51 protein-coding genes, 2 tRNA genes, 1 pseudogene and 1 riboswitch (2 of these 55 cut by a window edge) are annotated in these 57,287 nt (G+C 64.4%); of the genes and pseudogenes, 30 read left to right on the forward strand and 24 right to left on the reverse strand.

Going from position 1 to position 57,287, the window contains the following annotated elements:
- From rplQ to glmM, 5 genes are all read left to right on the forward strand, one after another.
- Window positions 1–481: the 3' portion of a 50S ribosomal protein L17 gene (gene rplQ / locus AB4Y80_RS03710; RefSeq protein WP_442211981.1), read on the forward strand. The gene continues 77 nt to the left of window position 1, outside the view; the window shows 481 of its 558 coding nt (coding positions 78–558); its start codon lies off the left edge, out of view; its stop codon occupies window positions 479–481.
- Window positions 482–606: 125 nt separating this feature from the next.
- Window positions 607–1,515, forward strand: coding sequence for a tRNA pseudouridine synthase A (locus AB4Y80_RS03715; protein WP_442211982.1), 909 nt, complete (start codon window positions 607–609; stop codon window positions 1,513–1,515).
- Window positions 1,516–1,773: 258 nt separating this feature from the next.
- Window positions 1,774–2,217 carry a 50S ribosomal protein L13 gene (rplM, locus tag AB4Y80_RS03720; protein WP_442211983.1) on the forward strand — a complete coding sequence of 148 codons (444 nt, stop codon included), beginning with the start codon at window positions 1,774–1,776 and terminating at the stop codon, window positions 2,215–2,217.
- 36 nt (window positions 2,218–2,253) lie between these two features.
- Window positions 2,254–2,769: a 30S ribosomal protein S9 gene (rpsI, locus tag AB4Y80_RS03725; RefSeq protein ID WP_442211984.1), complete on the forward strand. Its 516-nt coding sequence runs from the start codon at window positions 2,254–2,256 to the stop codon at window positions 2,767–2,769.
- Between the two features lie 145 nt (window positions 2,770–2,914).
- Window positions 2,915–4,261, forward strand: coding sequence for a phosphoglucosamine mutase (glmM, locus tag AB4Y80_RS03730; protein WP_442211985.1), 1,347 nt, complete (start codon window positions 2,915–2,917; stop codon window positions 4,259–4,261).
- A 7-nt stretch (window positions 4,262–4,268) separates the two neighbouring features.
- On the opposite strand, the gene mscL is transcribed toward glmM, so the two are convergent.
- The 3 genes from mscL to coaA form a co-directional block, all read right to left on the reverse strand.
- Entirely contained in the window at window positions 4,269–4,664 is a 396-nt protein-coding gene (gene mscL / locus AB4Y80_RS03735; protein ID WP_442211986.1) for a large conductance mechanosensitive channel protein MscL, read from the reverse strand.
- A 71-nt stretch (window positions 4,665–4,735) separates the two neighbouring features.
- Window positions 4,736–5,725 (reverse strand): D-alanyl-D-alanine carboxypeptidase family protein, encoded by a 990-nt coding sequence (locus tag AB4Y80_RS03740; RefSeq protein ID WP_442211987.1) that lies wholly within the window; start codon window positions 5,723–5,725, stop codon window positions 4,736–4,738.
- The gene (coaA, locus tag AB4Y80_RS03745; protein ID WP_442211988.1) at window positions 5,726–6,694 is read right to left on the reverse strand and encodes a type I pantothenate kinase; all 969 of its coding nucleotides are present in this window, start codon (window positions 6,692–6,694) and stop codon (window positions 5,726–5,728) included.
- Window positions 6,695–6,834: 140 nt separating this feature from the next.
- Here coaA and glmS point away from each other — a divergent pair, with 140 nt between their 5' ends.
- The 6 genes and pseudogenes from glmS to AB4Y80_RS03775 form a co-directional block, all read left to right on the forward strand.
- The gene (gene glmS, locus AB4Y80_RS03750) at window positions 6,835–8,757 is read left to right on the forward strand and encodes a glutamine--fructose-6-phosphate transaminase (isomerizing) (protein ID WP_442211989.1); all 1,923 of its coding nucleotides are present in this window, start codon (window positions 6,835–6,837) and stop codon (window positions 8,755–8,757) included.
- A gap of 47 nt (window positions 8,758–8,804) precedes the next feature.
- Window positions 8,805–9,152 carry a holo-ACP synthase gene (locus AB4Y80_RS03755; protein ID WP_442211990.1) on the forward strand — a complete coding sequence of 116 codons (348 nt, stop codon included), beginning with the start codon at window positions 8,805–8,807 and terminating at the stop codon, window positions 9,150–9,152.
- Between the two features lies 1 nt (window position 9,153).
- Window positions 9,154–10,761, forward strand: a complete 1,608-nt coding sequence (locus AB4Y80_RS03760; protein ID WP_442211992.1) for a bifunctional ADP-dependent NAD(P)H-hydrate dehydratase/NAD(P)H-hydrate epimerase — start codon at window positions 9,154–9,156, stop codon at window positions 10,759–10,761.
- Between the two features lie 102 nt (window positions 10,762–10,863).
- Window positions 10,864–11,901 carry an L-glyceraldehyde 3-phosphate reductase gene (gene mgrA, locus AB4Y80_RS03765; RefSeq protein ID WP_442211994.1) on the forward strand — a complete coding sequence of 346 codons (1,038 nt, stop codon included), beginning with the start codon at window positions 10,864–10,866 and terminating at the stop codon, window positions 11,899–11,901.
- A gap of 216 nt (window positions 11,902–12,117) precedes the next feature.
- Window positions 12,118–13,203, forward strand: coding sequence for an inositol-3-phosphate synthase (locus tag AB4Y80_RS03770; RefSeq protein ID WP_442211995.1), 1,086 nt, complete (start codon window positions 12,118–12,120; stop codon window positions 13,201–13,203).
- 193 nt (window positions 13,204–13,396) lie between these two features.
- A pseudogene (locus AB4Y80_RS03775) lies at window positions 13,397–14,428 on the forward strand (ISL3 family transposase); the annotation flags it as partial.
- A gap of 103 nt (window positions 14,429–14,531) precedes the next feature.
- Here the strand turns inward: AB4Y80_RS03775 and AB4Y80_RS03780 are convergent.
- Entirely contained in the window at window positions 14,532–16,361 is a 1,830-nt protein-coding gene (locus tag AB4Y80_RS03780; RefSeq protein WP_442211996.1) for a phosphoenolpyruvate carboxykinase (GTP), read from the reverse strand.
- Between the two features lie 292 nt (window positions 16,362–16,653).
- Here AB4Y80_RS03780 and AB4Y80_RS03785 point away from each other — a divergent pair.
- Window positions 16,654–16,726, forward strand: a tRNA-Arg gene (locus AB4Y80_RS03785).
- 99 nt (window positions 16,727–16,825) lie between these two features.
- On the opposite strand, the gene AB4Y80_RS03790 is transcribed toward AB4Y80_RS03785, so the two are convergent.
- Window positions 16,826–17,557 carry a FadR/GntR family transcriptional regulator gene (locus tag AB4Y80_RS03790; protein ID WP_442211997.1) on the reverse strand — a complete coding sequence of 244 codons (732 nt, stop codon included), beginning with the start codon at window positions 17,555–17,557 and terminating at the stop codon, window positions 16,826–16,828.
- Window positions 17,558–17,896: 339 nt separating this feature from the next.
- Between AB4Y80_RS03790 and AB4Y80_RS03795 the strand changes: the two genes are divergently transcribed.
- The 7 genes from AB4Y80_RS03795 (at window position 17,897) to AB4Y80_RS03825 (ending at window position 26,287) form a co-directional block, all read left to right on the forward strand.
- Entirely contained in the window at window positions 17,897–19,522 is a 1,626-nt protein-coding gene (locus tag AB4Y80_RS03795) for an ABC transporter substrate-binding protein (RefSeq protein WP_442211998.1), read from the forward strand.
- 118 nt (window positions 19,523–19,640) lie between these two features.
- Complete coding sequence (locus tag AB4Y80_RS03800; RefSeq protein ID WP_442211999.1) at window positions 19,641–20,597, forward strand: ABC transporter permease; 957 nt, start codon at window positions 19,641–19,643, stop codon at window positions 20,595–20,597.
- 3 nt (window positions 20,598–20,600) lie between these two features.
- Entirely contained in the window at window positions 20,601–22,634 is a 2,034-nt protein-coding gene (locus tag AB4Y80_RS03805) for a dipeptide/oligopeptide/nickel ABC transporter permease/ATP-binding protein (protein ID WP_442212000.1), read from the forward strand.
- Window positions 22,634–23,461 (forward strand): ATP-binding cassette domain-containing protein, encoded by an 828-nt coding sequence (locus AB4Y80_RS03810; RefSeq protein WP_442212001.1) that lies wholly within the window; start codon window positions 22,634–22,636, stop codon window positions 23,459–23,461. The genes AB4Y80_RS03805 and AB4Y80_RS03810 overlap by 1 nt, the downstream gene beginning before the upstream one ends.
- Window positions 23,462–23,499: 38 nt before the next feature.
- Window positions 23,500–24,429: a dihydrodipicolinate synthase family protein gene (locus tag AB4Y80_RS03815; protein WP_442212002.1), complete on the forward strand. Its 930-nt coding sequence runs from the start codon at window positions 23,500–23,502 to the stop codon at window positions 24,427–24,429.
- Window positions 24,430–24,638: 209 nt separating this feature from the next.
- Window positions 24,639–25,574, forward strand: coding sequence for an ROK family protein (locus AB4Y80_RS03820; protein ID WP_442212003.1), 936 nt, complete (start codon window positions 24,639–24,641; stop codon window positions 25,572–25,574).
- 26 nt (window positions 25,575–25,600) lie between these two features.
- Window positions 25,601–26,287, forward strand: a complete 687-nt coding sequence (locus AB4Y80_RS03825; RefSeq protein ID WP_442212004.1) for an N-acetylmannosamine-6-phosphate 2-epimerase — start codon at window positions 25,601–25,603, stop codon at window positions 26,285–26,287.
- A 95-nt stretch (window positions 26,288–26,382) separates the two neighbouring features.
- Here AB4Y80_RS03825 and AB4Y80_RS03830 read toward each other — a convergent pair whose 3' ends face one another.
- From AB4Y80_RS03830 to AB4Y80_RS03845, 4 genes are all read right to left on the reverse strand, one after another.
- Window positions 26,383–26,904 (reverse strand): SixA phosphatase family protein, encoded by a 522-nt coding sequence (locus AB4Y80_RS03830; RefSeq protein WP_442212005.1) that lies wholly within the window; start codon window positions 26,902–26,904, stop codon window positions 26,383–26,385.
- Between the two features lie 58 nt (window positions 26,905–26,962).
- Window positions 26,963–27,811 carry a winged helix-turn-helix domain-containing protein gene (locus AB4Y80_RS03835; RefSeq protein WP_442212006.1) on the reverse strand — a complete coding sequence of 283 codons (849 nt, stop codon included), beginning with the start codon at window positions 27,809–27,811 and terminating at the stop codon, window positions 26,963–26,965.
- A 566-nt stretch (window positions 27,812–28,377) separates the two neighbouring features.
- A complete protein-coding gene (locus AB4Y80_RS03840; protein ID WP_442212114.1) occupies window positions 28,378–29,634 on the reverse strand; it encodes an MFS transporter in 1,257 nt (418 codons plus the stop codon).
- A gap of 5 nt (window positions 29,635–29,639) precedes the next feature.
- Window positions 29,640–30,146 carry a MarR family winged helix-turn-helix transcriptional regulator gene (locus AB4Y80_RS03845; protein WP_442212007.1) on the reverse strand — a complete coding sequence of 169 codons (507 nt, stop codon included), beginning with the start codon at window positions 30,144–30,146 and terminating at the stop codon, window positions 29,640–29,642.
- A 193-nt stretch (window positions 30,147–30,339) separates the two neighbouring features.
- Window positions 30,340–30,534, forward strand: a riboswitch (cyclic di-AMP (ydaO/yuaA leader).
- Between the two features lie 4 nt (window positions 30,535–30,538).
- Here AB4Y80_RS03845 and AB4Y80_RS03850 point away from each other — a divergent pair.
- Entirely contained in the window at window positions 30,539–31,216 is a 678-nt protein-coding gene (locus AB4Y80_RS03850; RefSeq protein ID WP_442212008.1) for a transglycosylase, read from the forward strand.
- A gap of 46 nt (window positions 31,217–31,262) precedes the next feature.
- On the opposite strand, the gene upp is transcribed toward AB4Y80_RS03850, so the two are convergent.
- Window positions 31,263–31,901, reverse strand: coding sequence for a uracil phosphoribosyltransferase (gene upp / locus AB4Y80_RS03855; RefSeq protein WP_442212009.1), 639 nt, complete (start codon window positions 31,899–31,901; stop codon window positions 31,263–31,265).
- An 85-nt stretch (window positions 31,902–31,986) separates the two neighbouring features.
- Here upp and AB4Y80_RS03860 point away from each other — a divergent pair, with 85 nt between their 5' ends.
- Window positions 31,987–32,418 (forward strand): nucleoside deaminase, encoded by a 432-nt coding sequence (locus AB4Y80_RS03860; protein WP_442212115.1) that lies wholly within the window; start codon window positions 31,987–31,989, stop codon window positions 32,416–32,418.
- A gap of 3 nt (window positions 32,419–32,421) precedes the next feature.
- On the opposite strand, the gene AB4Y80_RS03865 is transcribed toward AB4Y80_RS03860, so the two are convergent.
- Window positions 32,422–33,594: a DNA glycosylase AlkZ-like family protein gene (locus tag AB4Y80_RS03865; RefSeq protein ID WP_442212010.1), complete on the reverse strand. Its 1,173-nt coding sequence runs from the start codon at window positions 33,592–33,594 to the stop codon at window positions 32,422–32,424.
- Window positions 33,595–33,665: 71 nt separating this feature from the next.
- Here AB4Y80_RS03865 and AB4Y80_RS03870 point away from each other — a divergent pair.
- The 5 genes from AB4Y80_RS03870 (at window position 33,666) to AB4Y80_RS03890 (ending at window position 40,340) form a co-directional block, all read left to right on the forward strand.
- Window positions 33,666–33,755: transfer RNA gene (locus tag AB4Y80_RS03870), tRNA-Ser, on the forward strand.
- A gap of 562 nt (window positions 33,756–34,317) precedes the next feature.
- Entirely contained in the window at window positions 34,318–37,017 is a 2,700-nt protein-coding gene (locus AB4Y80_RS03875; RefSeq protein WP_442212011.1) for a DNA methyltransferase, read from the forward strand.
- Window positions 37,014–38,990: a DEAD/DEAH box helicase gene (locus AB4Y80_RS03880; protein ID WP_442212012.1), complete on the forward strand. Its 1,977-nt coding sequence runs from the start codon at window positions 37,014–37,016 to the stop codon at window positions 38,988–38,990. Before AB4Y80_RS03875 ends, AB4Y80_RS03880 begins: the two co-directional genes overlap by 4 nt.
- Window positions 38,987–40,180 (forward strand): GIY-YIG nuclease family protein, encoded by a 1,194-nt coding sequence (locus AB4Y80_RS03885; protein ID WP_442212013.1) that lies wholly within the window; start codon window positions 38,987–38,989, stop codon window positions 40,178–40,180. The genes AB4Y80_RS03880 and AB4Y80_RS03885 overlap by 4 nt, the downstream gene beginning before the upstream one ends.
- Window positions 40,173–40,340: a hypothetical protein gene (locus AB4Y80_RS03890; protein ID WP_442212014.1), complete on the forward strand. Its 168-nt coding sequence runs from the start codon at window positions 40,173–40,175 to the stop codon at window positions 40,338–40,340. The genes AB4Y80_RS03885 and AB4Y80_RS03890 overlap by 8 nt, the downstream gene beginning before the upstream one ends.
- 431 nt (window positions 40,341–40,771) lie before the next feature.
- Here the strand turns inward: AB4Y80_RS03890 and AB4Y80_RS03895 are convergent, their stop codons facing one another.
- The gene (locus AB4Y80_RS03895; protein WP_442212015.1) at window positions 40,772–42,379 is read right to left on the reverse strand and encodes a DUF5677 domain-containing protein; all 1,608 of its coding nucleotides are present in this window, start codon (window positions 42,377–42,379) and stop codon (window positions 40,772–40,774) included.
- Window positions 42,380–43,566: 1,187 nt separating this feature from the next.
- On the opposite strand from AB4Y80_RS03895, the gene AB4Y80_RS03900 reads away from it, so the two are divergent.
- Window positions 43,567–45,123: an SIR2 family protein gene (locus AB4Y80_RS03900; RefSeq protein ID WP_442212016.1), complete on the forward strand. Its 1,557-nt coding sequence runs from the start codon at window positions 43,567–43,569 to the stop codon at window positions 45,121–45,123.
- A gap of 528 nt (window positions 45,124–45,651) precedes the next feature.
- On the forward strand, window positions 45,652–46,869 hold the full coding sequence (locus tag AB4Y80_RS03905) for a hypothetical protein (RefSeq protein WP_442212017.1): 1,218 nt from the start codon (window positions 45,652–45,654) through the stop codon (window positions 46,867–46,869).
- Window positions 46,870–47,703: 834 nt separating this feature from the next.
- Here the strand turns inward: AB4Y80_RS03905 and AB4Y80_RS03910 are convergent.
- The 3 genes from AB4Y80_RS03910 to AB4Y80_RS03920 all read right to left on the reverse strand — a co-directional run bounded on the left by AB4Y80_RS03910 (window position 47,704) and on the right by AB4Y80_RS03920 (window position 49,877).
- On the reverse strand, window positions 47,704–48,303 hold the full coding sequence (locus AB4Y80_RS03910) for a hypothetical protein (RefSeq protein ID WP_442212018.1): 600 nt from the start codon (window positions 48,301–48,303) through the stop codon (window positions 47,704–47,706).
- 399 nt (window positions 48,304–48,702) lie between these two features.
- A complete protein-coding gene (locus AB4Y80_RS03915; RefSeq protein WP_442212019.1) occupies window positions 48,703–48,873 on the reverse strand; it encodes a hypothetical protein in 171 nt (56 codons plus the stop codon).
- Window positions 48,874–48,977: 104 nt separating this feature from the next.
- On the reverse strand, window positions 48,978–49,877 hold the full coding sequence (locus tag AB4Y80_RS03920) for a cation diffusion facilitator family transporter (protein ID WP_442212020.1): 900 nt from the start codon (window positions 49,875–49,877) through the stop codon (window positions 48,978–48,980).
- Between the two features lie 75 nt (window positions 49,878–49,952).
- Here AB4Y80_RS03920 and AB4Y80_RS03925 point away from each other — a divergent pair, with 75 nt between their 5' ends.
- Window positions 49,953–50,114 carry a hypothetical protein gene (locus tag AB4Y80_RS03925; protein WP_442212021.1) on the forward strand — a complete coding sequence of 54 codons (162 nt, stop codon included), beginning with the start codon at window positions 49,953–49,955 and terminating at the stop codon, window positions 50,112–50,114.
- Here AB4Y80_RS03925 and AB4Y80_RS03930 read toward each other — a convergent pair.
- From AB4Y80_RS03930 to AB4Y80_RS03970, 9 genes are all read right to left on the reverse strand, one after another.
- Entirely contained in the window at window positions 50,087–50,449 is a 363-nt protein-coding gene (locus tag AB4Y80_RS03930) for an ArsR/SmtB family transcription factor (protein ID WP_442212023.1), read from the reverse strand. The two genes, AB4Y80_RS03925 and AB4Y80_RS03930, sit on opposite strands and share 28 nt — an antisense overlap.
- A gap of 132 nt (window positions 50,450–50,581) precedes the next feature.
- The gene (locus tag AB4Y80_RS03935) at window positions 50,582–50,905 is read right to left on the reverse strand and encodes an SOS response-associated peptidase (protein ID WP_442212025.1); all 324 of its coding nucleotides are present in this window, start codon (window positions 50,903–50,905) and stop codon (window positions 50,582–50,584) included.
- A gap of 398 nt (window positions 50,906–51,303) precedes the next feature.
- Window positions 51,304–52,044, reverse strand: a complete 741-nt coding sequence (locus tag AB4Y80_RS03940) for a TIR domain-containing protein (RefSeq protein WP_442212116.1) — start codon at window positions 52,042–52,044, stop codon at window positions 51,304–51,306.
- Window positions 52,045–52,322: 278 nt separating this feature from the next.
- Window positions 52,323–52,760 carry a DUF5956 family protein gene (locus tag AB4Y80_RS03945; protein WP_442212027.1) on the reverse strand — a complete coding sequence of 146 codons (438 nt, stop codon included), beginning with the start codon at window positions 52,758–52,760 and terminating at the stop codon, window positions 52,323–52,325.
- A gap of 171 nt (window positions 52,761–52,931) precedes the next feature.
- Window positions 52,932–53,324, reverse strand: coding sequence for a hypothetical protein (locus tag AB4Y80_RS03950; protein ID WP_442212028.1), 393 nt, complete (start codon window positions 53,322–53,324; stop codon window positions 52,932–52,934).
- Between the two features lie 293 nt (window positions 53,325–53,617).
- Complete coding sequence (locus tag AB4Y80_RS03955) at window positions 53,618–54,571, reverse strand: permease prefix domain 1-containing protein (RefSeq protein WP_442212029.1); 954 nt, start codon at window positions 54,569–54,571, stop codon at window positions 53,618–53,620.
- 16 nt (window positions 54,572–54,587) lie between these two features.
- Entirely contained in the window at window positions 54,588–54,911 is a 324-nt protein-coding gene (locus AB4Y80_RS03960) for a PadR family transcriptional regulator (RefSeq protein ID WP_442212030.1), read from the reverse strand.
- Window positions 54,912–55,659: 748 nt separating this feature from the next.
- Entirely contained in the window at window positions 55,660–56,049 is a 390-nt protein-coding gene (locus AB4Y80_RS03965; RefSeq protein WP_442212031.1) for a Clp protease N-terminal domain-containing protein, read from the reverse strand.
- Between the two features lie 405 nt (window positions 56,050–56,454).
- The gene (locus AB4Y80_RS03970; protein ID WP_442212033.1) at window positions 56,455–56,922 is read right to left on the reverse strand and encodes a VOC family protein; all 468 of its coding nucleotides are present in this window, start codon (window positions 56,920–56,922) and stop codon (window positions 56,455–56,457) included.
- Window positions 56,923–57,112: 190 nt separating this feature from the next.
- Here AB4Y80_RS03970 and AB4Y80_RS03975 point away from each other — a divergent pair, with 190 nt between their 5' ends.
- A protein-coding gene (locus tag AB4Y80_RS03975; RefSeq protein WP_442212034.1) for a tautomerase family protein crosses the window boundary here: on the forward strand, window positions 57,113–57,287 show its 5' portion. The gene runs 29 nt beyond the window's last position; the window shows 175 of its 204 coding nt (coding positions 1–175); its start codon is at window positions 57,113–57,115; the stop codon falls past the right edge of the window.

Raw genomic sequence — 57,287 nt, forward strand, 5'->3', positions numbered from 1 at the left:
CGCTCTGTTCGAGCACAAGCGGATCACCACCACCTTGACCAAGGCCAAGCGCCTGAGCCCCTACGCCGAGCGACTGGTCACCTTCGCCAAGCGTGGAGACCTGGCCTCCCGCCGCCGCGTACTCGGCCTGATCAGCAACAAGGGCATCGTCCACGAGCTGTTCACCGACATCGCCAAGGCCGTGGAGAACCGCGACGGCGGCTACACCCGCATCACCAAGATCGGCAACCGCAAGGGCGACAACGCCCCCATGGCCGTCATCGAGCTGGTTTTGGAGCCGGTCAGCGCCAAGCAGGCCGTCGTGAAGGAAGCATCCGCTGCCGCCGCCAAGGCCGCTCCGGTAGAAGCTCCCGTCGAGGAAGCTGCGACCGAAGCTCCCGTCGAGGAAGCTGCGACCGAGGCTCCCGTGGAGGAAGCTCCCGCCGAGGAAGCCGCGACCGAGGCTCCCGTGGAGGAAGCTCCCGCCGAGGAAGCCAAGTAAGACCGTCTGTTCCCAAAGGACCCGCCGCCCCGTAAGGGGAGGCGGGTCCTTTTCCGTGCCGGGCCCGCCGCCGGGGCCCGCCGCCGGTGGTACCGCGGGGGCAGGCCACCGGTAGAATTGTCTGCATGCACAACCCCCATCCTTCCCCTGGCGAACTTGGCTTGGTCAGGGTGCGCCTTGACATCGCCTACGATGGCGGACCGTTTAGCGGATGGGCCGTCCAGCCCGGGCGTCTGACCGTTCAGGGCGCCATCGAGGAGGCGCTGGCGCTGTTCCTGCGCCGGCCCGTGCGGCTCACCGTGGCCGGGCGCACCGACGCCGGCGTCCATGCCCGGGGCCAGGCCGCCCACGTGGACGTCACGCCCGGGGAGTGGCGGGGGCCCGGGCACGGACACGCCGCCGTCCCCCGCGACGCGTTCAGGCGCCGGCTGGATGGCGCCTTGAGGCGCGTGCTCGGCGATCTGCACGGCTCGGTGCAGATCCTCTCCGCCGCCCCCGCCCCGGAGGGGTTTGACGCCCGGTTCTCGGCCATGTGGCGGCGCTATAGTTACCGAATCGCCGACGCGTCCACGCCCCGGGATCCCCTCCAACGTGCCCTGACGCTGTGGCACGAACGCGAACTGGACGAGTCCTTGATGAACCTGGCCGCCGCGCCGCTGCTGGGGCTGGCGGACTTCCGCGCCTTTTGCAAACCGCGCGACGGCGCCACCACCATTCGCACGCTCCAGCGCCTGGACTTCACGCGGGAGACCGGTGGTGTGATCAACATCAATGTCCAGGCCGATGCGTTTTGCCACAACATGGTCCGCGCCCTGGTGGGGGCGGCGCTGCGGGTGGGCCAGGGGCTGGAAAGCCCCGACTGGATGTACCGGCGCCTGCTGGCCGGCGTCCGGGACGCAAAATCCGTGCTCGCCCCGCCCCATCCGCTGGTTCTGGAGGAGGTGCACTACCCGGAAGGGGCCGAACTGCACGAGCGGGCCACCCTGACCCGGGCCCGCCGGGTCGTCCCGGAAACCATGGACGTGCCGTCGTGAACCCGCTGGGGTTCCCCTGCGACGCCGCTTTGACCGGGGACCGTTCTTAACGCTATCGTTGGTAGTCGTTGTGCGTGTCCTATCTTGATATCACGCGCCCGTTGAAGGTCCGGTTGCAGGGCCATGGATTCATCGGCGCATCGAGAAGTGTATGGATAACTGGTGTTAGAGCCCTCACCTCTGTTCCGGTAAACGCATAGATAGCAGGTGTCAACCATCTGTGACACCACCTAAGAACAAGAAACGAAGGCAAAAACCGTGCGTACGTATACCCCGAAGCCCGGCGATATCAACCGTCAGTGGCACATTATTGATGCCAACGACGTTGTCTTGGGCCGTCTTGCCAGCCAGACCGCAACTCTGCTGCGTGGAAAGCACAAGCCGACCTTCGCTCCCCACATGGACATGGGCGATTTCGTCATCATCATCAACGCCGAGAAGGTTGCCCTGACCGGCGCCAAGCTCGAGCAGAAGCGTGCTTACCGCCACTCCGGTTACCCGGGCGGCCTCTCAAGCATGAACTATGCGGAACTGCTGGAATCCAACCCGGTGCGTGCCGTGGAGAAGGCCGTGCGCGGCATGCTCCCGAAAACCTCACTGGCGGCAGCGCAGCTCACCAAGCTGAAGATCTACCGCGGTGCCGAGCACCCGCATGCCGCTCAGCAGCCCAAGACGTTCGAAATCACCCAGGTCGCCCAGTAGTCCTGGCCACCACCCAAATATTTATCAAGGAGAATCGTGGCTCAGAATTCTGAAGAGCTGAACACCGAGGCCGTCGTGGCCGAGGCCGAAGTTTTGACCAGCTACACCAGTGAAAGCGCGCCCGCCGGCGACGCCGCCCCTAAGAAGGAGCGCCCGGCCCTGACGGTATCCGGGGCAGCCGTCGGCCGTCGCAAGCAGGCAATCGCCCGCGTGCGCGTCGTTCCCGGCACCGGCAAGTGGGTTGTCAACGGCCGCGAACTGGCCGACTACTTCCCGAACAAGCTCCACCAGCAGGAAGTCAATGACCCGTTCCGCATCCTGGACCTCGAAGGCGCCTACGACGTCATGGCCCGCATCCACGGTGGCGGCCCCTCCGGCCAGGCCGGTGCATTGCGTCTTGGCGTGGCCCGTTCCCTGAACGAGATCGACACCGAGAACAACCGCGCCACGCTGAAGAAGGCCGGCTTCCTTACTCGTGACGCCCGCGTCATCGAGCGCAAGAAGGCCGGTCTGAAGAAGGCCCGCAAGGCGTCGCAGTACTCCAAGCGCTAAATTTTTCTTACGCAACAAATCCCCGGTCGCCCTCAGGCGGCCGGGGATTTTTGTGCCCCCGAAGGCCTGCGCGAGGGGAGGTCCGGACCCCGCCCGCCGGCCCCGGCGGGCGGGTTTGGCGAATCGATGATTTAGACTGGTGAGGATGTCTAGATTATTTGGAACCGACGGTGTCCGCGGATTGGCCAATGGCCTGCTGACGGCTGAGCTTGCCCTATCCCTGGCCCAGGCGGCCGCCGTGGTCCTGGGCCACGAACAAATGAGCGAAGGCAAACGGCCGCGCGCCGTGCTGGCCAGGGACCCGCGGGCCAGCGGGGAGTTCATCGGCGCCGCCGTCGAGGCCGGCCTGGCCAGCGCCGGCGTGGACGTCTACAACGCCGGCGTGCTGCCCACTCCCGCCGCGGCCTTCCTGATCGCGGACCTCGGTGCGGACTTTGGCGTGATGATCTCCGCCTCGCACAACCCGGCGCCGGATAACGGCATCAAGTTCTTCGCCCGCGGCGGCACCAAGCTGGCCGACGACATCGAGGACGCCATCGAGGCCCAGCTCCAGCACGACGCCTTCCGTCCGATCGGCGTGGACGTCGGACGCATCCAGCGTTTCTCCGACGCCGAGGACCGGTACATCCTTCACCTCCTGGGCACCCTGCCGCACCGCCTGAACGGGCTCAAGATCGTCCTGGACTGCGCCAACGGTGCGGCCAGCGGCTGTTCGCCGCAGGTGTTCACGGACGCCGGAGCCGAGGTCATCGTCATTGGGGCCAGCCCGGACGGGCTGAACATCAACGACGGCGTCGGCTCCACCCACCTGGAGCAGCTTCAGGAGATGGTGGTCGCCACCGGCGCCGACCTGGGCATTGCCCACGACGGCGACGCCGACCGCTGCCTGGCCGTTGACCATGAGGGCACCGCCGTGGACGGCGACCAGATCATGGCGGTACTGGCCCTGGCCCAAAAGGCGGCCGGGGAACTGCGGGACGACGTCCTGGTGGCCACGGTCATGAGCAACCTGGGCCTGAAGATCGCCCTGCGCGACGCCGGAATCACCATCCGCGAGACCGCCGTCGGCGACCGGTACGTCCTTGAGGAGATGCGGCGCGGAAACTACTCGCTGGGCGGGGAGCAGTCCGGCCATGTCATTTTCTCCGACTACGCCACGACCGGCGACGGACTCCTGACTGGGCTGCAGCTTGCTGCCCAGGTCGCCAAGACGGGCAAGACGCTCAAGGAGCTCGCGGCCGCCATGACCAAGCTGCCCCAGGTGATGATCAACGTCACGGGCGTCGATAAGAGCCGCGCCGCCATTGTCCCGGCCGTCAAGGCCGCCGTGGCCAAGGCCGAGGCCGAGCTGGGCGATACCGGCCGGGTGCTGTTGCGGCCCTCCGGCACCGAGCAGCTGGTGCGCGTCATGGTCGAAGCCGCGGACATCGCGACCGCGGAACGGATCTGCCAGGACCTTGTCACGGTGGTCCGGGCGGAACTCTCCTTCTAGGAGCCTCTTAGGAGTCCCGCGCCCGGAGGGAATCGCGGATTTCTCTCAGCAGCACAATCTGCGGATCGGCGGCCGGTTCCGGCTCCTTGATGCCGAGCCTGGCGTTGCGCCGGGCAATCATGTGGTTCATGGGCACGACGACGACAAAGTAGACGGCGGCGGCAATCAACACAAAGTTCACCAGGGCGGTCAAGAGTACCCCGAACTTGAGGTCATTGCCGTTGAGGGTGACCAGGGCAAAGCTGTCGAAGTTGGGGGACCCTGTCAGCGCGGCAATCAGGGGCATCAGGACATTCGCCACGAGCGCGTTGACCACGGCTCCGAAGGCGGCACCAATGACGACGGCCACGGCAAGGTCGACGACGTTGCCCTTCATGATGAAATCCCGAAATCCCTTGAGCATGCCCCCAAAGTACCGCAGATCCGCCCGCAGCGGACTTTTATGGTCCTTTTAGATTTCCGGGGCGTTGAATCTTAGTACCTCGGGGCGCCCGGCACGTCCAAATACTGTTCGTAGGTGTGGAACCCGCGCGCGGTCATGTCCCGGGCCACCACCCGGCCCAGGAAGCGCAGATGCCACGGCTCCGCGGCGTAGCCCGTCTGGGCGTGGAAGCCGTTTTGATACCGCACCACAAAGCCGTAGGCGGCCCCGTGCGCGGCCACCCATTGCGCCGCCGCCGTGCCGGCGAAGCAGGCGGTGAAGTCGCAGGACGCAGGGGCGGCGGCGTCGCCGATGTCCAGGGCCAGCCCGGTTTGGTGCTCGGAGAAGCCGGGCCGGGCCGACGCCGTGTCCGCCCGGACCCGCCCGTACCGGGCCACATAGCTCTCGTACAGGGTGACCTGCGTCGCGTAGGACCGGAAGCTGCTCATGATTCTCAGCTGCACCCCGTCCCGGGCGGCCGCGGCAAACATGCGCTCCACGGCGGCCGCGGCGTCCCGACGCAGCCTGGCCGGTTCGCCCGAGCCCGTCGCCGCCTGGGGGGTCACCAGGTCCGGGGGCGTGTAGCCGAGAGGAATCAGCGAGTGGGCCTTGTTTACCAGCACCAGGAAACTTGCCGGATTGGCGATGTTCAGCAACGCCGGACTCGTCCCGGCCACCCGCGGGGCGGCGAACAGCGACTGGATGGGGGAATCGGCAGCGGCCCCGGCCACCGGCGGTTCCGCCGTGGCTGTGGCGGACGACGCCGGTGACGGGCCGGCCGTCGTCGTGGCGTCCGCCGGGGCCGGGGACGTGGCGGACGCGGTGCCGGTGACCCCGGCAGAGGGCGAGGAGGCGGCGGCATCCGGGGCCGGCGTCGTGCGGGGTCCGGGGTCGCCGACGGCGATTGCACCGGCGAGCACCAGGGCGGCGCCGGCCAGGGCGAGCAGGATCCCGCCCGGGTGGGGCCAGTCCAGCTGTTGCTGGATCCGCTGCCACCCCGTCCGCCGGGTCCGGCGCCCCTCGCGGCGCCCCGTGCCGGTCACTTAGACCTTTCGCAGCAGCATTCGCCGGATGGAGTGGTCGGCGTCCTTGGTCAGCACCAGCTGGGCGCGGCCGCGGGTGGGGAGCACGTTTTGGAGCAGGTTGGGCTCGTTGATGCTCTTCCAGATCTGTGTGGCGGTTTCCACGGCCTCGGCATCCGAGAGATCGGCATACCGGCGAAAATACGACTCCGGGTTGGCGAAGGCGCGCGTGCGCAGCGAGCGGAAGCGCTCGATGTACCACTGCTCGATGTAACGGGTTTTCGCATCCACATAGATGGAGAAGTCGAAGAAGTCGCTGACGGCCAGCCCGGACCGGCCGTCGAGGCGGGGGCGGGCGGCGGCCAACACGTTCAGCCCTTCCACAATGAGCACGTCGGGCCGGCGGACCACCACCTCCTTCTCCGGCAGGATGTCGTAGGTCAGGTGCGAGTACATGGGGGCGCGGACTTCCTCGGCGCCGCTCTTCACGGCGCTGACGAAGCGGAGCAGGGCCCGGCGGTCGTAGGACTCCGGGAACCCCTTGCGATCCATCAGGCCGCGACGGGCCAATTCGGCGTTGGGGTAGAGGAAGCCGTCGGTGGTCACCAATTCCACGTTCGGGGTGTCCGGCCAACGGCGCAGCATCTCGCGGAGCACCCGTGCCGTGGTGGATTTGCCCACGGCGACGGAGCCGGCCACCCCGATCACGAAGGGCGTGCGGCTGCCGCGTTCGCCCAGGAACGTGGTGGTGGCGCTGTGGAGGTGCCCGGCCGCGCCCACGTAGAGGTTGAGCAAACGGGACAGGGGGAGGTAGACGTCGCGAATCTCACGCATGTCGAGTTGGTCACCCAGGCCCCGAATACGCTGGAGGTCCTCCTCGTTGAGGGGCTGCTCGATCCTGTTGGCGAGGCGCGACCAGGTCTGGCGATCCAATTCCACAAAGGGAGAGGCGCCGTCGCCATTGCCGGACTCGGTTCTTTGCGAAGTCACAAAAGTAGATTCTGCCTTGTTTGCGGTGGTGTGTGAAATGAGGCCCGTCACGCGGGGGTCTGTTAAGACCGACGTGTGCGGCCCACCGTCGCCTGAGGTAGAACGTCCTACGAAAATTTCGGGCGTTATGATTGGTTTTCATGTGTGGAATCGTGGGATACGTCGGGAACATCGCCTCAGTCAATGCCTCGGGGACAGGTCCCCATCAGGCGCTTGACGTCCTGATGGAGGGTTTGCGCCGCCTGGAATACCGCGGCTACGACTCCGCCGGGGTGGCGGTGGTGGCCGCCGACGGCATTGCCATGCGCAAGAAGTCCGGCAAGCTGGCAAATCTGACCGCCGAGCTGGCCGCCCACCCCTTGCCGGAGGCCATGACCGGGATCGGCCACACCCGCTGGGCCACGCACGGCGGGCCCACCGACAAGAACGCCCACCCCCACGTGGTGGACGGCGGCCGCCTGGCCGTGATCCACAACGGCATCATTGAGAACTACGCACCCCTGAAGGCCGAGCTGCTGGCCAAGGGCCACCGCTTCATCTCCGACACCGACACCGAGGTGGCCGCGGCCCTGCTGGGAGAGATCTACCGCTCACTCCCCGGGGACGGCGGCGTTGAGGCGGGCGGCTCCGCCGACGGCGCACGCCTGAGCGAAGCGATGCAGCTGGCCGCCCAACGGCTGGAGGGTGCGTTCACGCTCCTGGCCGCGCACGCCGAGCACCCGGGGACCGTGGTGGCAGCCCGCCGGAACTCCCCGCTGGTGGTGGGCCTGGGCGACGGCGAGAACTTCCTCGGCTCGGACGTCTCCGGCTTCATCGACTACACCCGCCGCGCCGTCGAGCTGGGCCAGGACCAGGTGGTGACCATCACGGCCGACACCGTCACGATCACCGACTTTTACGGTGCCCCGGCCGAGGGCCGCGAATACCTGGTGGATTGGGATGCCGCGGCCGCGGAGAAGGGCGGCTACCCGTCCTTCATGGAGAAGGAAATCCACGACCAGCCCGAGGCCGTGGCCCAAACGCTGCTGGGCCGCTCCGACGTCGACGGCCGGCTGACGCTGGATGAAATGCGCATCGACGCCGACGTCCTCAAGACCATCAACAAGATCATCGTGCTGGCCTGCGGCACCTCCGCCTACGCCGGCCAGGTGGCCAAGTACGCGATTGAACACTGGTGCCGCATCCCCACCGAGGTGGAGCTGTCCCACGAATTCCGCTACCGCGACCCGATCGTTGACGACAAGACCCTGATCGTGTCCCTGTCCCAGTCCGGGGAGACCATGGACACGCTGATGGCCGTCCGCTATGCCCGCGAACAGGGCGCCACGACGGTGGCCATCTGCAACACCAACGGTTCGACCATCCCGCGCGAATCCGACGCCGTCCTGTACACGCATGCCGGGCCCGAGATCGCCGTCGCCTCCACCAAGGCCTTCCTGGCCCAGATCACCGCCGCCTACCTGCTGGGCCTGTATTTGGCACAGCTGCGCGGCAACCTGTTCCAGGGCCAGATCAAGGACATCCTGGCGGACCTGGCCAAGGTGCCGGCCAAGATCGCCAAGGTCCTGGCCAACGAGCAGCAGGTCAAGGACCTGGCCCGGAGCATGTCAGAGACCCGCTCCGTGCTGTTCCTGGGCCGGCACGTGGGCTTCCCGGTGGCCATGGAGGGCGCGCTGAAGCTCAAGGAGCTCGCCTACATCCACGCGGAAGGCTTCGCCGCCGGTGAGCTCAAGCACGGGCCCATCGCCCTGATCGAGGAGGGGCAGCCGGTGATCGTGGTGGTCCCGTCCCCCCGCGGCCGCGACTCCCTGCACGCCAAGGTGGTCTCCAACATCCAAGAAGTCCGCGCCCGCGGCGCCAAGACCATTGTCATCGCCGAGGAGGGCGACGAATCGGTGGCAGAACACGCCGAGCACGTCTTCTATATCCCCGAAACCACCCCGCTGCTGGCCCCGCTGCTGACCACGGTGCCGCTGCAGATCTTCGCCTGCGAGCTGGCCACGGCCAAGGGCTACGACGTGGACCAGCCGCGCAACCTGGCCAAGTCGGTCACGGTCGAGTAGCCGCGTCCCGGCCCCGGGGCGGGGAATGCCCGGGATAGGCTGGGGTCATGATTATTGGCATTGGTGTGGACGTTGTTGACATTGAACGCTTTGGCCGCCAACTGGAGCGCACCCCGGGATTGCGGGACAGGCTGTTCGTGCCGGCCGAACGCGGCCTGAACACACAGTCCCTGGCCGCCCGGTTCGCCGCCAAGGAATCCGTTGCCAAGGCCCTGGGTGCGCCCGCGGGCATGAACTGGCAGGACTGCTGGATCGGGCTGGACGAACACGGACCCACCATTAACGTCACCGGCACCGTCGCGGCAGTGGCCAAGGCCAAGGGCATCAAGCACTGGCACTTGTCCATGAGCCACGACGGCGGCGTCTCCACGGCCATGGTGATCGCCGAGGGCTAGGATGCTCCGTGCCTACACCGCCGACGCCATCCGGACCGCCGAACAACCCCTGCTCGATGCCGGGCGCGGGCCCGAGCTGATGCGGCGTGCCGCCCACGGACTCGCACTCGGCGTGCGGTCCGTGTTGCGCGCCCGCGGCCGGCGGGTCTACGGGGCCCGGGTGGTCCTGCTGATCGGCTCGGGCAACAACGGCGGCGACGCCCTCTACGCGGGCGCCACCCTGGCTGCCGCCGGCGCCCGCACGACGGCGCTGCTCACCAGTGCCCGAACCCACCCCGGCGCCCTGGCGGCCTTCACGAAAGCCGGCGGCCGGCTCGAGTGGGCGCCCGGCGCCCCAGGACAGGCCCCAGGACCGGCCCCGGCGCCTGCCGCGGCGGCCAGTCCCTCGTGGCCGTTCCTGTCTGAAATACGTCGTGCCGACGTGCTTGTGGACGGATTGCTCGGGACCGGGGGACGGGGCGGCCTGCGGGGACCGGCGGCCGGGGTGGTGGCACAGCTGAGCCACCTGGTGGCCGGCGGGAACGGCCCGGCCGTGGTGGCGTGCGATCTCCCCAGCGGGGTGGACGCCACGACCGGTGAAGTCACCGGCCCCGTCCTGGCCGCGGAGCTGACGGTTACGTTTGGGGCCGCGAAGACCGGACTTCTCGCCGCCCCAGGGGAACAGCTCTGCGGCGTCGTCACGGTGGTGGACATCGGCATCGGCGAACTGCTCGGAGAACCGGATGTCTTCCGGCTCGACGGCGCGGACCTGGCGGCCCTGCTGCCCCGCGTCGCGGCGGGGGACCAGAAATACACGCGCGGCGTGGCCGGGATTGTGGCCGGTTCCGCGCAGTACCCGGGCGCGGCGCTGCTGGCCGTTGCCGCGGCGTCGGCCTGCGGCCCGGGCATGGTCAGGTATTTGGGGCCGGCGCCGGTGGCGGCGGCGCTGGCCGTGCGCAACCCCGAGGCCGTCAGCTCCACGGACAGCCCGGAGGACGTGCGCGTCCAGGCATGGCTGGCCGGCCCGGGCATCGACGGCGACGCGGCCCAGCGCGAGCGCGCCGCGCAGGCCCTGGACAGCGGACTGCCCACGGTGCTGGATGCGGGGGCGCTGGACTTGCTCGCACCCCCGCAGGGAAGGGAACAGCAGGGGAGGGAACAGCCCCTCCCGCGCCCGCACGTCATCCTCACCCCGCATGCGGGGGAGCTGTCGGCGCTCTTCGCCCGGTTCGGGGTTGAGCGCAGCCGGGCCGCGATCGAGGCGGCACCGCTCGCGGCCGCCCGGCAGGCGGCCGGCCTGACCGGGGCCACCGTCCTGCTCAAGGGGCCCACCACCGTGGTGGCCGCCCCCAACGGGACCGTTTTCACCCAGTCCGACGGCGCGGCGTCCTTGGCCACTGCGGGCAGCGGCGACACGCTCGGCGGCATGCTGGCGGCGCTGCTGGCCATGACGGCCGAACGGGACGGCTGGGGCCTGCCGGGACTCGCCGCCGACGCCCGGTGGGCGCAAGTTGCCGCGCTGGCCGCCGCGCTTCATGGCCGGCTGGCGACCGCCGGACCGGGGGCGCCCCTGAACGCGGGCATGCTGGCGGCCCGGATCCCGCCGACCTGGGCCGGCCTGCCGGACTGATCGAGGGGGAACCGATTCCGTGGCGGCCCGGGTCCCTGGGGGTGTCTGGGAGGGCCACCTTCGCGGCCCGCCCAACGCCGGTGGGGGTGGCAGGATGGGGACATGACTTATCGTGCCGCGGAGAACCGCTATGAAACCATGCCCTACCGTCGCGTCGGCCGCAGCGGGCTGAAACTGCCGGCCATCTCGCTCGGGCTGTGGCACAACTTTGGTGATGACCGGGCGTTTGAGGTCCAGCGCGCCATCCTGCGCCGCGCCTTTGACCTGGGCGTCACCCACTTTGACCTGGCCAACAACTACGGCCCGCCGGACGGCAGCGCCGAAACCAACTTTGGCCGCCACTACAAGGCCGACTTTGCCGCCCACCGCAATGAACTGATCATTTCCACCAAGGCCGGCTACTACATGTGGCCGGGCCCGTACGGCGAATGGGGCTCCCGCAAGTACCTGCTCTCCAGCCTGGATGACTCGCTGGCGCGCATGGGACTGGACTATGTGGACATCTTTTACAGCCACCGGCCCGACCCGGAAACGCCCCTGGAGGAGACCATGGGGGCGCTGGATTACGCGGTGCGCTCCGGGAAGGCGCTGTACGCCGGAATTTCCTCCTACACGCCGGCCCAGACCCTCGAGGCGGCCCGGATCCTGAAGGAGATGGGCACCCCGCTGCTCATCCACCAGCCGTCCTATTCCATGCTGAACCGGTGGACGGAAAACGGTGAGCCGAACCTGTACCAGGCGCTCGAGACCCTCGGCGCCGGATCCATCGCCTTCTCGCCGCTGGCCCAGGGCCTGCTGACCGACCGCTACCTGCACGGCGTCCCGGCGGACTCGCGGGCCGCCAAGGAGCGCTTCCTGCACGAAACCGATCTGACGGAGGAAAAGATGCGCCGGGTCCGGGCGCTGAACGGGATCGCCGCCGGCCGCGGGCAATCGCTGGCCCAGATGGCCGTCGCCTGGATCCTGCGCGACCAGGTCAAGGGCGCCCCCGTGACCTCCGCCCTGGTGGGCGCCTCCAGCGTGACGCAGCTGGAAAACAATGTGGGCGCCATCAACAACCTGGCCTTCACCGACGCCGAGCTGACCGCCATTGACGAGTTCGCCGTCGACTCCGACATCAACCGGTGGGCGCAAAAGTAGCGTCCAGGCCCGGGCAGGCCCACCGGGGCGGGCGGGCCTGCGGGAACAAAATCGGCCCGCGCGGAATTGACTAGTATGGTTATGGGCGCCAGTAGGGCGTCAGGTCCGGTCGAATCGCCGTGCGCCGCCTCTTTATGTCAACTGTGAAGGCGTGCGTTGGCCCTTGACCACAAAAGGTGGGCGCCGGACCCTTTTGCAAGAGTTAGAAGGAGTTCCGTGTCCAATCATCCTATTCGGGTTGCCATTGTTGGAGTGGGCAACTGTGCCTCATCGCTGGTGCAGGGCGTCCACTACTACCGCGATGCCGATCCCACCGTTAAGGTTCCGGGCCTGATGCACGTCAAGTTCGGTCCCTACCACGTCAATGACGTGACCTTCGTTGCCGCGTTTGACGTTGACAGCAAGAAAGTCGGATTGGACCTCTCCGACGCCATCGGCGCCAGCGAGAACAACACGCTCAAGCTGGCGGACGTGCCGGCGCTGAACGTTCCGGTCCTGCGCGGCCCCACCCTGGACGGGCTGGGCAAGTACTACCGCGAGACCATCGTCGAATCCGACGCCGACCCCGTGGACGTCGTGGCCACCTTGAAGAACGCCAACGTTGACGTCCTGGTGTGCTACCTGCCCGTCGGCTCCGACGCGGCCGCGAAGTTCTACGCCCAGTGCGCCATCGACGCCGGCGTGGCGTTCGTGAACGCCCTGCCCGTCTTCATCGCCGGCACCAAGGAATGGGCCGACAAGTTCACCGCGGCCGGCGTGCCGATCATCGGCGACGACATCAAGAGCCAGCTGGGCGCCACCATCACCCACCGGGTGATGGCCAAGCTCTTCGAGGACCGCGGCGTGATCCTGGATCGCACCTACCAGCTCAATGTCGGCGGCAACATGGACTTCAAGAACATGCTCGAGCGCGAGCGCCTGGAGTCCAAGAAGATCTCCAAGACCCAGGCCGTCACGTCCAACACCTCCGCGGTGCTGCGCGCCGACGACGTCCACATCGGCCCGTCCGACTACGTCGCGTGGCTCGATGACCGCAAGTGGGCGTTTGTCCGCCTGGAAGGGCGCAACTTTGGCGACGCCCCGGTGTCGCTGGAGTACAAGCTGGAGGTGTGGGACTCGCCGAACTCCGCCGGTGTGATCATCGACGCCGTCCGCGCCGCCAAGATCGCCCTGGATCGCGGCATCGGCGGGCCCATCACCTCCGCCGCCAGCTACTTCATGAAGTCCCCGCCGGAGCAGTTCGCCGACGATGTCGCCCACGACAAGGTCGAGGCCTTCATCCGCGGGGACATCGAGCGCTAAACCCCGCACCCCGGCAAAACTGACCCGCAATAAACGTCGAAAAATCGGCTCTCCTGACGCATCCGTGGGTTCGTTTGGCGTGGCTTAAGGAAAAACACGCCGCTTTCCGTCTAGGTTTCTGACTGTCTAAGAAAAGAAACTGAAGAACGGAAAGCGGCGTGCGAGAAGCAACTCTATGGGGAACTCTGCTCGGGTGGCCGCCGTTCCCTGGGCCCGGCACCAGGCCGGACACACSCTKGCCTTTGACGCCCAGGTYGCCTGGCTGGCAACCCAAACCTCCAAGACCGCGGTCACGCACTTGATGCGCATCGCCTGGCGGACCGTCGGKGCGATYATCACCCGGGTCTGGGAGGACACCGCAGCCTCCTTCGACCCGTTCGCGAACCTCAGCAGGATCGGCATCGACGAGATCTCCTACAAGCGCGGACACAAGTATTTGACCGTCGTCGTTGACCACGACTCGGGCCGGCTGGTGTGGGCGGCCCCGGGCCGGGACATCGCCACGCTGAGCAAGTTCTTCGACGCCCTCGGTGTACAACGATCCGCCGCGATCACGCATGTTTCCGCCGACGGGGCCGACTGGATCGCCCACGTCGTGGCCAAGAAATGCCCCAACGCCGTCCGCTGCGCGGACCCGTTCCACGTCGTCTCATGGGCCACCGACGCCCTGGACGAGGTCCGCCGCGGTGCGTGGAACCAGGCCCGCAAGGCCGCCCGCGCCAACGAACCCTACCGGGGCCGCGGCCGCCCGCCCAAGGGCGCCCCGCCACGGCCCGACAGCGCCCGTGCCGCAGGGCTGAAGGGCTCCCGCTTCGCGCTCTGGAAGAACCCCGAGGACCTCACCGAAAAACAACAAGCCAAGCTCGCCTGGATCGTGCAAACCAACCCGGACCTCGCCCGCGCCTACTACCTCAAGGAAGGCCTGCGCACCATCTTCAAACTGCCCCCCGAGGACGCCGGCGAAGCCCTCGATACCTGGGTYGMCTGGGCCCGGCGCTGCAGGCTCCCATCCTTCGTGAAACTCCAACGAACCATCACCACCCAACGCACCAACATCCTGGCCTCCATCGAGCACGGACTCTCCAACGGCCTCATCGAATCCATGAACACCAAGATCAGACTCATCACCCGCGTCGCCTTCGGCTTCAAGAAACCCGAAGCCCTCATCGCCCTAGCCATGCTCAGCCTGGGAGGCCGCAAACCCGCCCTCCCAGGCCGAAACTAACCCACGGATGCGTCAGGAGAGCCGGATTTCCGGGGTTTTTCGACATCTATTGCGGGTCAGTTTTGACTGGTGGTGCTCAGTAATTGGTGATGCTCAGTTTTGGTCAGGCGGCGAAGCGGGCCTTCAGCTCGGCCAGCTGGCCGGACATTTCGGCCGGCAGCGAGTCACCGAAGCGGGCGTACCACTCCTCGATCCCCTTCAGCTCCTCATCCCATTCGGCCGGCACAACCTTTACGGCCTCCGCAACGTCGTCCGCCGACAGGTCTAGACCGGTCAGGTCCAGGGAGTCGCTGGTCGGGACGAAGCCGATGGGCGTCTCCACGGCATCGGCGGTGCCCTCGATGCGCTCGATGACCCACTTGAGCACGCGGCTGTTCTCGCCGAAGCCGGGCCAGGCGAAGCCGCCGGTAGCGGTGCGGCGGAACCAGTTCACCAGGAAGATCTTCGGCAGCCGGCCCTGGTCTGCCTTGGCGGAGAGGTCGATCCAGTGCTTGAGGTAGTCGCCGGCGTCGTAACCGATGAACGGCAGCATGGCCATCGGGTCCCGGCGGACCACGCCGACGGCGCCGGTGGCGGCGGCCGTGGTCTCCGAGGACAGGGTGGAGCCCATGAAGATGCCATTGATCCAGTCGCGCGCCTGGGTCACCAGGGGGATGGTGGTCTTGCGGCGGCCGCCGAAGAGGATGGCGTTGATCTCCACGCCCTCGGGGGCGAAGTACTCGCTGGAGAGCATGTCGACCTGGTCAATCGGCGTGCAGAAGCGGGAGTTCGGGTGCGCGGCCGGGCGGCCGGCGTCGGGCGTCCAGCTGTTGCCCTGCCAGTCGGTCAGGTGGGCGGGCACCTCGTCGGTCATGCCCTCCCACCACACGCCGCCGTCGTCCGTGAGCGCCACGTTGGTGAAGATGGAGTTGCCCTTCGCGATCGCGGCCATGGCATTCGGGTTGGTGCTCCAGCCGGTGCCCGGGGCGACGCCAAAGAGGCCCGCCTCCGGGTTGACGGCGCGCAGCTCGCCTTCCTTGCCGAAACGCATCCAGTTGATGTCATCGCCCAGGGTCTCGGCCTTCCAGCCGGCGATCGTGGGATCGAGCAATGCCAGATTGGTCTTGCCGCAGGCCGAGGGGAAGGCCGCCGCCACGTGGTAGGTCTTCTGCTCCGGGCTGATGAGCTTGAGGATGAGCATGTGCTCGGCCAGCCAGCCCTCGTCGCGGGCCATGACGGAGGCGATGCGCAGGGCGAAGCACTTCTTGCCCAGCAGCGCGTTGCCGCCGTAGCCGGAGCCGTAGGAGAAGATGGAGCGCTCCTCGGRGAAGTGCACGATCCACTTTTCATCGCTGCACGGCCAGGCGACGTCGGTCTCGCCGGGGGCCAATGGTGCGCCCACGGAGTGCAGGGCCGGGACGAAGAAGGCGTTGGTTGCCTCGATCTTGCGCAGCACCTCGGTGCCGATGCGGGCCATGATGCGCATGGAGGCCACCACGTAGGCGGAGTCGGTGATTTCGACGCCGAACTTGGGGTCCTCCGCGTCCAGCGGGCCCATGACGAAGGGGATCACGTACATGGTGCGTCCGCGCATGCTCCCGGAGAAGCGGTCCTTCAAGATGGCCTTCATCTCCGACGGTTCCATCCAGTTGTTGGTGAAACCGGCGTCGCGCTCCTTTTCGGAGCAGATGAAGGTCCGGCCCTCAACACGGGCCACGTCCTTGGGGTCGGAGAAGGCCGCGAAGGAGTTGGGGAACAATTCGGGGTTGAGCCGGGTCAGGGTGCCGGACTCCACCAACTCGCCGGTGAGCGCCGCATATTCCTGCGCGGACCCGTCAACCCAGTGGATTTTCTCCGGCTGGGTAAGCTCCCCAATTTCCGCAACCCAGGCGGCGAGGCCCTGGTGGGTCGTGGTAGCCTGCTCAACAGATTCCTGCAGTGGCGCGTGGCCCATCATGTATCCCTTCATTGGGGTCAGTTGGTGTGACTAAATGCTATGGCCCGAAAAACGGGTTTCCCGCCCAAGGGACATGGGACATCCAGCTTCCCACTCTTGGAAAAACGCCTACATTCCGCGAATTTATTAATTTGTCATGGTCAACATTTGTGATATAGATCACCTAGACCGGTCTAGTCGAGAGGGGTGCCCACCGTTCGATTTGGACTCACGGGCAAGGTAGAGTTAGAGTTATTCACGGCCCGAGGGACGCAAAGCCCAACGGTTGGAAGTCAAGGTAACAAAATATGCGTGCGTAGCTCAACGGATAGAGCATCTGACTACGGATCAGAAGGTTGGGGGTTCGAATCCCTTCGCGCGCACTTGACGGGAAAGCCCGGCACCGATTGGTGCCGGGCTTCCTTGCTTAAGACCCCGAAGGCGCCCCGGGGGCCGCGCCGGAATCGCCCCCCGGGGCCGCGTCAGGAACCCTCGACGAACTCCTGGATCCTGGCGCGGATGCCGTCAAAGTGGCGGCTGAGCAGTTCGGCGGCGGTGGCGGCGTCCCGGCTGGAGACGGCGTTGAAGATGGCGCGGTGCTCGGCGGCCGTGTCCATAAGGTCGGTGCCGCCCATGCCGATCTCCAGGTGGATCTTGCGGTAGACCTTCCAGAAAACGCTCATCAGGTTGGTCAGCAGTTCATTGCCGAGCGGCTCGAAGAGCAGGCGGTGGAACTCGGCGTCGGCCTCGGCAAACGTCTCGCCCTGCAGCGCCAGCGCCTCGATCGTGACCACGGCGGCCTCGATCTTGGGCAGGTGCTCCGGCGTGACGGCGGCGATGCTGGCGGCGATGAGTCCCGATTCCAGGGCCTGGCGGACGTCCACCAGCTGCAGGGCCTCCAGCCCCTCGTGGCGCAGCGACAAGCGGCCGCGGAACGTCAGCCCGTCGGCCAGGGCGTCGAAGTTGCTGGGGGCGACGAACATGCCGAAGCCGTGCCGGATCTCGATGACGCCCAGGGCCTGGAGCACTTTCAGCGATTCCCGCAAGGTATTGCGGCCCACGCCCAGGACATCGGAGAGTTCACTTTCGGTCGGCAGCGAATCTCCGGCGTCCAGGTCCCGGTCCAGGATGAGCTCCATGATGTCCGCCTGAAGGGCGCGCAGGCGCGTCTGGGCGCTGAAGCGCGCCTTGGGGAATGCTGCCGAGGTGACCAATGGAACTCCTTAATGATGTTTCATGAGCGGATCATTCACGTGGTGTTGCAGGCTGCGGGCACATGAGTCCGGGACGCCACGCCCACCCGGGCCGGCGCCTCGGCCCTGGTGCAACCGGAGCACAAGGTGATCTTGAGCATAGAATATCGGATGTCCCACCACTTGCCTATGGGCCGCCCCCGCGGCGTCCGGGACCCTGGCCCTTTCGGCCCCGCGAAGCGGCTCCAATTAACCATCCCATATCACTTGACCAATCCCTGTGACCACGATTACAGTATCTCCATAAGCATCGGACGTCCTACATCCGATAACTAATCTACGAAATGGTGAGTCCCCAGAATGAGCAATTCTTTCGAGAACCTGCCGCTGAGCCAGGCGTCCCGACGCAGCTTCCTCAAGGCAGCCGGCATCCTCGGCACCGCAACCGCTTTTGCCGGGACCCTTGCCGCCTGCGGAGGACCGTCGAAGACGACGGGCACCGGCGCCGCCAACAACGCCGAGGTCAACAAGGACCTGTCCATCGAGGCCGGCATCTCCTACTCGCTGTCCACCGGCTTTGACCCGATGTCCTCCTCGGGCGCCACTCCCATGGCCGCGAATCTGCACATCTTCGAGGGCCTGGTGGAACTGCACCCGGCCACGCGCGAGCCCTACAACGCGCTGGCCGCCGAGGACCCGAAGAAGATTGACGACCTGACCTACCGCGTGACCATTCGCGACGGCGCAAAGTTCCATGACGGTTCCCCGGTCACCACCGACGACGTCGTCTACTCTTTCGAGCGGGTGCTCGATCCCAAGAACGCGGCCCTGTTCGCCCAGTTCATCTTCTTCATCGACTCCGTGAAGAAGGTCGATGCCAAGACCGTCGAGTTCAAGCTCAACTCCCCGTTCGCCGGCTTCGGCCCGCGCATCTCCGTCATCAAGGTCGTCCCGAAGGCCCTGGTCGAGAAGGACCAGAAGGCCTTCGACGCCAACCCCGTGGGCACCGGCCCGTACAAGTTCGTCTCGGCGGCCAAGGACGACAAGATCGTCTTCGCCCGCAACGACGCCTACAACGGTCCCAAGCCGGCCCTGGCCAAGGACATGACCTGGTTCCTGCTCTCGGACGCCTCCGCCCGCGTGACGGCCATGCAGTCCGGGCGCGTGCAGGCCATCGAGGACGTCCCCTACCTGGACGTCGACGCGCTCAAGGCCAAGGTGAACGTCGAGTCCGTGCAGTCCTTCGGGCTGATGTTCCTCATGTTCAACCTGACCAAGGCCCCCTTCGACAAGAAGGAGGTCCGCCAGGCCCTGCACTACGCCCTGGACAAGGAAGCCATCATCAAGACGGCACTGCTGGGCAATGCCACGGCCGCCAGCTCCTTCTTCCAGCCCACCCACCCGGCCTACCAGAAGGCCGCCACGGTCTACGAGTTCGACGCCGAGAAGGCCAAGTCGCTGCTCGCTGCCGCCGGCGTCACGAACCTGTCCCTGACGCTGACCACCACGGACACCGCCTGGGTCAAGGACGTCACCCCCCTGATCAAGAAGAACTGGGACGCGATCGGCGTCAAGACCACGCTGGAGCCGCTGGCCTCCGCCGCCGTTTACGGTCCGGACAAGGTGGGCGGGCTCAAGTACGACGTCGTGGCCGCCCCCGGCGACCCCTCCGTCTTCGGCAACGACCCGGACATCCTGCTCAGCTGGTGGTTCCGCGGCGACACCTGGGCCAAGAACCGCTTCGCCTGGAACACGTCCGCCGAATACAAGACCGTCCAGACCAAGCTGGATGAGGCGGCCGCCGGTGCCGCGGACGCCGCCAAGGGCCTGTACAAGGAAATCATCGACATCATCGCCGAGCAGGTGCCGCTGTACCCGATCTTCCACCGGAAGCTGCCCACCGCGTGGGACGGCTCGAAGCTCAAGGGCTTCGCACCGCTGCCCACCACCGGTGTCGCATTCGTTGGCGTGGGCCGTACCTCCTAGGCAACACCCGCAACACAGACCATGAGGGGCTGTGGCCACTCGGCCACGGCCCCTCATGGTTGCATACCTCAATCCCGCTGACGTGGCCCGCCGCCACGACTAGAACCGGAGCACTAAATTGGCAAACTTCTTGCGACTGCTGGGACGCCGGCTCGCAGCCCTTCCGCTGATGATCCTGGGTGTCACCCTGCTCGTCTTCGTGGTGCTGCAGTTTGCGCCGGGCGACCGTGCCATCGCCGCGCTCGGCGAAGGCGCCACACCGCAGGCCCTGGAAAACTATCGGCAGGCAAACGGCCTCAACGACCCGCTGCTGCTCCAGTACTTCACGTACCTGGGCAAGCTGGTGACGGGCAATTTCGGGTCCACCCTGCCCCCGGCCAAGCCCATCACCGACGTCATTGCCGGCGCGTTCCCCGTCACCTTGCAGCTGACGTTCGTGGGCGTGCTGCTCGCCGTCGTCATCTCGCTCATTTTTGGCGTCCTGGCCGCCCTGTACCGCGACACCTGGGTTGACCAGCTCATCCGCGTGTTTTCCGTGGCGGCGATCGCCACCCCGTCCTTCTGGCTGGGCATCCTGCTCATCCAGTGGTTTGCCCTGGGCAGCAACTCCTGGTTCCCGTCCGGCGGCCTGGCCGGCCCATCGGAGGGCTTCTCCGGCTGGTTAAGGTCCATGGCCCTGCCGGCCCTGGCCCTCGCCGTCCCCGTCTCGGCGTCGCTGATCCGGGTGGTCCGCACGTCCATGGTGGAGGAACTGGACCGCGACTACGTGCGCACCGCCATCGGCAACGGCGTCCCCTACACCACCGTGGTCTCCCGCAACGTCCTGCGCAACGCCCTGGTCACCCCGGTGACCGTGCTGGGCCTGCGCATCGGCTACCTGCTCGGCGGCGCCGTCGTGATTGAAATGATCTTCTCGCTGCCCGGCATGGGCCAACAGATCCTCAACGGCATCACCAACAACGACACCAACCTGGTCCAGGGCGTGGTGCTGGTCATCGCCGTGACGTTCGTGGTCGTGAACATTCTGGTCGACCTTCTCTACCTGCTCATCAACCCCCGAATCAGGACGGTCTAAGTCATGCGTAGCAAACTTGCCGAACGGCTCAGCGCGCCGGGCCTGCGCTTCAAGGCCCTCTCGCTCGGCTCCAAGCTGGCCCTGCTGTTCCTGTTGTTCATTTTCATCGTGGCCGTCCTGGCCCCCGTGATCGCCCCGCACAGCCCGCTGGAAACCGGCGACCCCGCCCAGCCGCCCAGTGCCGTCAACTGGTTCGGCACCGACCGCATCGGCCGCGACGTGCTCTCCCGCCTGCTCTACGGCGCCCAGGCGTCCCTGCTGATCGGGCTCGGCTCGGTGGCCCTGGCCATCCTGGTCGGCGCCACGCTCGGCTCCCTGGCGGCCACGTCCTCCAAGACCGTCAATGAAATCATCATGCGCGTCATGGACGTCCTCATGGCGTTCCCGGGCATCGCCCTGGCCGCCGTGCTGCTGACCGCGTTTGGAAATTCCATCCCCACCATCATCGTGGCGATCGCCATCATCTACACCCCGCAGCTGGCCCGCGTGGTGCGCGCCAACGTCCTGGCCCAGTACGGCGAGGACTATGTTCGCGCCGAACGTGTCATCGGCGCCGGCCGCGGCTACATCATGGTCAAGCACATCATCCGCAACACCGCCGCCCCCGTCCTGGTGTTCGCCACGGTCATGGTCGCCGACGCCATCATCCTGGAGGCGTCGCTGTCCTTCCTGGGCGCCGGCATCCAGGATCCGGACCCCAGCTGGGGCAACGTCATCTCCTACGGCCGCAACCTGGTGCTCTCCGGCGGCTGGTGGGCCACCACCTTTGCCGGCCTGACCATCCTGCTGACCGTGCTGGCCTTGAACATCCTGGCCGAGGGCCTCACCGACGCCATGGTGAACCCCCGGCTGCGCAAGGCCCCCAAGGTCAAGGACGACGACGGCTCCGCGGCCGCCGCCCTCGAGCTGGCCAAGGCCGATGCCGCCGCCCGCGCCGCCATCGAAAACCCCTTTGCCGCCCTCGATGCCGAACTGCTCCGGCTCCAGGACGTCGAGGCCCGGCGCCGGGACCGGCTCCCCCAGCTGGCCCCGGAGGCCCGCGTGGTCCTGGCCGTGAAGAACCTCTCCATCCGGTTCCCGGGCCGCTACGGGGACATCCCGATCGTGGACAACGTGTCCTTCACGGTGCGCGAGGGCGAGACCATGGGCCTGGTGGGCGAATCCGGCTGCGGCAAGTCCATCACGTCCCTGGCGATCATGGGCCTGCTGCCCAAGACCGCCGAGGTCACCGGTTCCATCACCTTTGACGGCTTGGAACTGCTGGACCCCGCCACCCGGCACAGCTCCGCGAAGGCCTACGCCGGCCTGCGCGGGGAACAGATTGCCATGGTCTACCAGGACGCGCTCAGTTCGCTGAACCCGTCCATGCTGATCAAGGACCAGCTGCTCCAGCTGACCCGCCGCAACGGCCGCAAGACCCCGACCGAGCTGCTGGAACTGGTGAAGCTGGATCCGGTGCGCACGCTGCGCAGCTACCCGCACGAACTCTCCGGCGGCCAGCGCCAGCGCGTGCTGATCGCCATGGCGCTCTCCCGCTCGCCCAAGATCGTGGTGGCCGACGAGCCCACCACCGCCCTGGACGTGACGGTGCAAAAGCAGGTGGTGGACCTGCTCAACGAGCTGCGCGAGCAGCTGGGCTTCGCCATGGTCTTCGTCAGCCACGACCTGGCCCTGGTGGCCTCCCTGGCCCACAAGATCACCGTCATGTACGCCGGCCAGGTCGTGGAGTCCGCCCAGGCCAGTGAACTGCTCCAGCACCCCACGCACGAATACACGCGCGGACTGCTCGGCGCGGTGCTCTCCATCGAATCCGACGCCGTCCGGCTGCACCAGATTCCCGGCACGGTACCGTCGCCGCGTGAATTCGCCCCCGGCGACCGGTTCGCCGGCCGGTCCCAACGCCCGGACTCCGACCCCAACCAATCCCTGGCGTTCGTTCCGCTCACCCGGGACGGCGTCCGGACGGACCACTACTGGGCCAGCCACAAGCGCGAGGACGCCCTCGCCGGCGCCGGGCCCGAAACGGAAGGTGCATAATGAGCCAGCACGCAACGGCCGCCGCCGGCACCGGTACGCCGCCGGTCATCGAGTTGAAGGACCTCCACGTCCACCACCGGACCCGTGCCGGCGGCCTGTTCAAGCCCACGTACGTCAAGGCCGTCAACGGCGTCGACTTTTCCATCAGCCGCGGCGAAACCGTCGGCATCGTGGGCGAGTCCGGCTGCGGCAAGTCCACCCTGGCCTCGGTGCTGGTGGGCCTGCAGACGCCCACCTCCGGCCAGGTCCTCTTCCACGGGAAACCGGCCGTCAAGCGCACCGCGGCCATGCGCAAGGAGTTTGGCCGCTCGGTCTCGGTCGTCTTCCAGGACCCGTCCACCGCCTTGAACCCGCGCATGACCATCCAGGACATCCTGGTGGACCCGCTGGCCGTCCACGGCATCGGCAACACCGCCTCCCGCATCGCCAAGGTGCGCGAACTGTTGGCGCTGGTGGGCCTGCCGCAGTCGGCAGCCGAGGTCACGCCGTCGCAGGTTTCCGGCGGGCAGCGCCAGCGCGTCGCCATCGCCCGGGCCCTGGCGCTGGGGCCGGACATCATCGTGGCGGACGAGCCCACCTCCGCCCTGGACGTCTCCGTCCGCGCCCAGGTGCTCAACCTGCTCTCGGACCTGAAGCGGGAACTAAACCTGGGCATGGTGTTCATCAGCCACGACATCCAGACGGTCCGCTACGTCTCGGACCGGATTTGCGTCATGTACTTCGGGCGGATCGTGGAGGAAGGCTCCGCGGAGCAGATCTTCGACCACCCGTCCAACGACTACACCAAGACGCTGCTGGGCGCGGCCCCGTCCCTCCTGCACATCTAGTTTTTTTCATTCACCACCACCATTTTGGAGTCATTTTCGTGAGTACCGTCGCATCCCGTTTCCAGGGCGTCATCCCGCCCGTCGTCACCCCCCGCACCGCCGACGGCGCCCTTGACATTCCCTCCCTGGAGAATGTCACCCGGCACCTGCTCGACGGCGGCGTGTCCGGCCTGTTCGTCAACGGCTCCTCCGGGGAGGTGACGCACCTGACCAACACCGAGCGTGACACGGTCCTGCGCACCATCGTCGGCGTGACGGCCGGCCAGGTCCCCGTGCTGGCCGGCGCCGTGGAGCAGACCACCAACCGCGTCCTGGAGGAGGCCCGGCGGGCCGTCGCCCTGGGCGCCGACGGCCTGGTGGCCTCCAGCCAGTACTACGCCATCAGCAACGCCGAGGAGACCGGCCGCCACTTCCGCGCCATCGCCGCCTCCGTGGACGTCCCCGTGTTCGCCTACGACGTCCCGGTCCGCACGCACTTCAAGCTCCCCACCGAGTTGCTCATCGAGCTGGGCCGCGACGGCGTGCTGGCCGGCGTGAAGGATTCCTCCGGTGACGACGTCTCCTTCCGCCAGCTGGTCCTGGCCGCCCGGGACATCCCCAACTTCGACATCTTCACCGGCCACGAGGTGGTGGTCGACGGCGCCCTGCTCGGCGGCGCCCAGGGCGTCGTGCCGGGCCTGGGCAACGTGGACCCCGCCGGCTACCGGCGCCTGTACGACGCGGCCGTGGCCGGCGACTGGACCCAGGCCGCCGCGGAGCAGGACCGCCTCGCCGACGTCTTCAACATCGTCTACACGCCGAAGGCGGGCCGGGTTTCCGGCAACGCCGCCGGCCTGGGCGCCTTCAAGACCGCCCTGATGCTCATGGGCATCATCGAGACCAACGTCATGAGCGCCCCCATGCTGGCCCTCGATGAGGATGAGACGGCGGCCATCAAGGTCATCCTGGAGCGCACCGGCCTGCTCTAGGCACCTCGCTCCGCCCGCCGCCCGTCGCCCGTCGCCGACGCCCGCCGACGCCCGCTGCAACTGACCCGCAATAGATGTCGAAAATTGCCGCTGAATCGTCCTTTTTCGACATCTATTGCGGGCTACATTCCGGGTATTGCGGGCTACATCCCGGGGCCGGGCGGAGGCACCAGCGGACCCAGCTCGAATTCGACTTGTAAGGACACTGTATGCGCTACGTAGTGGGCGTGGATCTTGGCGGGACCAAGACGGCGGCCGGCGTGGTCGCCGCTGACGGCTCCGTGCTCCTGACGGGGCAGGTCCCCACGCTGAACCGTGCCGGCGGGCAGGCCATCCTGGACGCCACCGCGGGCCTCGTGCGGGAGCTGGCGGCCCGGGCCGCCGCGAAGGGTGCCGTCGTGGAGGCCGTGGGTGTCGGCTCGGCCGGCGTCATCGACGCGTCGGCCGGCACCGTCATCTCGGCCACCGACGCCATTGCGGGCTGGGCCGGAACCCGGCTGACGGCCGGACTGGAGTCCAGGCTGGAACTGCCGTGCGCCGTCGTCAATGACGTGCACGCGCACGCGCTGGGCGAGGCCTGGTTGGGGGCGGCCGCCGGCACCAGCACGTCGCTGATGGTGGCGTTCGGCACCGGCGTGGGCGGCAGCTTCGTGGTGAACGGGCGGCCGCTGCTGGGGCATCACTTTGCCGGCGGGCATGTGGGGCATTTCGCCTCGCCGCTGGCCTACCACGACGGCGCCCCGCTGGCCTGCTCGTGCGGTCATGCCGGGCACGTGGAGGCCATTGCCTCGGGGCCCGCGATCCATGCATCGTTCCTGCGCTTCGGCGGGGCCGCGGGGGTGGCGGACACGCGGGTGGTCTTCGAGCGGGCCGCGACCGGCGACGACGCCGCGCTGCGGGCGGTCGGGTGCGGGGCCCGTGCCGCGGGGCAGGCCGTGGGCGGCCTCGTCAACATCCTCGACCCGGAGGTGGTGGTCATCTCCGGCGGGCTGGCCGACGCCGGCGAGCTATGGTGGGAGCCCATGCGCGCCGCCCTGCGCGCCGAGCTGCTCGCCCCCGTGGCCGGCGTGGCCGTGGTCCGCGCCTCTCTGGGGAACACCGCCGCGATCGTGGGCGCGGCATCGCTGGTGCTGGCGCAATCATGAGTTCAACCGTTTCCAAAGGAGTCACCATGCCGTTGACCGCAACCAACCTCGACACCCTGGCGGGGCAGCTGATCGTCTCCGCCCAGGCCTACCCGGGCGAACCGATGCGCGACCCCCGCACGACCGCCCAGGTGGCGGCGTCGGCCGTCATTGGCGGTGCCGCCGCGATCCGGGTGCAGGGCGTCGCGGACATCCAGTTCACCCGCGCCGCGGTCGAGGTGCCGGTGATCGGGCTGTGGAAGGACGGGCACGACGGCGTCTTCATCACCCCGACGCTGCACCACGCCCTGGCCTGCGCCAATGCCGGCGCGCACATCGTGGCCATCGACGGCACGCGTCGCCGCCGGCCGGACGGGCTGAGCCTGGCCCAGACCATCGCCGGCATCCACGCCGAGTCCAACGCCCTGGTCATGGCCGATTGCGGCTCGCTGGAGGACGCGGTGGCCGCCGCCGAGGCCGGGGCGGACCTGATTGGCACCACGCTGGCCGGGTACACCCCGGAACGGCCCAAGACCGACGGGCCGGACCTGGAGTTGATCGCACGGATTGTGGCCGCCGACCTGGGCCGGCCGCTCATCGCGGAGGGCCGCATCCACTCCCCCGCCCAGGCCCGCCAGGCGCTCGACGCCGGCGCGTTCGCCGTCGTGGTGGGCACGGCCATCACCCACCCGGCCACCATCACCGGCTGGTTCAAGGACGCCCTCACCGCCTAAGAAGTAGGACGCCCTCACCGACTAAGAAGTGACCCGCAATAGATGTCGAAAAAGGGGCGATTTCGCCCCTTTTTCGACATCTATTGCGGGCCAGCTCAGCGCGGGACGACGAAGTGCGTGACGCGGGCATCCTGGCCGTCGAGGGCGGCCCAGTCGCCCGTGTGCTCAAGGACGGAGAAGGCGCTGGTGGGGTAGCCGGAGGCCAGGTTCATGTAGGCGTCCTGGTCCGAATCCCTGGAGGCGAGGCGCAGCGCCACATCCTGGACGCCGGGCATGTGGCTGATGACCATCAGCGTGGTGACCGTCTCCGGCACGTGGTTGATGACGGAGAGGATCTGCCCCGGCCCGGCGGCGTACAGCCCATCCTCGAGCTTGGGCGTGGGCGCCTTGTCCCCCAGCTGCTGGCACACCCAGGTACAGGTTTGCCGGGTGCGGAGGGCGGAGGAACACAGGATGAAGTCCGGCAGGATGTTGTTCTCCACCAGCCACTTGCCGGCCAGCGGGGCCTCGGTGTGCCCGCGCTGGGCCAGCGGCCGCTCATGGTCGGCCACGCCCACCGGCCACGCGGCCTTGGCATGGCGCATCAACACAAGCCGCTTCACATGGTGTTCGTTCATGGTGACAGTTTAGTGAGTGCGTCCCGGCGCGCGTTCCCCGGGCCGGGACCGCGGGGGCCTAGATGGAGTATTCGGGCGCGGCCCACACCACGACTTCGGGGTGCTCGTAGAAGCGGTAGCCCTCGCCGCGAACGGTGCGGACCGTGTTGGCCAGGCGTCCGAGCTTGGAGCGCAGCCGGCGAATGTGCACGTCGATGGTGCGTTCGTTCGGGATCTCGTCGGCGTTGCTCCACAGCCCTTCCAGTAGCTCGTCCCGGCCCACGGTGCGGGTGCCGTTTTCCACCAGGTAGTTCAGCAGCTCAAATTCCTTGAACGTCAGGTTCAGCGTTTCGCCGTCCAGGTGGACCTCGCGGCGGGCCAGGTCGATCAGCACGCCGGAGGGTCGCTGTTCCTGGACCACGGGGACGCGGACGGTCTCCGGGCGGTGGCGGCTGGCCACGGTCGGGTCGCCGAAGGTGGACCGCACGACGTCCAGGGGGGTGCCGACGGCGTCGGACGGGGCGATGGCCACCGCGGCGTAACTCTGGGCCTGCGGCACCAGTGATTGGGCGTAGGCGCGGATGTCCTGGGCCAGCTTAGCCAGGGAGGTGCCCGCCGCGGCGGCGGTGTCCTCGTCCACGCCGACGTAGAGCACGAACCCGCGGGCCACGTTGTCCGGGTTGACGCCGCGCAGCTTGTCTCCGCCGGCAATGACCGGCGTGGGGGCCGTGAGCGGGTGGGAGTCGGGCACGGCGCGCAGCCGGGCGGCCGGGGACTCGGCCTCCCGGCGGTAGGCGGCCGGGTTTCCGTAGGCCGGGTGAAGCTGCCGCTGCCCGGAGCCGCCCAGGGGATTGGGGGACGCATTGCGGGCCACCGCCTTGGCGGCGTTGCGGACGGAGATGTGGACGTAACCGGATGCTAGGGACATTGAACTACCTCTGAATATGGCCGTAGGTGACGGCGCGAATGCTTTCCTTTGGGTTCCGGGGTGCCAGAACTTAATGCCCGCCGTTGGGCTGGCCTGGTGGCCAAAGTGCCTAAAACTATGGGATGGGGCTAGGCCTGCATTCGACAGCTACACAGGAACGTTCCGAGGGCTTCCGATCGGAACGTTGCTGCGGCTGCAGAATTCACTGAGTGGGTGTTCACACCACGAGTCTCCTACGTAACAATCCGAACGTGCAAGTAACAAAGGGTCCAAACGTCCACAGTGTGAGATAGGGACGCCGATTGTGATTAAACTAACACCATAACCTTGGTCTCACTTAACGGGCAGATGACGGATTGTGTCGAATTATCCGGCCCAATTGGGCAATATTGGTTCCCTATATTCGGTCCGTTGCGGAATTGAGCAGAATTAGTTCAGCCGGTGAGGAAACCCGCCTATGATGGCCCACGCAAATCGGGCGCCCCGTCCGGGATTATCCCAGAAATTCACGTTAAGTAAACAGATGTTCACCAGGAGGAAGCCGCGCGCCGGGGCCGGCGGCGTGCTTATGGGAGCTGGACGTGCGCCGTCCGCTGCGGGCGCCGGCCGCGGACCTGGTCCCGGAGGCGCACGTGGTTGCGGCGGTTCATCATCAGCAGCGCCGCGGCCCCGGCGCCGATGGCCACGAACGCACCCATTCCCAGCGACCAGCGGGCCCCGAATTCGGTGGCGATCCAGCCCACGAGCGGCGCGCCGATGGGGGTCCCGCCCTGCAGCACCACCATGTAGACGGCCAGCACGCGCCCCCGCATGGCCGCGTCCGTGGTCAGCTGGATGGTGGTGTTGCACGCATTCATGAAGGTCAGCGCGGCCAGGCCCACGGGGACCAGGGCGAGCATGTAGAGCAGGAAGGTGGGCATAACGGCGGCGACGGCCGCGGTCACCCCGAACACCATCGCCCCACCGACGATGTAGGCCATCCGCATGCTCTTGCGGCGGGCGGCCAAGAGCGCCGCGGCCAGCGTGCCGACGGCCATGACGGAGCCCAGCAGCCCGTACTCGCCGGGGCCCAGGTGGAAAACGGTGGTGGCCATGAGGGCGTTGGTGATCTGGAAGTTCAGGCCGAAGGTGCTCACCAGGAACACCAACACCATGGTCATCATCAGGTCCGGACGTTGCCGGATGTACCGGAATCCCTCGCGGATCTGCCCCTTGCCGCGGACAACGTGCACGGCCGGGCGCAGCTCGGCCGTGCGCATCCGCCACAGGGAGATGATCACGCCCAGGAAGCTGGCGGCATTGAGCAGGAACGCGGGGCCGGTTCCCAGGACGGCGATCACCAGCCCGGCCAGGCCGGGGCCGGCCAGGCGGGCCAGATTGAAGGAGGCGCTGTTAAGGGCGACGGCGTTGGGTACGTCCTCCTTCGAGACCACCTCGGAGACAAACGCCTGCCGGGACGGGGCGTCCACGGCGCTGGCCACGCCCAGCAGCAGGGCCAGCAGGTAGACGTGCCAGAGCTGAACCGTGTTGGTGACCACCAGCAGGCCCAACACCAGCGCGCACAGCCCCATGGCCGATTGCGTCAAGAGCAGCAGTTTGCGTTTGTCGACACGGTCCCCAAGCAGCCCGGCGTAGGGGCCAAGGAAGATGATGGGAAGAAACTGCAGGCCGGTGGTGATGCCGGCGGCCGTCCCGGAGTTGTTCGTAAGCACCGTCAGCACGAGCCAGTCCTGGGCCACGCGCTGCATCCACGTGCCGATGTTGGACACCAGCGCTCCGGTCACCCACAGCCGGTAGTTGAACACCTTCAGGGCTCGGAACATGGAACTCAAACGCCGCTCATCTCCCCCAGGATGCGGGCGGCCTCGGCCAGGGTGGCGCGTTCGTCCGGCGTGAGGGCCGCCACGCGCTTGGCCAGCCATTGCGTGCGCTTGGAGCGGGCCCGCGACAGCGCCGTCACGCCGTCGTCCGTGATCTGGACCAGCACCTGGCGCCTATCTCCCGGGTTCTCCTCGCGGGTGACAAAACCCGCGGCATCCAGGCCGTTGACGATGCGGGTCATGGAGGGGGCCTGGACCATTTCGCGTTCAGCCAATTGGCCCACGGTCAGGGAGCCCTTGACGATGGCGGCCAACACCGAATACTGGGCGGGGCTGATTTCCCGCGACGCCGCCTCGGCGCGCAGCCGGCGGGACGTGCGCATGATCGCCACGCGCAAGTCGGCGGCCAGCGGGCCGGGGCCGGCATTGCGCGTGGCCCGCCTGACGGGCGGGGCGGCCGGAGCCGGCGCCGGCGTCTGGCCTGGGGCGTCTTGAACTACGGGCGTTTCAGTCATCATCTGCATCAACCTGGGTCACAAAAGTTACGTATCTGTTGTTACTTAGCATAGGTCATTAGCATTGCTAAGTAAATGTTGATTCGGTCACGCTCGTTACCAAAATGTGACTTATGGGCTACCGTTCGGTAATGTGAAAGCCGTGCCCGCCGAACCGCCCATGGTTCCTTGGCACAGATGGACGGTTCGCCGAGCTCTGCCGCCGCCCATTTCCCGTTCATATCTATGGCAGAGACGGGGGACCCGATTCTTGCGGGCCTCCACTTGGAAGCCCTTGGGGTTAAGCCTGCGCAACGCACGCGAGCGGCACTAGCCGCCCACCGCCGGCGCGCGGCCGGATGCTCTCATCCGAACCCGACAGCTCACCTCGCAGGCGTGGAGAGGCTCTAGCTATGTCTACGCAACATCACAATCACGGGCGCCGTCGCGCCGAAACAACCCCCCGCAAGGAATCCCGCCGCCGCATGCCCAGGACCGGGGGCCCCGCCCGGCGCATGGCGATCGTCGCCGTCGCCGGCGTCCTGCTGGCTGGCGGAGGGTTGGGCCAGGCCGCCGGCAGCAGCGGTCCGGGCGGGCTCCCGTCCGACCTTTTCGCGGCCGGCGCCGGCTCGACGACGGCGGCCGTCTCGGCGCCGTCGGACGCCCCCATCGACTTCGCCCGGGTCCTGGTCAGCTCCAGCACCGAGCTGCGCTCCAATGTGCCGGACGTGGCGGCCGCCGCCGACTCCGTCACGCCGGTGGGTGCCGCCGGCGGGCCCGTCAACGATCCGGCCGGCGCCCAAAAATACGCCGCCACGCAGCTGGCAGCCCACGGCTGGGGCCAGGACCAGATGAGCTGCCTGGTGCAGCTGTGGAACCGCGAATCGGATTGGACCACCACCGCGGAGAATCCGTCCAGCCTGGCGTACGGCATCGCCCAGTCGCTGCCGGCGTCGAAAATGGACAGCGTGGCCGGGGACTGGCGCACCAACTACCAGACCCAAATCAAGTGGGGCCTGACGTACATCGCGGACCGCTACGGCTCCCCGTGCGCCGTCTGGGACCACGAAGTCTCCATCGGCTGGTACTAAGCCGTTCGGCCTGCCGCCCACCATTCGCGAGGCGGGTGACGGTGTCTTAGTCGACGACCCCGTAGAGGCGGTCGCCGGCGTCGCCCAGGCCCGGGACGATGTAGGACTTCTCGTTCAGGCCCTCGTCGATGGAGGCCAGTACCACGTGGATGTTGTCGCGGTCCCCGTGCGCGGCCTCGAGCCGGGCCAGCCCTTCGGGGGCCGCGAGCAGGCAGATGCAGGTGATGTCCGCGGCGCCGCGGGCAAAGAGGAACTTGAACGCCTCAATCAGCGTGCCGCCGGTGGCCAGCATGGGATCCAGGACGTAAACCTGGCGGCCGGTCAGGTCCTCGGGCAGGCGCTCGGCATAGGTGATGGCCTCGAGGGTTTCCTCGTTGCGGGCCATGCCCAGGAAGCCGACCTCGGCGGTCGGCAGCAGGCGGGTCATGCCCTCGAGCATGCCCAGCCCGGCGCGCAGGATCGGGACCACCAGCGGCGTCGGCTTGACCAGCCCGGTGCCGATGGCAAAGGTCACGGGGGTTTCAATCCTGACGGGCTCCACGCGGACCTCGCGGGTGGCCTCATACGCCAACAGGGTGACAAGTTCTTCGGTGAGCTGGCGAAAAATGGGGGACGGAGTGTTCTTGTCCCGCAGAACGGTCAACTTGTGGGCAATCAGCGGATGATCCGCAACCAGTACGCGCATAGATAAAAGCTACCATTGAGCCGTGTCCACCTCCGCGAATTCCCGCCCGCCCGAGACCGCCGCCGCTGCCCTGCACGGCCGGTGGATGGGGCTGGCCCTGGCCGAGGCGCGGCGCGCCCTGACCACCGGGGACGTGCCGATCGGCGCCGTCGTCCTCGGGCCCGACGGCGGCGTGCTGGGTGTGGGTTGCAACGAACGCGAGGCGCGTGGGGACCCCACCGCCCATGCCGAGGTGGTGGCCATCCGGGCGGCCGCGGCGGCGCTGGGCGCGTGGCGCCTTGAGGGGTGCACGCTGGTGGTCTCGCTGGAGCCGTGCGCCATGTGTGCCGGGGCCGCGGTGCTGGCCCGGGTGCCGCGGGTGGTTTTTGGGGCGTGGGATGAGAAGGCCGGCGCGGCGGGCTCGGTGCTGGACGTGCTCCGGGAACGGCGGCTTAACCACTGGGTGGAGGTTTTCCCGGGCGTGCGGGAGGCCGAGTGCGCGGCGCTGCTGAAGGATTTCTTCGGCGCGCAGCGCTAGACCCTAAGCGGCGTTGAGCGCGTCGATGCGCTTTTGCCGTCTCGACGGCGAATCGAGGCTGAAGCTGCGGAAGTCGCCCAGGTCGTCGCGAATGAATGCCTCCACCTCTGAGATCCTCTGGGTTACGGCCGGCGTTGGCGCGTTGAACAGCCAGTGCGCGATGCGTTCCGCGCCGGGATCGTACTGCCACAGGCCGATGATGCGCCCGCGGTCCACGATGGGGTGGTCCGGCAGGTCCGCCTGAAGGGCGAGCCGGGCGCTGAGGAGCTGACGGTCCTGGTCCTCCGGCGCAAAGTGGTCCGCGGCGTTGCGCCGGAGCAAGAAGAGAGAGTCGGTGCCGGCGAGCAGCTGGATTTGTTCCTCGCCGGGTGCGCGGAAGTCCTCCACGGCGGCGGCGTCGGCCGGGCACATCCACAGCCCGTGCGTTTCGACGGCGCCGGCGTCCGCGAGCGCCGTCTTGGTCTGGGCGACGGTGAGGCCGGTGAACCACTGCGTCTGTTTCAGGGTGGCTCCCCCGGTCCAGCCCAGATACCGGTCCATCAGGGCGCCCCGGGCCTGGTCCGGGCCGAGGCTGCTCGGTTCCAGTCCCCACGCGGTGTAGCCGTACCGCTGTTGATCCAGCCGGCCGTTGACCGGCACGCGCCGGATGCGCCCGTCCGCCTGCAGGAGTCCGAGCGCCGTCGGCAAGGTGGTGGCGGCGCCCTTTTTCTTGCCTTCCTCGCCCAGGCTGCGGACGGCGTCGCCCAGCCGGTCCTTGAGCTGCTTGGGATCCAGCGGCCCCTCCCCGGCTGCCGCGGCATCTTCCAGCTGGCGGAGGGTTTGCGATTCCAGCGCCTCCAGTTCCGCGCGGGGCACGCCCAGCTTGTCCAGGATCTTGGCCGTGGCCTCGGCGGCGGCGCGCCCCAGCGACAGCCCCCAGGCAAAGTCGTCGGCGCCCAGCACGTAGGTGCAGCCCCGCGCCGTGGGCAGCTCATGGATCCGCAAGGCGAGGACGTCGGCGTCGGCTTGTTCGCGCCGGATGCCCGCCCGGGCAAAGAGCGTCAGGTACGGGTTGGCGCCGCCCACGGACCGGGCCCAGCCGATCCGGCCGAAGACGCCGGCCGGGTCCTGCCCCGCCAGTGAGCCGTCCAAACCTTGTTTGTGCCAGCTCCACGCACGCCACGTTGCAATGTCCATGACACCATCCTCCACCATGGCGCAACCCCCATTTTTGCGCTGGCGAGCTGACCCGGTAAGGTTGACGCGTTGGTGACGTGTCCGAGCGGCCGAAGGTGCAACACTCGAAATGTTGTTTAGGTGAGAGCCTAACGTGGGTTCAAATCCCACCGTCACCGCCACTGAAAACCCCCGGTTTACCGGGGGTTTTCGTCATTTCAAAAGATCACGTGGTGCATTTATGGTGCAGACTTCGTTGGCACCACCGTCAAGTTCCGCGCCCGGCCCCTCGTGCTGCTTCGGCGCTCCTGTTGTCGCCAAGCTGTGACACCGGACGATGACAGCCCGCGGCCTTGCAGTGCCCAACTCGAAATCCGAGACATCTTGGCGGGGACGCGGCGATCCCACCTGGCTCCCGAAGTGGCCGCGTCACGTTGATATTTTTGGAGCGACCGGTGCCGCTCACAGGCGGGACCGCAGTGATCAGGAACCGGTTTCAGAAGCAGGCTTTACGTCTGCCTGGACTCGCTCAACCCGATGGTAATGGTGGGTCGGTGAGCCCGGACCTTCCCGGCTAAGATCACAAAGAGGTAGTGCGCTCCCGCCCTGCCATGTGAGGAGTAACAACGTGTGTGAACCGTGGTCGTCTGCCGACGGTATTTCAGCCTGCCCCAGAGGCATGCGCATAATTGCCAAGAGCCCGGCGGCCCACGATGGGATCACAATCGCGGGGGAAACGCATTCATGGTGAAGCTCAACCTGAAAGCTGTCGAGGAACGCGTTGCGCCACTCGGGGGCCGTGAATCCTACGATCGAGAGTTCATTTTCAGCCTGCTGCTGGCCTACGGCAAGCCCCAGGGCAACGTGACCAGATTGCGCAATGGTTCGCTCAACGTTGCCCAGGACCAGTCCACTGAAGTGGCACAGAAAAACGTCGTCTACTTCAAGGAGACGACCGGTAATCCTCTCGCCGTCATTGACGAACTGAAGTCTTCGCCGTTGGTCGTCCGGTACAACACCCGCTTCGTGATCGTCACCGACTACACGGAACTGCTGGCCATCGACACGAAGACCGGAGAGAACCTGATGATCCCGATTCGGGACATCAATCAGCACTTCACGTTCTTCCTGCCCTGGGCCGGCATGGAGAAAGCGCAATACGTCTCCGAGGCGCACGCTGACGTCAAAGCCGCCGAGCGGATGGGCAAGCTGTTCGACGAGCTCCTGTCGGCGAACCCCGGGATGCTCGACATGGCGCACGGACGCCACGCGCTCAATGTGTTCTTCACCCGGCTCCTGTTCTGCTTCTTCGCCGAGGACACCGGCATCTTTGAGAAGAGTGGGTACACCAACGCTGTCGGCTCGCATACTCAGCCCGACGGCTCTGACGTCGCTGAGTTCCTCACGGAGGTCTTCAGAGCGCTCGATACTGAAAACGTCGGAGAGAAACCCGTGCACCTGGCACGGTTCCCGTACGTCAACGGCCGACTGTTCACTGTGACATCCGAGCATGTGGTGCCGCGGTTTACGAAAAAAGCTCGTGACCTGCTCATCGAGTTGGGCACGCTGGACTGGAGCGACATCAACCCGGACATTTTCGGCTCGATGTTCCAGGCCATTGTCACCCCGGGCAAGCGTAGCGACCTGGGCCAGCACTACACATCGGTGCCGAACATCCTCAAGACCATCGAGCCGTTGTTCTTAGACGCACTCAAGGAAGAGCTCGATGCGTCTTTCGACTCTGTCAAAAAGCTTGAAGCACTACTCGAGAGAATCAGCACGATCAAGGTCTTCGATCCTGCCTGTGGGTCCGGCAACTTCCTCATCATTGCCTACAAGGAACTGCGACGTCTGGAACACGCGATTCTGGAGCGACTGTTCGAGATCGATCCGAAGCATCAGGTCCTGTACGCCGAGTCAAAGATCAACATTGAACACTTCTATGGACTGGAGATCGACGATTTTGCCGTCGAGGTGGCGATCCTCTCCCTTTGGATCGCCAAGCACCAGATGAACTCCGAGTTCAAGGACAAGTTCAATCTCACCATCCCCCTGATCCCGCTGAAGGAGGCAGGCCAGATCAAGGCGGGCAATGCCGCACGCACCGATTGGAACACGGTCTGCCTGAACGACGGCCAGGCCGAGATCTACCTCATCGGAAACCCACCATACGCCGGGGCGAAGACTCAAACGAAGGATCAGAAGGCGGACTATGACTTCGTGTTCGAACGCCGTCCATACTCGAAGAACCTGGACTACATCGCGCTCTGGTTCATGAAGGGTGCGGACTATATCGAAGGCACGCGAGCCGAGCTCGCGTTTGTCACCACGAACTCGGTGTCTCAGGGCGAACACGTTGGCCTGATGTTCCCAATGATCTTCTCCAAGGGTATCGAGATCGGGTTCGCCTACACGTCCTTCAAGTGGGAGAACAACGCCAAACGCAACGCCGGCGTCACCGTCGCGGTGATCAGCCTGCGAATGACTCGGACCGAGCCGAAGTACATTTATGCAGACGACCTTCAGATTTCGGCGGACAACATCAACGGCTATCTCGCTGATGGACCCAATGTCTTCATGGAACGGCGAAAGAAACCACTCAGTGCTCAGCTACCCGACATGGTTTTCGGCTCGATGCCGCGCGACGGTGGTGGTCTTCTGCTGTCTCCGGATGAGCGCCAAAAGATGATCGACATCGACCCGCGCAGCGATCAATTCATCAAGCGATTCATGGGAACATCCGAAGCGATCAACGATGGAGAACGCTACTGCCTCTGGATTCCAGACGGTTTCGCTGCCACGGCCTCATCCATCGCGCCAATCGCCAGCCGACTAGCCTTCGTGACGGAAGAACGAAGCAAGAGCAAAGCAGCCAGCACGGCCGCGTACGCCTCTCAACCCCACAGATTTGTACAGATTAGTTACAAACCGACGGAATCCATCATTGTCCCTCGACACTCTTCCGAGCGCCGTAAGTACATACCGTTTGGCTATTTGGGTCCCGAGACTGTTGTTGGAGATTCGGCGAACGCAGTGTATGACGCGAAGCCCTGGGTCTTCGCGCTGTTGATGTCACGGCTGCACATGGTATGGACCCGAGCTGTTGGCGGCCAGCTGGAAACTCGAATCCGTTACTCGAATACGATCGTCTACAACAACTTCCCGGTGCCGCCTCTGTCGGAGGCTATGAAGGAGAAGTTGACTGTTACGGCGTTGCGTGTGCTTGACGTACGTGAGTACCACTGCGAGAGCAACTTCGCCGATATGTACGATCCGGACTACATGCCGAAGGACCTGCGGGCGGCGCATACCGACATTGATGCATTGGTGGATTCGATCTACTCCAAGCGTGGCTACGAGACTGATGAACAAAGACTATCGGACCTCTTTGCTCTGTATGAAGAGATGGCTTCGAAATCCGCAAAGGGGAGCAAGAAGAAGTGAACAAGCCGATGAACATCGTCAATGTGACCTACGCTCGCACAAAGGCGTCGGTAAACACCGATGACCTTGGTATGCGCGAGATGCAGCAGCGCGTCTTTGCCAAGCGAGATGCCCAGCACCTTCTGGTCAAGGCACCGCCTGCCTCGGGCAAGTCGCGTGCGCTCATGTTCGTAGCACTCGACAAACTCTATAACCAGGGCCGCAAAAAGGTCATCGTCGCAGTCCCCGAGCGATCCATCGGCGCCTCCTTCTCTTCAACGAAACTCACCGCCAATGGGTTCTTCGCAGACTGGGAGATCAAAGACGAGCACAATCTCTGCGACCCTGGCTCCTCCCAGGGCAAGGTCGGAGCGTTTATCAAGTTCCTTGAAGGCCCTGATGCTGTGCTCGTGTGCACACATGCGACCCTGCGGTTCGCCTTTGAGAAGCTCGCGCCGGAGGCGTTCAACGGCACGGTGTTGGCGATCGATGAGTTCCACCATGTCTCCGCTGATACTGAGGCCAACCGCCTCGGGGCGCTCCTGCGTGACGTCATGAACGGCTCGGACGTGCACATCGTCGCAATGACCGGCTCATACTTCCGCGGCGACTCTGTGCCTGTTCTATCCGCGGAGGACGAGGCGCAGTTCACTCCGGTTACGTTCAACTACTACGACCAGCTCAACGGCTACGAGTACCTGCACTCGCTCGGCATCGGACACCACTTCTATCAAGGCCGCTACACCGATGCAATCGGTGAGGTCTTGCACCTGGACAAGAAGACGATCGTACACATTCCGAACGTCAACTCCGGCGAATCCACCAAAGACAAGATCGAAGAAGTCGGCTTCATCATCGACGCCATCGGCCACGTCGAAGGCACCGACCCAGAGACCGGGATCATCAGCATTCACCACAAGGACACGGGTGAGATTCTTCGGGTGGCTGATCTCGTGGACGACACGGATCAGAAGAAGCGAGCTGACACGCTCCACTATCTCACCAGTGTCGCTTCCAAGGAGCGCGATGCTGTGGACATCATCATCGCACTTGGCATGGCGAAGGAAGGCTTCGACTGGCCCTTTGCCGAGCACGCCCTGACCGTCGGCTACCGTGCCTCGCTGACCGAGGTCATCCAGATCATTGGCCGCGTCACCCGCGACAGCCCAGGCAAGGAGCATGCCCAGTTCACCAATCTGATCGCTGAGCCCGACGCCTCCCAGGGCGAGGTGAAGGTCTCGGTGAACAACATGTTGAAGGCCATCACCGCGTCCTTGCTGATGGAGCAAGTGCTCGCACAGAACTTCACCTTCAAAACAAAGAAGTTCGACGGTGACGACTCGAAGATCCCCGGCCAGCTGAAGATCAAGGGCTTCAAAGAACCCTCGACGGAGCGTGTTAAGCAAATTGTCGAGACGGACCTGAACGACCTGAAAGCGACGATCTTGCAAGACGACACGTTCGCACGCGCAGCAGCGGGCTCGATCGACGCAGAGACCGCCAACAAGGTGCTGATCCCGAAGATCATCCGGGAAAAGTACCCGGACCTCACCGAATCGCAGGTCGAGGAGGTACGGCAGCAGGTCGTCGTGGACTCGGTGGTCAAGAGCGGTGAGGTCCGCGAAGTCGGAGACAAACGGTTCATCAAGATGGCCGAGAAGTTCGTCAACATCGACGAGCTCACCATCAACCTCATCGACTCGGTGAATCCCTTCCAGCGCGCCTTCGAGGTTATGTCCAAATCGGTGACTCCCTCCGTACTCCGGATCATCCAGGACCAGATCACGGCCACCCGCGTCGAGTTCACCGAGGAAGAGGCGCTAGCACTCGTTCCCCGGATCAAGAACTGGATCAAAGTCAACGGTCGGCGACCTGACTCTCGGACAGAGGATCCGGCCGAGAAACGGTACGCAGACGCGCTGCTGTGGCTCCAGCGGGCAAAGCAGAAGCTCGAAGCCCAAAGGCGCGCAACTGAAATGGCGACGGACGAATGAGCGAGAACGACGATATCCTCGATGCGGCACCGACCTCCCTGCAGGATCTCATCGACAACGACCTCGATGGGCTGCTCAACACGCCCGAGAAACCCAAGAAGATCACCTCGTCCGACCGGCTCGAGCGTGCGTTCCTGGAGATCGTAGAGTTCCGCCGGACGCACGAGCGCCTGCCGAGCTCGGCGACGCGGGAGATTGCCGAGCGGAAGCTCGGGGCCCGTCTTGACGGCATCCTCGCCAACGACGAGAAGATCGCGGCGCTCCGACACCTCGACACCGAGTATGAACTGCTGGCTGTAGAGGCAGTTCCCGAGTCGCTCGACGAGCTTCTCGAGAGCGATGACCTGGACGATCTACTGGGCGACGAGAGCGGCATCCTCGACGTTTCTGATCTGCCCGTGATCAAGCGTCCTGAGTCTCCGGACTCGGTCGCTCAGCGGGTGAAGGCCGAGGACTTCGACTTGTTCGAGCCGTTGTTCAAGGCGAAGCACGCCGAGCTGACCGAGGGCACGTACAAGCTGATGCCCTTCACTGGTCTGGATCTGATCCGCGAGGGTGCGTTCTTCGTCCTCAGTGGCGTCATGTGCTTCGTCGCCGAAGTAGGTGGAGACGTAGACCTCGTCGTCGGCGGCAAGCCGAGGCAGAAACAACGCCTGCGGGTGGTATTCGAGAACGGCACCGAGTCGAGGATGTACAAGCAGAGCTTGATGACCCGCATGTACGAGGCGCAGGGCCAGGTCCTGGCACGGACGGGTCACGATGCCACCGAAATCCTCGACGCCGACGTGGAGAGCGGTCACATCTACGTGCTCGAGTCCTTGAGCACTGATCAGCAGATCTCCAGCATCAAGGACCTCCACAAGATCGGCTTCTCCACCACCAGCGTCGAGACCCGCATCAAAAACGCGGCGAATTCACCGACCTACCTGATGGCACCCGTAAAGGTGCTGGCGGACTACCGTCTCTACAACGTGCGTGCGTCGTGGCTGGAGCACCTCTTGCACCGCGTGTTTGCCGAGGTGCGTCTGGACCTGACGCAGGTCGACCGGAAGGGGCGCGATTACGACCCCTCGGAGTGGTTCGTGGTGCCGCTGGAGACCATCAACAAGGGCGTCGCAATGATCATGTCCGGCGAGATCACCGACTACGTCTACGACAAGGCGCTGCAGCGATTGGTCGCGCGTGGTTGAGCAGGAAGATCAGTGGATCGCTGACCCGGCCGGCGTCTACTTCCGCGATCGGTTCAAGGTAGACCGTCAGGTACTCGAGGACTGGGGTGCGTTCGACATCTCTGTCGTCTCGGAATTCCCGGTCTTCATCGATGGCTTCCCAGGACGCCGAAGACGATGAGCCACTGCTGGAGCTTCTATTCCTCGAGGCGGGCGGTGGTCCAATGGGAAGTTCGATCTTGCATGTTGATGTAGCAGGCCTCAGCGCTTTCCACTCCAGCCTCGGCGCGATAATCAAAAAATTATCGTAGCTGTGTGAGCCCGGTGACGGGCTGCCGTATGTTTCACAAGGGCGCCGGCACGAAAAGAAAAGCCCGGAATGTCGAAGCATTCCGAGCCTTTCTCACGCCCTAGATCAGGGCAACCTAAACATTAAACCGGAACTCCACCACGTTCCGTAGCCGAATAACCTCAAGGTACGGCTTCCCGAACTACGCCGTCGTGGACCTGTGGATCTGTTTCGATTGCGATGCCGAAGGCCACGAGATTAGCTCGGGGGACGAAGTACCGCCGGCAAAGCTAGAACTCACCGCATCGCCACACGTAGAAACGTCATGAGACCAGATCCTCATCGTCAGACGCCCCTGACGGGTTGTCGGCGTCGTTCATCCAGGCGAAGGCTGCAGTTACTGCACCCTCGTCAGTCCTGAGGATGCGCAGTCCCGTGCGTGCGAGCGAGTAGAACTGATCGACCCAGGCTGTAGCCAATTCGACGTTGCCACCCATGCTCAGCGACAGGCTGGGAATGAGGTGAATTCCGTGGAGAACATTCAAACAGGGCTCCATCGCGTGCGTTTCAACTGACCACCACTCCGAGTGCGCTACCCCACTAGAGAGCGAGTATGCCTGCCGATAGAAGTCCAGCAGGCCAGCTTCGTCAGCCATCGCACGGATTGACTTGCCGTCAGCGAAGGTGTCTCGAGTATCGACTGTCCGGTGATCAATCACGTCGTGGTTATGGCTGAGACGCTGGAGTTCGTCAATGCTTTCGCGAAAGCCCGCGGTTCGCGCTTCGGCGGGCAACTCATCTGAGATGCGTGCATAGAGTTTCGCCTTGCCGGCTCCGTATTGCTGGAACTGCCTATAAATGGCTGGGTCCTGCTGCGCCATCCAGTGGAGGTAGATCTTCGTCTCCACCAACATGCGCCCGATGTGTGCGCCATGCTCCAGGCACCACAGGTCGGGAGCACCCAACACCGCCATGAGGTCACGCCCCGCGCGGGCCACAAGCCCGGAAATAACCTCCTGACGTTCGTTCGCGTATAGGTTAGCTGGGGCGGTCTCCAGCGCCTCGACGAAGCTGCTCAGCACGTCCATCGTGAACCGGCGCAGGTTCTCACCGCCCTCGGGCACGGGAGTCGGCTCGGCTTCATCGGGGCGGACGGTCGATGCAACTTGCCCGTCCGGTTCGCCGTCAGCCGGTTCCGTGGGGCCGCCGTCGGGGCCTTCGACGTCCTGCTTCCGAATACACCTGGATGTCATCGAGTTCGCTCCCCAGAACACGCGTGCCCACTTGATCGCGTCATCGAAGCGATTTGGATCATCGACCTGCACCATCGCCTTGTGTGCGCCCCACATCGCTCGCACCGACGAGTCAGCCGCCGCACGCTTGGCCAGGTCACCCGGGTAGTCCTTCAGCAGGTCGATCGTGGGGCCACTCGACCTGAACGTCCCCGCCTGGACGGTGCTCCAGGTGCGGAAGCATTTCATCAGTGCCTCACGATGGCCGTCCCGCAAGACAGATAGCAACGCATCCCGGATCAGTTCCAAGTCCGGCCGCTTCGGTGGTGTGACCTCGATGTCGCCGACAAGCCAGGGGGTCGGCAGATACGGGTACGACGCCAGCGCGCTACGGACGCCGTCAGAAAGCAGGCCATGTCGGCCGGCCTCGTCGACGACGATCACAGATGCGTCAGGGAACTTCGCCGCCAGAGCAGCCAGGTGTGAGAGTCGTCCGTCCAACGCCTCTGCGACCCAGGCGACCTCTCCGTGGTGCGCGAGCCTTTCCTGCACAGCTTTCTGCCACTTCACGAACTGCCGGAAGCTGTCTTCGCCCTGCTCGGCCAGTACGAGTGCGGGCCAGAGGAGGTCCGGGAAGTCGTCCTTGATCCAGTTCTCCAGAACCAACACGCCGGTCGCTGCGAGCGGGGACTTGAACACGCGGCCCTTTCGCACATGGCCAGCCATAGGTCCCGAGTGTTGGTTCGGCTTCCGGAGGTTCATGTCAGAAATCTACCTCGTTGATCCGACATAGCCGACTGGCTTCGCAACCGCGTCGATGAGTCGATAGACCGCTGCCCGCCCCGAACTCAACGAGCCCCCGGGCCGGTGGGTGCAGATTGGCCCGAGCAGCCGAGCAGTCAAATTCGCAGCGACGAACGCGGCGATTTCACGGCGCTGCTGGCTGAAGAGCGCTTCAAAGCATTGGTCAAGGAATCTGCAGCCAACCCTGGCGTCACCGTACCGGGTGAACCCGGACGGCGGGGGTTCGATTCGTCTGCGTTAAAGGTCAACGACTCGATTTTTTGTGGCCATGATCTCCGTCGGCAAGCTAGTGTTGAGGCTGCTACATGCCCGGGGCGTCAGGCTGATCGGGGCCGGATCCGGCACGCGATTCGATGCCGGAAGGTCCGCCCGATGTAGGAATGACTGACTATCTCCGCCGACGACAAGGAGTGCTAGCTAGCTGGCGCTGGCCGGTGAGGCCTGGACTTCGTCGGATCCGTTCACCATAGACCCGCGCCGCTTATGAAATCGGCACCCCGAATCACCTCGGCAAGCTTCCGCCAGGCCCTCTCGGCCGAATTTTTGGACTATCGCTCCCCCAACGGGGTTCCTGGAGGAGCTAGTGTCGGTACTATGCAATTCGTGGTCTTCTATGCAACCAAGGATCCATTGCGTCTGCGCGAGGTCTACCCGCGCCATCATGCCTACGTAGAATAATTCGCTCAGAACGGTGGCCTGCTGGCCATCGGGACCTTCGACGATCCTGTGGCCAACGGCTCCATGGCAGTTTTCGATAGCAAGCACAGGGCTGAGGAGTTCCTCGCGCACGACCCCTTCGTCACCGAGTGCGTCGTCAGCCCGAGCGACGTCCGAGAATGGAACGTGCAGGATTTCCGGTGAGAGCTCCCAGAAGCCGGGCTGAACCCGCCCACGGACATACTGAAACAGCCGTTGAAGCGAGACCATCGCCCAAAAGCCGGTCTTCAAACCGAACATCAAAACCCCCAAACGGAGCTATAATGAGGCCGCCATTCTGGACTAGCAATCACAGGTTTAGGATGGCCGGAAGTTCAGTCGCGGGCTTCCCAGAGTGAAGAGATCGAAGAATGGCGGAGGCGATAATGACTGAACAGCGCATTGCGGTCCTTTTGGGAGCGGGGGCTTCTGTCGATGCGGGGTTACCCATGTCCACCGAACTCACTAAGCTCCTCGTCGAAAATCTTGGCGAGCAGCTGGGGGGCGCGCATGACCGGTCCGTCCTCGATGCGCTGCATTTCGTTTGCAGCGCAATGATCGGTCACCGTGGTTCAGCTGGGGAGTCTCCCTATGCGGGCATTAATGTAGAAAAGATGTTCTCAGCAGTCCGACTTCTCAGCACACGGGCTGAACACGAAGCGGCACCATTCGTTTCGACTTGGCTTCCCGGCGTAGAAAGTGTTGACGCCCATCCCGTGGAGCCTCTGGACCGCGAGATCATTGAGTCGATCAGTTCCGCACTGAGTGGAGTACACGGATCCAGAACCAACCTGACGCACCTGATTTCAAACATCGCGCGGTCTACTGTCCGTCCAGGTGACGGATCCGTGTACTTGAAATTGGAAAACAAACTCCTCCCGGCAGCATGCAACGCCCTGTCACAACATCGAGACGTAACCTATCTCAAACCACTCGCCGATCTTGCCAGGAAGCAGAAGGACGGCCTTGATATCGCCACATTGAACTATGACTTGACCCTAGAGACAATGTGCGCCACAGCCGGAGTGACAGTCGAAACGGGAATGGACAAATGGATACCCGGACACCCCATAGTCTTCGACGAGAAAACCAAGCACATCAGACTCTTCAAATTGCACGGGTCCATCGACTGGTCCTACAGACTGACCTCGCCAGACCCCACAAAATCCGAAAGACTCATCCGGACACAAGCAGTCGCCAAGACAGAACCCTCAAACAATTACTCTCCCGCAATCGTCATCGGCGACAGGGAAAAACTCGGGGGCGATGGCCCGACCCTTGCCTTGATGCGGGAGTTTGAGCACCGGATCGAAAGAGCGGCGCGCTTGGTGGTGGTCGGATATTCGTTCGCAGATAACCATGTCAATGCCGTCATTCGCAACTGGATCAACACCGGGACGAAACGCTCGCTGACAGTGCTCGATCCGTCCTGGCCGAGGTCTCCGGCAGGCTTCCAAGCAGACTTAGTAAATGGCCTGATCAATTCATATGGGCAGGGGTCCAAGTTACTTCCGCCCAGAATGAACGTGATCAGAAAGAAGGCCGCCCTTGGGCTGGACGAGGCACTGGCTCAAGGCCCAGAATCCGGCCCGGACACCGAGTTGTGGCTCCACATGGCAGAGCCGGGCGCGGACCCCCTGGTACTTCAGGTTCGAAATACTGGTCCTGATGTCGAGAATGTACGGATCTATGCCGGGGATTCAAGCGATGACAGCCGGACTATCCGGGGTCTAGTACGGAGGGGCTCTGGCGGCGAGTCACAACAGGTTCTTAACCTTGGAGATCTACCGCGGCGAGGAGTGCTGGAAGTAGAGCTCTCCCTACGCCGGCCCCCGGAACCTGGCCCAGAGAATATTACGTTGTCGTGTGAAACAAGCACGGGCTTAAGGCACCACATATACGATGTCCGCCTTCAAAACGGTCAAGTAACGCTTCGTTCCTGACGCCGTCATTGAGCGTAGTCATAGGCTTTGGGACCTCGTCAATGGCGTCCAGAATCTGGTCGTAGGCGTAGGCGTCGGCGTCGACGAGTTCTTCGTCGAAGGTGTGGCCAACTTAGGCGAACGATCCACAACGCACTACCTCCGAGATCACCGAGCCCTTCAAGGCCGCGAGGAGCACGGTTGTTAGCCGAATCACCCACCGCAGGGCCAGCAACCAAATCAGGAGACTCCCAGTTGGCAAAGAAACGATATCGGCCCCAGAGTTTGGCGGCCGAAGTTTTCATTCCTCCCTGGTTGATGGGAGGCGACTCTGAGCAGCTCAGAGAGCATTGTCACTGGGAGCTAAAAGCAATCGATCCGGAGCACGGGCGGTGGAGCATCAGATCAGCTGAAAGCGTCCATGGTGAAAACCCACGACTCTTTACTCTCACCAAACTTGCCGATAAGACTAACGCGCACAAAAAGGGGCCGTACTCGCGTCTGCATCGGCTTAAGCCCTATGAGCACTTTCACGGCCAAGGATGGGACGTGGCCCTCAAGGTGCACGACCGGCTCGCGGCTGAATACCCCGATCAGGTATCAGCACTGCTGGCTAGCATCACCCTGCTAACGACCGCGCCGCCCTCCGCAGCGAAGCTGATCGACGTTGTCAGCAACGCAACGGGCGGGCTCCTCCCCCATCTGGCGTCGGCTTCCGTCCATTTGATTGAAGTGGATCCCGCCCTGTCCCACAGATACGCAATTTTCCAGGCGCTTCTTCAATCTGAAGGTGCTCCACCGGCGCTGACCGAAGACGGGACGGTCTTCGGGTCTGCCAGCGGCCTGCTGCACGAAACCGTAGTCGGCTTTGACTCCTATTTCTCTTGCCTGGCCACCAGCCTTTCACCCGACATCTGGGCCGTTCCGGCAGGCCGCGTGGGAGGCCTGGTCCTCTACGTGTTTGGCGTCCTGGTTCAAGGCCAGAAATCTCACCCGCTGGATCCCATCCGGCTCTTGTCCCCGGGCCATGGAGGCAGTACCTCACTCCCAGCCATCGAGATACCCCCTGGCGCGTATTCGGCTGCCGTCAAGTGGTGGACCGGCCAGCTGAATCGAGTCTTCTCGTACATAACCGAACCGGCCAACTACATCATTTCCGGGCGATTCAGCCCCCAAATGGCCTTCGAAAAGGTACTCACATTGGAACAGCTCTTCCGCAACTGCCAGTCGATAGCAACCAACACCAGGGACCAACATGCTCGCCGCATCGTAATGTTCAATTCTCTCGACAGCTTGCCTGGCCTCATCGCGGGCATGAAATGGGAAGTCGCAGCCAGCCCCGCTAGGTCTGAAGCCACACTCGCACGTCTGGAAGAAGCGATTCCAGACGAGATCAAACCAATCCTCATCCCCCGAGCTCGTGCCGCAATAGCGGCCCTTCGGAGTCTGGAAGACGGCTTCTTCCAGAAAAACATGGTGACCAATGGCACCATCCAACTACCGAACAAAAACGGACTGGACACATGCGTACCCCTGGAAAATGCGGCAACAGAATGGCTCCGCGTCATCCGAAACAGCCAACACGACTTCGACAAAGAACAGACTCCCCGAGATCGTGTGCTCCTGACCGCCCATGACGGTCATATACCAGCCGCCATCGCGGATCTGGCATGGCTTCATTTGCTCAACATCATGACGTTTCCCGAAAGACTCTTCCGAGGACCGCGTCCTCATCACCAAGCTGCCACTCCTCATCCGAAGGACTGACACCAAGTTTCAGAGCAGTCTGGGAACGTTGCATGCCACGGCATGGGGTCCTGCCCCGGGAGGAGCGCCAGTGTGGGTATCAACCGTGTCGGTACAACGTGCGGCGGTTAAGGAACTTATCGAGTCCATCAGGGTGGCACCCTCCCTACTGGAATGGGCAACAGCACTGCCGAAACATCGAGACCGAGATTCGCGTACATCGCAGCGCCCGCAAGCCGGTCGATCACCGAAGCACGCGCGATCCTATTAACGCCAACCGAAAATAGGGCCAGGAGCACCGACCCCGGAAACTACATCAATGTCGGAAGCTTTCTCTGGGCGACCCGCAGTTGTGCCGCCCGGATATTGTTTCGTATCCGTTGAATGGTTTGTTCTCTGGCGGTCTGGTCTTCATCATCATGCGCGGACATCGGCTCGCCCCTCTCTGGCCTTTGCGTTCATCTTTCCAGAGAGGGCAACAACCGCCAAGGCACCGCGTCCAACAAGGCGCGCGCCGCGCCCAGCACACCGCGTACGGGAAGGGTCTTAGCGCGGCCACTCATTCCGCTATCGGGCCGCCGCACCCCACCGCCAGGGAACTCGGCGTCGGACAGTAAGCCGGAGCCACAGCAGCGCAGTTTCACAGGGTTGGAGCAGCAACTTATAGGGAGTTATAGGAAGTTATAGGGGTTATTGGTTTTTTCCTATAAGCGGCTATGACTTCCTATAACTGGCAGTAGGTACACCGGCGCAACCAGGGCCAAGGGTTCATTGGGCGGGAGGAGCGGGGGATTCAGCCATCGTGACTCAGTTTTAGTGTGGGGGGGGGGTGTGCAGCGGCCGAGCTGGTTCAGCTCAGCGACCACAAGTAGCGGTGAAGTCCAGCACGTCTGTGATTTTGGTAGTCGTTTTCATGGTTTGGCGATTGAGCCACTGGTCATAAAGTCGAAAACTAAGGCCATCGGCGAGGATCTCCACCGTGTATTGACCGCGATTCAGCATTACTGCTCCATTAGTGCCTGCAACGGCTTGATAAACGGGAAGGTGGCGATTGATCATCTGGAACATCAGCAAGTGGGCCATATTGATGGCCCGAGGGTCGGTGCTTGTGCTGTGCCGGGGCAGCCTGATGAGGCCCTCGAAGTACGGCTTGGACCAGCGGTCTGGATCTGGGCCCTCGGCGCCGACGTCCGGGAGATGCGCCAAGGTGGTGCCGAGTGGGAACCACGAGGCTCCGTGCTGGCGCAGCCCATGATCGCTGAGCGAAGCGCGGACGGTGTTCTCCGTGACGCCCGAAAGGATGTCAACGAGACCCATGGTCTCCAGTCGGACGAGTGCTGGGTTGTTGCATGAATTGAAGGTCCACAGAGTATCGCCGAGCCGATAACGGGCGACGAGAACATCGAGGATCAGCTCCTCCGTGGGGGTGAAAGTTATAGACATCTGGCCGGTCATGATCAGAGGTATCCTTTCGTGGGTCAAACTAGGACCACTCTCAACCCCGCTTGCGGGCTGAAAATGGGGCAAAATGCGGTGATTTTTCTTTGCTTGGGAGGGGGGCGGCCGAAAAGTTGCCCACGCACGGCCCACAATTTCACTAGCACCTCATGGCGGTGCCCACGGCTGATGCTGTGGACAAAAGATCATCGACTTGTTCCCGTTTGCATTCGGGCAGGGATTCCGCCAGCTGTCTGCGCAGCAGATCCCGGAGGCCCGGGTTCCGTGTGGTCGAAGTAGCAATCAGTTCGGCCAGTACTTCATCCACCATACCTTTGCTGTCGGCCACGCGGACAAGGGCTCCGTGGCTGCCCGCATATTTGGGAGATGATGACGTTCTGGAGGCGTCGCGGCTTCTTACCGGGACGCTTCAGTTCTGGCGATGGCTTCCTGCCTCAGGCCGGCGGCTTGTGCAGCGGCGCAACAGCGCAGCAGGTCGATCCGGTTCAATTCATAGATCCGATCCAGCCCGTCTTCAATTACTTCCATCGTCGGCTCGTCACCGCTGTCACTGCTGGCCGTACTCACACTGACACCTCCGTCAGCTCACTGGATCCACCAGCTCAGGTCCGTCACCCATCAGAGGATAGACCTCAAGTACTTCGGCCACGGCTTCCGCGCCCTCGCGTGGCTTAATGCGCATGTGGCTGCGCCGCGCCGAGATGGTTGGTCGCCTCCGTAACGGCAGTCGGCCGGATGGCGAAGTGATCAAGCTTTGGCAGGGCATGCCCGATTCGGTGTTCGGCGGCATTGATGGTCCCGGCCACGTCCGACAATGCGGCGTCGGCCACCACGACCGTGGCGGCGCCCTGGAGCCGGTGACCCACCCATCGCAGCTGCACGTTATCCACGGCCAGGACTCCCGGCGTGCCGGCCAGTGCCGCTTCCGCGCGGTCCACGAGCTCGGGTTCGATCCCGTCCATCAGCCGGCGGCCAATGCTTTTGACCGTGCCCCACAGCAGGGCGATGATGGCCGCGGAAATGAGCAGGCCCACGATCGGGTCGGCCAGCGGGAATCCGAGCATGACGCCGCCGGCTCCCAGCACCACGGCCAGCGAGGTGAACCCGTCAATCCGAGCGTGCACGCCGTCGGCCACCAGCGCTGCGGAACCGATCTGCCGGCCCACCCTGATCCGGTAGATGGCCACCGCCTCATTGCCGGCAAAGCCGATCACGCCGGCCGCCAGGACCCACCACAGGTTGTGCAGTGGCTGCGGATGGAAGAGCCGGTCCATGGACTGCCAGGCGGCTACGACGGCGGACAGGGCCACGACGGCGACAATGAACAGGCCCGCGAGGTCCTCGGCCCGACCGTACCCGAAGGTGTATCGGCGGGTGGCCGCCCGTCGGCCCAGGATGAACGCAATCCATAGGGGGACCGCGGTCAGTGCATCGGAAAAATTGTGGATGGTGTCCGCCAGCAGGGCCACGGAGCCGCTGATGAGCACCACCAGGAACTGCAGGACCGTGGTCCCCAGCAAGATGAAGAGGCTGATCTTGAGGGCCCGGACTCCCTGGACGCTGGACTCCAAGGCGTCATCAATGGAGTCTGCAGAGTCATGGGTGTGCGGGACGAACAATTCGAACAGCCACCCCTTGAAACCGGGATGGTGCTTGTGAGAGTGTCCGTCATGGTCATGGTCATGGTCATGGGGGTGATCGTGGCCGCCGTCGTGCGCGTGGTCATATGGGTGGTCGTGGTCGTCATTGTGATGCTGGTGGCCCGCCTGCCCGGTGAGGCTCATACTGTTGCCTGGTCCGCGCGGTGATGTGCGGGCATCCCGCCGAGTGCGTGCTCGGCCTGGTAAATGGCGTCAGCCACCAGTTGGCGTGCGTGTTCGTTCTCCAAGCGGTACATGACCTTGGTCCCGTCTTGGCGGGTGGACACGATGCGGGCCAGGCGCATCTTTGCCAGGTGCTGGGACACGGCGGCAGGGGATTTTTCTACAACCTCGGCCAGCGCGCCGACCGCCATCTCACCCTCGCGCAGGGCCAGGATGATCCGAACGCGTGTGGCATCGGCCAGCATGGCAAAGATCTCTACCGCCAGCTCCACGTATTGGCTGTCCACATCCAATGTGCAAAACTTCTTATCTGCATTCATACGCAGATATTCTCATTAAAGAGTTGCTTTTGTCGCATCCATCCTGAAGATTCCCACCGGCGCTGGCACCGAGCCTCTAAGACGCGCCGTCAAGTGACGGACCAGCCCCAATGTCCATCCGCAGGCTTTTGGCTACAGATAAGCCGGCAGGATCGCGCGCTTGCTCTTCACCGAGCCTCGAAAGGTGGCCTTCTCGGCAGCGGTCTCGGCGCGGGCGTTGAAAGTCGCGAACTTGGTCTTGAGCTCTTTCGAGTAGCTTGGCGTCAGCGACCACCGAGCCGGTTCGAGCCGACGAACCGTTTCGCCGTCGCCCTTGGCTGACTCAAGCACCACCGGCACGCGGGTCGTGGGCTTGATGTTCCACCCTGGTTCGGGCAGGTTCTCTGCTGCCTCTTTGACACCAAACAAGCGCACCAGGTCAGCTGTCGCTCGGGCCACTACGAATCGTCCACACATGATCCCAGCCTGCACGGGCTGGGCGCCGGGGGAAGCCCTCACAGCTGGTCAGTGCAGACACATGTGGCCGACGGAGCGTGGCCACGAAGCCCCATCCAGGTCCTCCTCGGCGGTCAACGGCACCGGCAGAACCTGCGATGCCTGCGCGCCACGAGCCGGCTGGCGGCGAAATTCGATACAGTTTCAGTGTTCGGTTAACGGCCGGTCAACTGTGGACGGGGGAGGTGCCCTGGTGGCACCTCGGGGACAGAGCGATTCTGGACCAATCAACCTGAAGCAGGAGACGACCTGAGGCCAGCCAGACGTGGCGAGCCCTTCGGGGAGCTCTCGGTAGATACCGGGTTGGAACGTCGACCTCCTGCGGTGACAGCTGACATAGCCGATCCGCAGGAGGCCACCTACTGTGGCCGGCTACGCAGGCTGCTATCAACTCGGGCGCCGAGTCCCCGTAGGTCTCGGATAAAACGATCAAATTGCAGAGGCATCTCCGACGATTCAAGCACTTTCAGGCTCCGGCGGTGGCCGCGAGGGCTCGTGATCCGCAACGTTGTCCGCGCAACATTCCATCGAAATTTCCACCCTTGGGGAGCAAGATTGGCTTCCAGCACTTCGAGATTACGCGCGATGCTGGGAGCCCGTTTGACCAGGGACGGCGATGACTTGTCGAGCTGGGAGCCTCCTTTTCGGGCTCCCAATTTCATGATCTGATCATGGATTTTGATCGCCGCGGGACCAAGGGCAGAACTAAGGTCGTTGTCCCTCCGCTGGCCGTCGTATCTCACTTGGGTAATACCCGCGAGATCCGAAGGCAGCTTCAGGGAAATCCCATTCGGTTGGACCATATAAGTGCGGTCCTTCCCCAGGGCCCCAATGAATAGGCCCAGCTCAAAGACGACGTTGTCTCGTGGCGCCTGCGACTGGACGTCTCTGCTATCAACCCTGTCGTCGGGGCCCAGCACTAAGACGGCGAAATCCGTTGTTGATGCCTGCTGAATCAGGCTCTCAAGGACATGAGCGCCGGGCTCAAAAACGCTCTGGGTCCAGACCTTTGATTCGACAAAACCTTGGTCGTCAAGGCGCATCGCCAGCCGATCGGCCACGCGCTTTCCCTCGCTGGACGAGCCAATGAACACTTTCATCACGTCCACGATCTGTCCTGACAACTAGGCGGCCGGATTGAAGGGATGTCTACGCCAGCGTCCCGGAGCCGCTCCAGTACTTCGTGGGCGGCGTGGTCGGTGGCCTCGCCGGCAAGGTCGTGACGAAGAGCGTCGACCACGATTGCTCGCAGGTCGTCATATTCGAGTATCGCTTCGTGAGTGCTTTCAGTCATAAAAGCAGGTTACTGGAGAGCTGATGCGGTTTGAGCCAAGATCGCCAACTTGTGTGCCGTTCCGGAATGATCAACGGACCAGCCCTACCCGTTTCTATAAAGCCGAGCTACCGTTTCCAGCATTACCGGCAGCCATTCGGATGGTCGCACCGGAGCGGGCTCGAACGTATTGAGCTCCTCATTGATGGAGTCGAAAAAATCCTGTCCGGAAGAATAGCCGGCAGGCACCCGGATCAGCCATGTCCATCCCCGGGGCCGTGGTGGTATCCCTGCCTGTGCCAGGTATTCGTCGATGGAATCATCGACGAATACGCGGTCGGCTGGCGAGAACGATTCCTCGGAACTCGCCGGGACTCCAGCCCGTTCCACTATGACCATCACTGTCCGGCCTTCATCAGATACTGGCCGCCGGGCCAGGTTGTCGGCGTCGGCTGCCCAGCCGATCATGGCGCCCCAACCGTTCTCATCCAGCACGGCCCACCGGTCCAAACCCTTTTCAACGACTATTGCGTCAGCCCACATCGTGCCTCCTCTTTCGGTGACTCTACGCGAGGGCGCCCCGTCAGCTGCCGTCAGTGGCCCACTCCCAACCGCTCCAGGCCCACGGACTTGGTTTACGGCCAAGGCGCCACAAAGTCCCCTCGGGGTATGTAGAAACTAATTGAGGTCCTGGGGTCGGCACTGGCACGACTGCTATCCAGCCGAGGTGAAGGCGCGCGCTGCGGCCAGGACGGTGGACCCCACTTCATCTAGTATTCCCTCACGCAGCAGTCGTGCCGGGGCAACGTCATCCAACTGAGGATTCATCCCCTGGAACCATGCCTGCACCACGGAGCGATCGTCACGCTCATCCAGCATCGCCGCAATGTGGTAGGCAGTGCGCAGCCGAAGCATTGTCTCCGCGGAAACCTTCCGCTCACCATCAGCCCACTGCCGTACAGCGCGGGTTTCCTTCACGGAACCCAGATACGCCACGAGCTTCGCACCCAGGATGTCTCTGAGTTCTCGGACGAGATCTGGCGCCGGAAGTCGGAGCGAATTCTGGTAAGCCCGGAGACCTCCACGCGGGGCTGTGATGGCTGTCATAAGTCCATGCTTTCACACGTACGCCGCGTAATCAACAGGCAATATCGCGGGATCAATCACAGGCTAGATCACACCATAAATCACCAATAACGAATGCTACGTCAACCAAGGTTTACGAAAGGACTGGGCCGTAAAAGCCGTCCCGTCTCATCGAAAGTGGACCAATCTCACTACACCTGGACCATTGGCAAGGTCTGTCTCACTACATTGGGTGGGTGGTCGTCGCGCGCTCAATGGGAAGAGGTGCGCGGACCGATTCGTCCCCAATCGCCGAGCCGGTCCAATTAGACCAGTCAGTGGCGACGGGCCCTCCGGAACCGGTCCACGGCGCTCCATCCTGCGAGCATGATGGTGCCGGCAACCAGACACACTGCGATCACCCGCTGCGCATCGAGATCGATGTCGATGAACTCGACAAATGAGGGGTCAAAGAGCCGTCCAGTCACCGTCAGCGCGACGATGAGCACCACCCAGACGGTCGCGATTGCGGTGTTTAGGACGGCTGCGCCGGTCGTCCATCGTCCTCGCGCCCGTACCCGGGCTGTCAAGACGGCACCGGCGACGATCAGGACGATGCCGAGGATCAGGCTCCACGGCCATAGCATCGGGTCCAGCACTGAGAGCCGACCAGCGTCGGGAAGATCCCATGGGATGCTGATGACGATGAGCCCGGCCACAGCGAGAATTGTCGCGACGATGCCTGCCACTCGCTCGGCACGGCCGGAAGGCTTGCCCTCGTTCAGGTCACGGCTCGGGAGCCAGTCGACCGTCCATGGCCCTATCGGCGCATCGGCTCGGTCCAGCCTGACGAATGTGAGCGTGGTGATAGTGAAGATCCACGCTCCCGCAGTGAGAGTGATGCCGACCACCGGGGCGAGGATCCCGCCGAAGGGCCGTCCCTCGACGGCGAAGCCGATCGCCACCCCGAGCGCGACAGCCGGGAGCGAGCTCCAGAGGATGATCCGCATGATTCGCCGCCACGTCGGATACCACCGAGGCCCGAGGAGGTGGAGGGGATGGCCGGAGTATCGGGCGGCGAGAACCGCGGGATCACCGAATTCGTTCAGTACCGCTTTCTCGGCCGCGGCCAGCTCGTCGCCCTGCTCGATGCGATCGTCAATCTGGTCGCGGATCGAGGATCGCAGCTCCGCCGCATAGTCATCGCGCTTGTCGGCCGGCAGTGCTCTCGTCACTGCCTCGACGTAGCGGTCGCTGTACTCATCCTTGGTGATCGGTTCTGAGGTCATCTCGGTTCTCTCTCGGTCAGCTGGCCAGCGCGTCGAGCGCCTGAGTCAGTGCATGCCAATCGGAAGTCAGGATTTCGGCAAGGCGATCTCCGGCCTCGGAGGTGCGGTAGAACTTGCGAGGCCGAACCTCGTTGGTGTTCCACTCGCTTGTCAAATAGCCCTGCTCCTCGAGGCGGCGCAGCAGTGGGTACAACGTGCTCGTATCGGTCTCGAAGCCGCGCGCCTGGAGGTCAGCGAGCAGCCCATAGCCGTATCCGGGTATCCGGAGGAGCTGGAGACACGCAAGCACCACAGTGCCGCGCCGCAGTTCGTGACGGTGCGTCTCAAGTCTCTCTGGCATACCCACATAAACTAGCATAGTGTGTCGGGCACAGTATTACCAGCTGCCTACTAATGTTGATCTCGGGTCTTCATGTATCCGGGCAAGCACATGTCAAACAGCGGCCGGCACTGGACACCTCCCGAGGCTGGCCCCTGGAAGGATGTCATTGCGCCCAGTCCTCCACTGTGATCACCCATCCAATCGTTCGGAACAGGTGGCTCAAATTTCAACCGTCAGAACGGCTTACATTTCAACCGTCACCGACACACATGGACTATTCGCAAGATCTGTCTCATTACAGGTGGACCATTGTGTGAATCTGTCCCACTAAACATTGGCAACCGGAACGTGACTCGATCAGGCTTGGGCGTCTTCATATCTTGTCCCGTATAGGGCCCGCCCCTTCACCTGGCATTTTTGCGGGAGGGGTATACGGGACTCGAGCGGCTGCGGAAACACGGTGATCGTGATCCTGAGGATTTTGGGTGTCGCTTGCTCCGGTAGCGGACCGTCATAGGGGACGGTCCAGAATGGTGCCGACGAGCGCTGTAAATTGTGCAGCCGACTTCGTCCCGGTGGAGGTGGTACTGGCCCCGGACAGCTCGGCCAGTTCGGCGCTGGTATACCGACTGGCGCACCACGGCGGGGATGGAGTCCGGGCTGCCGACCGCGCAGCTTGCAACCTTCATCTCGGGGGCGCATCTTGATCAGGTCAGCCGGACGTGGGCGGGCGATCGATGCCTGTTGCCCAGCCCTGACCCATCGATCACCCCTGCGTAAGCGCCGCCATTGCCCGCGTTTTCGCACTGTCTCGATCCACACCCGCAGCGACCAACGCACGATCCAGGCGGTCGCTGCGGACACTCAGCACCCCGAACAATAGGTGCTTGATCCCGACGTGGTCGGAATGCAGCTCCCGCGCGGTGCGCTGCGCCGCCTTGAGGGCCTCCAGAGACTCGCGGGTGAACGGCAACCCTTCTGAGGTGTCTTGCGGACCAGAGGAGGCGAAACTCATTATCACAACACGTACTTCCTCCGGCCAGACGCCCAGCGCCGTCTCCACCGCGTCCGGAAAAGCGTGCAAAAGCCCCAATAGTAGATGCTCGGGACCGATGTACGAGTCATGCATCATTGCCCTTGACTCTTCCTGAGCCATGACCACCGCCCGCCGAGCATTGTCGGTGTAGTTCCCAAAAATCGTCGGACCCCTCACGCCCTTAAGTGTAGTTTTCGCGGCGCGTCAGCACTACACATGCGCCTTCCGATGCGCGGAAGCGCGGTAGGGCGCACGTCCCGGCACGCGCTGTCGTGAGCGCGGTCCGCCGGTGCGGTAGCTTGCAGGCGCCGCGGGGCAACGACAGCGTGTCCATGAGGTTCCCCTTGAGAGAAACCCGACGCCCTGGGCGCGAATCAAATGGACGGCTTGATTTTGCGACTGGATTCGAGGTTTTGGTCCGACTGTAGTGAGACGAACTTGCTGAGGTTATCTCACTACAGTCGGACCATTCCGCTAGCTCTCGCCCTTTTCATGGTCCACCTTGGATGAGACGGGACATCAGCGTCACCTCCGATGCGAAGAGACCCTCACGTAGTAGCCGTCTGGGTCGACGAGCCGGAAGTCGCGAAGTCCCCACGGCTGGTCATCCAGCGGTTCCACGCTTCCACCGCAACGCTCGGCGTAGGCTGCCGCGGTGGCGTAGGCGAGGTCGACGTCATCGACCTCAACGACTATCTCCAGACCCACGCCACGGGGTCCGGCAAGGCGGCCCGGGCTGAAGTGGTGCCCAGCGGGCAGATTCGCGAGGTGCTGCACGCCGATCTTGACCACCCCAGCGCTGAGTGACACATACCCATCAGGTGACCAAGTTGTGGGCGGTTCCAAGCCGAGCGTCGAGCTGTAGAAGCGAACCGACCTCTCGACGTCCTGGACGAATAACTCGAACCGCAAGCCAACCAGAGTCGATGCGCCTGCGCGCGGTTCATTCACGGGGATACTCACCCAGCCGATGATAGTTGATCGCAGCCGCATCGGGGCCGACTGCTGACAACCACCCCTTCCCCTTCGCAGATGGCCATCTGCCGATCGTGCTGTAGGTCAATCCGATTTTGGAATGGGTGAGCTGTCCCAGTGAACGTTCCCCATACGGAACATTCGTGCGGAGGCGAAACTCATCCGTTGGGGCGGCTATGCCCGTCGTGTCCTGTGACACAATTCGAAAATGCCTCTGATTCAAGTTCTCAACGCCTCGCCAGCATCCACCGACAAAAAGCGACAGCTGTTGGCTGCCCTGACGGCAACTTACGCTGAAGTCATGGAAATTCGGCCGGACACGATCCGGGTTATTCTCCACGAACTGCCCCGTGAGAACTGGTCCGTGGCAGGCATAACACTTG

It is taken from the genome of Specibacter sp. RAF43 (assembly GCF_052114065.1).
Lineage (GTDB): Bacteria > Actinomycetota > Actinomycetes > Actinomycetales > Micrococcaceae > Specibacter.

Bases quoted from the DNA above. Each gene is read 5' to 3' on its own strand.
- AB4Y80_RS03795 (WP_442211998.1), top strand. From the start codon at position 17,897: ATGAGCAATTCTTTCGAGAACCTGCCGCTGAGCCAGGCGTCCCGACGC.
- mscL (WP_442211986.1), bottom strand. From the start codon at position 4,664: ATGCTCAAGGGATTTCGGGATTTCATCATGAAGGGCAACGTCGTCGAC.
- AB4Y80_RS03850 (WP_442212008.1), top strand. From the start codon at position 30,539: ATGTCTACGCAACATCACAATCACGGGCGCCGTCGCGCCGAAACAACC.
- AB4Y80_RS03955 (WP_442212029.1), bottom strand. From the start codon at position 54,571: ATGACCTCAGAACCGATCACCAAGGATGAGTACAGCGACCGCTACGTC.
- AB4Y80_RS03960 (WP_442212030.1), bottom strand. From the start codon at position 54,911: ATGCCAGAGAGACTTGAGACGCACCGTCACGAACTGCGGCGCGGCACT.
- AB4Y80_RS03845 (WP_442212007.1), bottom strand. From the start codon at position 30,146: ATGACTGAAACGCCCGTAGTTCAAGACGCCCCAGGCCAGACGCCGGCG.
- AB4Y80_RS03910 (WP_442212018.1), bottom strand. From the start codon at position 48,303: ATGACCGGCCAGATGTCTATAACTTTCACCCCCACGGAGGAGCTGATC.
- AB4Y80_RS03935 (WP_442212025.1), bottom strand. From the start codon at position 50,905: ATGTGTGGACGATTCGTAGTGGCCCGAGCGACAGCTGACCTGGTGCGC.
- AB4Y80_RS03900 (WP_442212016.1), top strand. From the start codon at position 43,567: ATGACTGAACAGCGCATTGCGGTCCTTTTGGGAGCGGGGGCTTCTGTC.
- AB4Y80_RS03965 (WP_442212031.1), bottom strand. From the start codon at position 56,049: ATGGCTCAGGAAGAGTCAAGGGCAATGATGCATGACTCGTACATCGGT.
- AB4Y80_RS03840 (WP_442212114.1), bottom strand. From the start codon at position 29,634: ATGTTCCGAGCCCTGAAGGTGTTCAACTACCGGCTGTGGGTGACCGGA.
- AB4Y80_RS03945 (WP_442212027.1), bottom strand. From the start codon at position 52,760: ATGTGGGCTGACGCAATAGTCGTTGAAAAGGGTTTGGACCGGTGGGCC.
- AB4Y80_RS03970 (WP_442212033.1), bottom strand. From the start codon at position 56,922: ATGCGGCTGCGATCAACTATCATCGGCTGGGTGAGTATCCCCGTGAAT.
- AB4Y80_RS03930 (WP_442212023.1), bottom strand. From the start codon at position 50,449: ATGAATGCAGATAAGAAGTTTTGCACATTGGATGTGGACAGCCAATAC.
- AB4Y80_RS03835 (WP_442212006.1), bottom strand. From the start codon at position 27,811: ATGTCCCTAGCATCCGGTTACGTCCACATCTCCGTCCGCAACGCCGCC.
- AB4Y80_RS03810 (WP_442212001.1), top strand. From the start codon at position 22,634: ATGAGCCAGCACGCAACGGCCGCCGCCGGCACCGGTACGCCGCCGGTC.
- AB4Y80_RS03940 (WP_442212116.1), bottom strand. From the start codon at position 52,044: ATGAAAGTGTTCATTGGCTCGTCCAGCGAGGGAAAGCGCGTGGCCGAT.
- AB4Y80_RS03805 (WP_442212000.1), top strand. From the start codon at position 20,601: ATGCGTAGCAAACTTGCCGAACGGCTCAGCGCGCCGGGCCTGCGCTTC.
- AB4Y80_RS03820 (WP_442212003.1), top strand. From the start codon at position 24,639: ATGCGCTACGTAGTGGGCGTGGATCTTGGCGGGACCAAGACGGCGGCC.
- AB4Y80_RS03715 (WP_442211982.1), top strand. From the start codon at position 607: ATGCACAACCCCCATCCTTCCCCTGGCGAACTTGGCTTGGTCAGGGTG.
- AB4Y80_RS03830 (WP_442212005.1), bottom strand. From the start codon at position 26,904: ATGAACGAACACCATGTGAAGCGGCTTGTGTTGATGCGCCATGCCAAG.
- AB4Y80_RS03875 (WP_442212011.1), top strand. From the start codon at position 34,318: ATGGTGAAGCTCAACCTGAAAGCTGTCGAGGAACGCGTTGCGCCACTC.
- AB4Y80_RS03860 (WP_442212115.1), top strand. From the start codon at position 31,987: ATGGGGCTGGCCCTGGCCGAGGCGCGGCGCGCCCTGACCACCGGGGAC.
- glmS (WP_442211989.1), top strand. From the start codon at position 6,835: ATGTGTGGAATCGTGGGATACGTCGGGAACATCGCCTCAGTCAATGCC.
- upp (WP_442212009.1), bottom strand. From the start codon at position 31,901: ATGCGCGTACTGGTTGCGGATCATCCGCTGATTGCCCACAAGTTGACC.
- AB4Y80_RS03885 (WP_442212013.1), top strand. From the start codon at position 38,987: ATGAGCGAGAACGACGATATCCTCGATGCGGCACCGACCTCCCTGCAG.
- AB4Y80_RS03825 (WP_442212004.1), top strand. From the start codon at position 25,601: ATGCCGTTGACCGCAACCAACCTCGACACCCTGGCGGGGCAGCTGATC.
- glmM (WP_442211985.1), top strand. From the start codon at position 2,915: ATGTCTAGATTATTTGGAACCGACGGTGTCCGCGGATTGGCCAATGGC.
- AB4Y80_RS03865 (WP_442212010.1), bottom strand. From the start codon at position 33,594: ATGGACATTGCAACGTGGCGTGCGTGGAGCTGGCACAAACAAGGTTTG.
- AB4Y80_RS03925 (WP_442212021.1), top strand. From the start codon at position 49,953: ATGGTGCTTGTGAGAGTGTCCGTCATGGTCATGGTCATGGTCATGGGG.
- AB4Y80_RS03755 (WP_442211990.1), top strand. From the start codon at position 8,805: ATGATTATTGGCATTGGTGTGGACGTTGTTGACATTGAACGCTTTGGC.
- mgrA (WP_442211994.1), top strand. From the start codon at position 10,864: ATGACTTATCGTGCCGCGGAGAACCGCTATGAAACCATGCCCTACCGT.
- AB4Y80_RS03950 (WP_442212028.1), bottom strand. From the start codon at position 53,324: ATGACAGCCATCACAGCCCCGCGTGGAGGTCTCCGGGCTTACCAGAAT.
- AB4Y80_RS03760 (WP_442211992.1), top strand. From the start codon at position 9,154: ATGCTCCGTGCCTACACCGCCGACGCCATCCGGACCGCCGAACAACCC.